Origin of the sequence: Gilliamella apis (assembly GCF_002142155.1) — a bacterium.
GTDB lineage: Bacteria > Pseudomonadota > Gammaproteobacteria > Enterobacterales > Orbaceae > Gilliamella > Gilliamella apis.
Genome location: NZ_NASD01000009.1, coordinates 1 through 57,671, shown reverse-complemented (window position 1 = coordinate 57,671; position 57,671 = coordinate 1). Strand labels below are relative to the sequence as shown.

Below are 57,671 nucleotides of genomic sequence, written 5' to 3'. Positions count from 1 at the left end.
GATCCGTTAAGGCATGGAATTGCGTGATATTCATATTGATGTGATTACAATTTTGTAGTTAATAAATTGATATTAGCATAAAAAAAAATACTCTGCCACCGCTAGGTGGCGAGTGTAAAAACGAATGAAAATGGAACTAACTGTTTAATGGTAAGGAACAAGCAATAACCATTAATTTATGCTTTTCATCGCCTTTTTCTGCTCTCATCCATCGACTAGGAATATCAATAGTGTTTATCAATTTACCTTCGGCAAAATAGTTCTCGATAAGTTCAATTTTACCTTTTGCAATTTCTTTTTTATCACAATTAGCATAATAATTAATAACTACAGTGTGATATGGTGTTTTTACATTATCAATATTTTGAACTAATGCTGGAACATAATTAGAAACTTCTTTAAAAATACGAATTTTATTGTTATAAGGATGTAACTTTATAGAATTTTTATCAAGATAAGAATAACCAATAGTGTTGTCCTCATCAGTTTTAGATAGAGGTGTAAATTGTGCACCAATTTTAGGATTACTTAGCATTACCTCTACCTCTTTAGCTTGAGAGGCTAATTCAGCTTCAGTAAGTGGTTTCTTTTCTTCTGCATGAGTGATAGCGGTAAAAGAAAAGAGCATTAAAAATAAACATAATTTTTTCATTTAAATTTTATCTCCCTCTTTTGAGCTATTTTCAATTGGTTTATTTTGTTGAGTTTGAGACTGTTTTTCTTGAGCTTCTTTTTGTTCTTTTTCTTGTTGTTTTTTCAATTTATAAGCTTTGATCTTTTCTTGACGAACTTTATCCATCTGTTCATCAAGTGGTTTCATATCAGGGCGATCTTTATAAAGAATGTCTTTCTTAATATCTCCTTGAATAGAACAGAGTATACGGTTTTGATTATCAGTAAAAGTTTCTAAATAAAGAGATTTTTCAATGGTACCAAGTTTGGGGACAACACCATCAATCGAGTAGGGATTATCTTGCCATACTGGTGATTTTGCATTTCGATCATAAATTTTGGCATTGGCAATATAAACATTGTTATTATATTGTAACCATTTTAAATTATTAAGTGTTTTAGTAATTTCCTCTTGGCTATTATCGAAGATAAAGCCCCAATAGTAATATTGTCCCGATAAATTGGTTGGAATATAGATGTTTTGATAGCCAGTTATCGTTAATCCGTGGTATTTAAGAGGTTTTTTGAAATTAACTTTATCTTTATTTTGTTGATAAATTGATTCTACAGGAATATAAGTAACATTATCTGTTGTTGTTAAATCAACATATTCGCTGAATAATTGTTTATTTTCAGCCAATTGTTCAAAAAAATGGTTATCACAAGCGAGAAAACTATCTACTATCTTATCTGTAATGCTTACGGTATCGTTCTGCGCCAGAGCCATGCAAGAAACGAAAGAAGAACAAACAAGCACAGTAAGTTTTTTTATTATCATAAAGCGGTTCCTTTCACCAAAATCACGCTAATTGTTTGTAATAGTATTGTAAAGTAATGTAAATATTTGTGTCAATCTAATTCAAATTATTTTGAACTAAAATTAGTAAGTCACCGTTTTTAAAAGAGATTTCTACTTTATCATTAATGGCTTTGTTACGTAAACTAATGCAGCCGCCAAGAACTAATGTTTGATCTTTTAAGGGGTATTCAAAGCCAGTTATAGTCAAATTAGTTACCGTCGACAATGGCATTAACGAAATAATATGATTTTTTACGTGGTCAATAATCTGATGATGATCAGCGAAGAAAAAATAGCAATAATTGTCATAAAACAACATTTTGAACTGATGATAGTATTGCATAGCTATAGACAAGTTACCTAAGAAATGATCACTAGCTCCACCTGATGCACCATATATTGTAAATTTTGTAACACCTTTACTATTTAAAAATAGTAATGCTTTTTCGAAATCAGGCTTAGATTGATCTGGAGTATGAATAATTTGTGTTTTTGACGGAATTGCCCTAGTTGAGTCAATGCTATCTAAATCTCCGATAATAAAATCAGGTTCAACGGCTGATTTAAATAAATAGCTATGATATGCACCATCAGTACAGGCAATATAAGTATAATCTTTTATATTACTAGGAATATCTTTTGGAGGTTCACCATTGATAAATAGTAGTGCTGTTTTTTGGGGCATGATTATTCCCATTAAATTAATTTATAGTGTTAATGTATAAGCCATAATAATTGCATCTTCTTGATGACCATCAACAGTTGGATAATAATTTTTCCTGACTGTTATTTGATTAAAGCCAATTGAATGATATAACTCAATTGCTGGCGTGTTAGATTCTCTAACTTCTAACCATAGAGTTGAAATAACCTGTGGTGAGTTTATGGCTGTTAAATTATCAATTAAATGATTTAATAATGCTTTAGCTAATCCCTGTTGTCTATAGGCAGGATGTATTGCAATATTAAATAAAGTTGCTTCATCGGCAACTTGTTGGCAAATACAAAAGCCGACCAGTTTATTATCAACGGTTATTTTAAGATTAATATAACGTTCACCTTGATTTGAAAAAAAAGTTTCTTTAGACCAAGGGATAGGGTGGCATATGAGCTCTAACTCATAAGCTGCCGTTAAATCATGTTCATTCAGGATGGAAATTGTTTTCATATTCACATAACTGCTGCCAAAGTTTACGTTTTTGTTGTGGATCTTTCGCTAGCGAATCTAAATCACTGGTATTTATGGTTAAATTATTTTGCCATGGTTCATTGCTAAGCACATCTATAAACCATGTCACTATTTTCACTTCATCCGCCGAAATAATTAATTGCGAAGGGGTAAGAAATAATACTTGTTCTTCTGTTAAACGGATGGCTTTTAAAATATCGTAATATATTTTTTGTGTTGGTTTTTGTTTAGCAACGACAATTAAACGAATTTTTTCGTCTATATGAGTCGCAAGTTCTCCCTGGAATACGGTCGAATTGCGTAAAACATATTGAGTAATATTACATTGCTTAAGATACCAATCATTTTGTGTCATTGTCAGATTACGGTTTTACTAGGGATTAAAGAAAGTTAATTGTATAATCTTCGCTTCAATTTATAAAGGTTTTTCATTGAGGCATTATGGCAACATCTGTTTTTACTCCAGCTAGCCAAGTACTTGAACGTCATCAGTCATTTTTTGATGATAAAAATATTCTTATTGCTGGTGATATTCAAGACAATTATCCTTCGATTATTGCAGCAAATATCGTCAAGATTCATTGTTCCCAATATCATACTTTTTTAAGCTTTAAAAATAGTAAACGAGCTAATAACACTATATTTTCGCTCTATCCTGATACATCTTTTTATAGTGATATAAATACCCTCATTTATTATTGGCCTAAAACCAAGAGTGAAGCACAATTTCAGTTATCATATTTATTGAACAATATGCCTAAAGATAGTGATATTTTTATCATTGGTGAAAATCGTTCTGGGGTAAAAAGTGTGGAAGGGCTGTTAAGTGACTTTGGTTCTATCCAAAAAATAGATAGTGCAAGACGATGTGGTTTATATCATTTTCGAGCTGATAGTCGTTTGGCTTTTGAAGTAAAAGACTGGTGGTTGAGTTATCACTTAACGATTGAAAATCAGGATATCGAAATTAAAAGCTTACCAGGTGTCTTCAGCCAGAAAGCCTTAGATGCAGGAAGTGAGCTGTTATTAAATGCACTTATGGACCATAGTGATATTATCAAAGGAAATATCCTTGATGTCGGTTGCGGCTCGGGCATATTATCAACAGTAATAGGTAAACTAAATCAAGATATAAGCTTAACATTAACTGATGTAAGTAGTGCTGCATTAGAATCAAGTAAAGAGACTTTAGCTGCTAATAACATTGTGGCACGTGTTATTGCTAGTGACGTGTTTTCAGATATAAGCGATAAATATCATTTAATTATCTCTAATCCACCTTTTCACGATGGCAAAGAAACAAGTTATACCGCAGTTAATAAGTTGATTAAGGAAGCAAAAAAACACTTAAAACTAAATGGTTATCTTTGTATTGTGGCAAATTCATTTTTACCATATCAATCGATCTTGGATGAAACATTTAAAAGTGTTGAAATTATTGCTCAAACGACTAAATTTAAGGTTTATTTAGCCAGTCATTAACATTTAAATCAGTATCATTAAATAGTCATGCGTGAATTTATTTAATTAAATCACGCGTGAAAACTGTTGTTGTCGCACCAATCGACGCATATAAATATCAAAACACATGCAAATATTACGAATTAAAAGCTGGCCTTTAGATTGAACATTGATGCTATCTTGATTAACGACAACTAATCCATCTTGTTCTAGTGGTGCAAGTAGTTTTAAATCTTCAGCAAAATAGTCATCAAATTGGATATGGTAATGTTGTTCAATCTGTTTTTTATCAAGCTGAAAATGGCAAATAAGTTGTTTAATAACATCTCGACGTATTTTATCATCACGATTTAAGGTAAATCCTTTCCATAAACCATGCCCTTTTTGTTCGACTTGATCTTGGTAACTTCTTAAATCTTTTTGGTTTTGGGCATAACTGTCTCCCAACATACTTATTGCTGATACACCAAGACCAAGTAAATCGGCATCTCCCTTAGTGGTATAACCTTGAAAGTTGCGATGTAACTTGTTTTGTTGTTGTGCGATAGCTAACTCATCAGTTGGTTTTGCAAAATGATCCATACCTATAAATTGGTAACCAGCGAGAGTCAATTTTTCAATACTGGTTTGTAAGATTTTCAATTTCTGACTTGCATTAGGTAAATCATTATCTTTGATCTTACGTTGGGCAGCAAATCGACTAGGTAAATGTGCGTAATTAAAAACACTTAATCTATCAGGCGAAATATCAATCACTTTATTTAATGTTTCGGTGAAACTTTCAACAGTTTGCTTAGGTAATCCGTAAATTAAATCTAGACTAATAGAACGAAAGTTATTTTTTCTTGCTTGGGTAATTAGTGAACGGATCAAGTTTTCATCTTGCTCGCGATTAATTAAATTTTGAATTTCATGATTGAAATCTTGGATCCCCATACTTAACCGATTAAAGCCAACATTAGCTAGATGATCAATCGTTTGTGGACTTATTTCTCTTGGATCTATTTCAATGGATAGTTCGGCATCTTGAGCAAAGTTAAAGTGTTTTTTGATCGATGAGAGCAAGCGGCTAATTTCAGCATCAGTTAAAAAAGTAGGGGTGCCGCCCCCCCAATGCATTTGTGTTACAGTCCGGTTTTTAAATAATCTGGACTGTTTAGCGATCTCGATATCTAATACATCAAGGTATTTAGTGACTTTGTGGGTTTGTCGTGTAATCAGTTTGTTACAACCACAAAAGTAACAAAGTTTATGGCAAAACGGAATATGTACATACAGCGATAATGGTCGTTCAGGATAAAGGTTGGTCGCTAAAATGAAATCTTGTTCAGTAAACTGTTCGTTAAATTCAAGTGCTGTTGGATAAGAGGTATATCTTGGACCTGAATAGTTATATTTTTCAATTAACGCTTGATCCCATAACTGGGTTTGAATCACATTTTTATTTAATCCTGCGTTTGACATTGTCATTTCCATAACGTTTTGCTGTATTACGTTGTTTTGCTCTTATTTGTGTTTTTAATTTAATGTAATTAGTTTTTTTTAAATATAATAATGTGCAAATAAATAATCCTAAATATAAACCTAGCATAATCAATAGTAGCATGGTGGTATATGACTCTTTATCGTGGTTATTTTGTATATAAGATTATTGATGTTTATAATGCATATTTAACTAAAACTAACTTAATTACGTTTAAGTAGACTGACGATATCTTCTTTGGTTTCTTCTTGCTCATCCTCGAAATCTTCATCTTCATAACCTAATATTTGCATAAGTTTGTCTATACGGTTTAGTTTATTATCAAGATAAGTTTGTTGCTCGTTAGTTAAGGTTTTACCTTGCTCTACCAAATCTAGTAATTGATCCAGTTTAGTATCATTTTCAAGTTGTTCTAATTCTTGTTGTGGTGTTAACTTGGCTTTAGTTATTTTGGGCTGATTAATTTTATCTATATTTTTAATAGATGAATTATCATCTATTACCAATGAAATTGGTTTTTTACTGCCAACACGAGGATCTTTTATTGTTTTAGTTGCTTTGTTATTTTGATTGTTATCTTGACCATTAAAACGTGAACCACTCGGTAAACCTTTATGTTTACGTTTGCGCTTTAACTCACGAGATTCTTCATTAATCTCTTGGCGGGTTTTTTTAGGTTTTTGTTTTGATTTATTTTTTAACATACAATCTCAATTTAATATCTGATAATTAACTCACTAAACGTATTTTACCAGTAAGTCATCAATATAGCTATGAGCATGAGATAATACCAATTTATGATTGTAAAAAAATAGATTTAGTATAATCTGAGCCAAATTATTTATATCAGCTAGCAATAGAGAATAAAATATGACAAATCATTTGAGCCCTTACATGCAATTTACCCGACAAGAATGGGCGAGCTTGCGTAATGCGGTACCAATGACTTTAACGCCAGAAGAATTGACTTCATTACAAGGTATTAATGAAGATTTATCCATGGATGAGGTAAGTGAAATTTACTTGCCTTTATCTCGATTACTCAATTATTATATAAGCAACAGTTTTAGCCGCCAGGCAGTGTTATCAAAATTTTTAGGGAAAAGTCAAAAAATACCTTATATTATTGGTATTGCAGGTAGTGTAGCTGTTGGTAAAAGCACTACCGCCCGTGTCCTACAAGCATTGTTGACTCGTTGGCCAGAGCATCGGAAAGTTGCATTGGTGACAACCGATGGTTTTTTATATCCTAACCGTTATCTTGAAGAACGTGGTATCATGAATAAAAAAGGATTTCCACAATCCTATGATATCAAAAAATTACTTAATTTTGTTGCTGATGTAAAGTCAGGACAAGCAGAAGTTAAGGCGCCCGTTTATTCTCATTTAGTTTACGATATTGTTGAAGATGAACATATTGTTGTTGATAGTCCAGATATTTTAATTCTTGAAGGATTAAATGTTTTACAAGGCACCATAAACTATACTCAAGCTAATAATCGTGTATTTGTTTCTGATTATGTCGATTTTTCGATCTATGTCGATGCACAATTACCGCTATTACACGATTGGTATGTTAACCGATTTTTAAAATTTAGAGCTGGGGCATTTAGTGATCCTAACTCTTACTTTAACCATTATTCAAAGCTTCCAGAGGAAGAGGCCGTGAATATTGCTAACCGCCTTTGGCGAGATATCAATGAATTAAATTTGATTGAAAATATCCTACCAACACGGGAACGAGCAAGTTTAATTTTAACCAAAGGTAAAGATCATAAAGTAGATTGTGTTCAATTAAGAAAATAAACTTAAGGGGAATCAATATGAAATCAGCAATAAGGTTATTAAGTAAGTTAAGCATTATCACTTTAGTTACTGCATTTTCGGTAAATAGTTATGCATCAAGCAATGACGAAAACCAAGGCTTAAATTGTGATGCTAAAAAGCAAGCAATTGAAACGAAAATAGAACAAGCCAAAAAAGCGAATAATACCAATGAAGTGACAGGTCTTGAAAAAGCATTGCAAGAAGTTAATACCAATTGTACTGATGAAACCTTAGAACAAAAATATAAAAGATTAGTAGTTGAAAAAACTAAAGATGTTACAGATAAAACCAAAGAATTAGCTGAAAAAACCAAAGAGTATGCAAAAGATAAAGTTAATGCTCATCAAGATACAATCGATGCATTAAAAGCGAAATTAAATGATGCCGAAAAAGAATTAGCTGATGCTAAAGATAAACTTGCTGATTATTACAAACAATTGACCAGCAAATAATTTATATTTGACTTAAAAAAGTGCTTTCCTCACACTTTTTACCTAAGTTCTCAATAAATAAGCACCATTGATCTAGTATTAATGGTGCTTTTTGTTAAGACACGCAACGTTGCTTAAACTGGACTTTTTTATTTAAAAAGAGTATGGTGGGCGCCTAATTACGTGGTTCGTGAACCTCCCACGCTAAAAAACTAAGGAAAAAAATGAGTAATATAACACTACTTGGCGATCAATCCGTTCGCTATCCTACTGACTATTGTCCAGAAATTTTAGAAACATTCGATAATAAACATCCAGAAAATGATTATTTTGTAAAATTTAATTGTCCTGAATTTACCAGTCTTTGTCCGATAACAGGACAACCTGATTTTGCCACTATTTATATTTCGTATGTGCCAAATATTAAAATGGTTGAAAGTAAATCGCTTAAGCTTTACCTATTCAGCTTCCGCAATCATGGTGATTATCATGAAGATTGCATTAATATCATCATGAAAGATCTAATTAAATTGATGGATCCGAAATATATAGAAGTGTGGGGTAAATTTACTCCCCGAGGTGGAATATCTATCGATCCTTATGTTAATTATGGAAAAGCGGGTACTGATTGGCAACAAATAGCTTTGAATCGCTTGGCTAATCATGACCTTTATCCTGAAAAAATCGATAATCGTTAATCTTTCTACTGGATTCGTTAAAAATGCAAAATCGTAAAGCTCTTGTTATCTTTTCAGGTGGCCAAGATTCTACTACTTGTTTATTGCAAGCCATTGCTGATTATGGTCGTGAAAATGTCGAAACCATTAGTTTTCAATATGGTCAACGTCATGCAATTGAACTGGAAAAAGCTAAATGGATTGCTGAAGATCTTGGCGTTAAACAAACGGTGATCGATACTTCGGTGATTAAACAGACCACTAATAATGCTTTGATTGATGACTCGCAAGAAATTAAAGCAGCCAAAGATGGGGATTACCCGAATACTTTTGTTGACGGTCGTAATATGCTGTTTTTACTTCTAGCAGGTTGTTATGCCAAGCAACAAGGTATACGTAATATTATTATTGGTGTCTGTGAAACCGATTTTAGTGGCTATCCTGATTGTCGTGATATTTTTATTAAATCAATGAATGTATCGATGAATCTGGCTATGGATTATAACTTTAATCTTATTACACCACTAATGTATCTCACTAAAGCTCAAACATGGGAGATGGCCGATAAGCTTGGTTATTTGGATTATGTCCGAAAATACACCCATACTTGTTATTATGGCGTTGATGGTGGTTGTGGTAAATGTCCTAGCTGTATTCTTCGCGAAAAAGGTTTAAACGAATATCTTAATCATTCAAATTAATTGTAACACTGGGTTCACTTACCCCATTAAAAAAGGAAAAATTTATGTATCTGAACACTATTTCAGAACAAACTAGCCAATTTACTCACGCACAACAAATGAAAGCCCTTGGTTGGCTTTCGTTTTTTCATATTTTGGTTATTGCTTCAAGCAATTATCTGGTACAAATCCCTTTTGATATTTTTGGTTTCCATACCACTTGGGGGGCGTTTACCTTTCCATTTATCTTTTTGACTACCGATTTAACTATTCGGGTCTTTGGCGCGAGTTTAGCGAGGAAGATTATTTTTGTGGTGATGATTCCCGCTTTACTATTTTCTTATTCTATCTCAGTACTGTTTTTTGAAAGCCATTGGATGGGATTTTCCGCGTTAGCCGAGTTTAATAGCTTTGTTTTCCGGATTGCTTTAGCGAGTTTTGCCGCTTACTTAGTAGGTCAATTGATGGATATTACCGTGTTTAATTATTTACGTAAAAATAGAGCATGGTGGGTAGCGCCTTCAGCATCGGCAATATTAGGTAATGGTATTGATACCATCGTCTTTTTTGCGATCGCCTTTTATAAAACAAATGATGAATTTATGGCTACGCATTGGGTTGAAATTGCTACTATCGATTATAGCTTTAAAATTATTATCTGTGGATTATTCTTTTTACCGTTATACGGAATTATTTTAAACTTTATCTTAAAAAAATTGCTTATCAAATCTCAGTAACTTGACTTTAAGTTTACCTACAAGTTATTACTTATTCGCTAGTTAGAGTTTATTGACAATATAGTAAATTCTAACTGCCTTTTTTTCTTTCTCAAAAAGGCCGTTCCTCAAAATTTTTAACAAAATTCATAACTTAATTATAAAAAAAATTATAAATCTGATTAAAGAAGTTTTGCTAAACTTTGTCTGAAAGTGCATAATATCGATAAAAAAACAGTACATTCGTTGTAACAGTAAGGGATTAGGTGAAATAATGAGATTGATAAAACACTTAGCGGTGTTAAGTTTATTTTTGATGCTATGCGCTTGTGATAATCAGAAAGATAAAACAGTTGATTCACTACAGGCTGATAAAACTGAGGTAGCAACAGATGTCATTGACAATAAAACCAATGCTGTTGCAACAGAAACTTTAACTGAAGCTGAGGCTGGATCTCATAATGCCTTTAATCCAACACCAGAATTAATTGAAAAGTACAAAGGTAAACAATTAACTGTCATTGATAGTTCTGAAGTTATTATTGATGGTTCAAGTACTTTAGTAGTGACTTTTTCGGTACCTCTTAATCCTAAGTTGAATTTTTCTAATTTACTCAGATTAGTTGATAGAAAAACAGGTAATGTTGATGGAGCATGGGAATTATCTGATAATGGTTTAGAGCTAAAACATCGTTATCTTCAACCAAATCGACAACTGGTTTTAACCATTGATAAATTATTATCAGCTATCAACGACAGTCATTTAGAATCTGTTTACCAAAAAGAAATTACGACTCAAGACCGCCAACCTACAGTAGGTTTTGCAAGCTCGGGTATATTACTACCAAGTAAATCTATGAGCGGATTACCTGTCACAACGCTGAATGTAAATAAAATTGATATTAACTTTTTTAAAATTAAACCAGAAAAATTATCTAAATTAGTAGATGATTTTGGTTTTATTGATTTGCTTTCGATTTGGCGTTCAAAAGAATTGACTAAATATGCTGATTTAGTTTATTCATCAAGATTCGATCTTCATCCAAAACCTAATGCACAAGAAACAGTTTTAGTAAACCTTGCTAATATTGCTGAACTTAATCAAGAAGGTGTTTATATTGCTGTGATGAATGAAGCAGGTATTTATAACGAATCGAATCCAGCAACTTTGTTTTCAATTAGTAATATTGGTGTGTCAGTTCATCGTTATAAAAATGCTAAGATAGCAGTAATGACTCATGGTTTAGATAATGGTAAACCATTAGCAAATATTGATTTATCATTAATGTGTCGTAAAGATGAAAATAGAAAAAAATGTCATACAATTTCAGCAGTAACAGATAAAGATGGTTATGCTGAATTTGACCTAGGTAATAATTATGACTATTCGTTATTAACAGCCAGTGATGGCCAGCAAACTTCGTTTGTTAATATTGATCGTAATGCGCTTAATTTGACTGATTTCAATTTGTCCGGTAGTCCTTTTTATCAAAAACAATTGTTTGTTTTCGGACCTCGTGATCTTTATCGTCCAGAAGAAACCGTCTATTTTAATGCATTATTACGTAATGCTGATGGGCAATCATTACCAGATCAACCTATCATTGTTGATATTCTTTCTCCTGATAGTCGAGTGATTAAAAATTACCAATTAAAAAGTAATGCTGATTTAAATGGGTTATATCAGCAAACGTTTGATATTCCTTATGATGCCGCAACAGGTAAATGGGCAATTCGTTTTAATTTAGGCGATGATGATTATCGTTACTGGAGCTTTAAAGTTGAAGAGTTTTTGCCTGAGCGTATGGCAATGGAAATCAAAAGCACTACAAACGGGGCGGTTCTTAATAACGAAGATATTAACTTTAATGTTAAAGGTTGGTATTTATATGGTGAACCAGCAATAGGTAACAGTTTAGAAGCTAATCTCTATTTAAAGACCGTCGATTCAGTTACTGGTCTAACTGACTTCAAAATTGGAAAAGTGACAGACGAAAGCCTATATCGTGAGCTTGATTCTCTTGAAGTTGAGTTGGATGATGATGGTTTAACTCAAATTGAGGTTAGCAAAGATAATTGGTCTGGATTAGAGTCTCCTGCTAAATTGGTTTTACAAGCAAGTCTACTTGATTCAGGAGGTCGACCGGTTACACGTTATGCGACACAAACCATATGGCCGGCAGATAAATTACCTGCAATTCGAGCGCTATTTGAAGATTCACCATATTATGATTGGAATCAGGATGAATATTATGATCGTCCTACCGTTGACATTGACCATAATGCCGAATTTGAAATTGCTTATATCAATCTTGAAGGTGAAAAGTTAGCTACAAATTCACTAAAAGCTCGGTTGATTCGCGAACGTCGTAATTATTATTGGACTTGGTCAGATGAGGATGGTTGGCGAGTAAACTATAATTCTAGTGAATATATGGTTTCAGAAAATCAATTATCTATTGATGCAGGTAGTACAACAAAAATAAGTTTCCAACCAACTGATTATGGCTCTTATCGCGTTGAAGTTGTTGATCCTCAAACTAATGTTGTGACAAGTTTCCGTTTTTGGGCTGGTTATGATTGGGAAGATAATACTCGTGGCACAAAATCTGTACGGCCAGATCAAGTTAAGTTAACTATTGATAAACCATCTTATAAAGTTGGCGATATAGCCAGAGTGAATGTTCAGGCACCAGTTGCTGGCTCCGGTTATATCTCTTTAGAAAGTAATGGTGGTACCATTTGGAAAAAATCAATAACTATTGATGAAAATGGTTTAGATGTTGATATTCCAATTGAAAATTGGGGACGACATGACATTTATATTAGTACTATGATAGTTCGTCCATCGACAGATGCTGCTGTACAAACAGTTAAACGAGCAATTGGGTTATTATATTTACCAATTGACACAACAGACCGTCAGTTAAATGTTGCAATCAATGCACCAGCTCAAGTTGAACCAGAAACTACTGTGCCAATAAAAATCAAAATGGATAAAGAATTTATTCAAAAGGATAAAAAAGTCACAGTTTTGGTTTCTGCAGTTGATTCCGGTGTATTAAATATAACTGATTTTGTTACACCCGATCCATATACAGGATTTTTAGGTCGTAAACGCTATGATACCAGTATTTACGATGTTTATGGTAAATTGATTGAAGCTTCAGGTCGTAATGTTAACATGAGCTTTGGTGGTGATGCGATGGGTGCTGGTGGTAAAAAACCATTAAATGACGTCCTAATTGTAGCACAACAACTTGAAACTATTCAGTTAAATGATGAAGGCGAAGGGATAATTAACTTACCATTGCCTGATTTTAATGGTGAACTACGAATTATGGCGCAAGCATGGGATACCAATCGTTTTGGCAGAGCTGAAAAAACGATGAAAGTTGCTGCTCCTGTTATTGCTGAATTAACAACACCTCGATTCTTATCTGGCGGTGATCAGGCGATTTTAGCGTTAGATTTGCATAATTTGACTGGTAGTACGCAAAACATGCAAGTTGAGGTATCAACTAGTGGTTTGCTTCATCAAAATGAAACAAAATCGGTTACTGTAAAACTAGATAGTAAACAGAAAGATATTATTAAGATTCCTGTTGCTGCCGATTACGGTTATGGTAAAGGAACAATAAAGATAGATGTAAAAGGCATTTTGCTTGAAGATAATTCTGATTTCAATATAAGTCGTTCTTGGACAATTGGTATAAGACCTGCATATGCCGCAACTTCAAGATCTTATGTCTCAGCAGTAGATGCAAATGAAAGCTGGCAATTATCAGACCAAGCTTTAACTGGTTTAATCGAAAATACTGTTGAAGGACAGTTAGTGGTCTCTAATCAACCTCCGTTAAATATTGCACAATATATTAAAAGATTATTTGCTTACCCATATGGCTGTTTAGAGCAAACTACGAGTGGCTTATTCCCATCTTTATATGCTAACAGTGAACAACTGGCGCAGTTAGGCATTAAAACTGATTCTGATGAAAAGCGCCGAGAAAAAGTTCAAACAGGTATTTCACGCATTTTATCAATGCAACGTAGTAATGGCAGCTTTGGTTTATGGAGTAACTATAGTGAAGAAGAACATTGGCTAACAGTCTATGCGACAGACTTTTTATTGCAAGCTAAAGAGCGCGGATATCAGGTTAATGATAAAGCGCTTGATGCTGCAATGACGCGTATTGGTCAATATATTTATGATGCCTCTGCATTTAATAATCTTAGTTATTACGGTGATTTAGACGTGCTTGAGTTTAATAAATTATCTATTAAAGCCTATGCGTTGATGATACTTTCTAAACAAGAGAAAATCACTGCAGCAATGCGTAATGAAATTAATTATTTAACCGATAAAATAATGAGCAGTGATACATCATTTATCTACTCACCATTACCATTAGCTCATTTAGCGGTAACAGCAAAATTAAATGGTTATCAGGCAACCTATGACAAATTATTGCCGTTAGTTTTTACTACTCCATATACATATAATGATAGGTGGTTAGGTAATTATGGTAGTACAGTTCGTGATCAGTCATTAATTCTTTCTTTATTGATAGAAAATAATATGGCGCAGAATAATCAAGCAAATTATCTATATAATTTGTCAGATTTATTAAATGATCAACGTTATTTCTCAACACAGGAATTAAATGCGTTATTTATTGCTGGTTGGACATTAGAACAACATAAAAGTGGTAATCAATTCAAAGTTTCAATAAATGGCAAAATTGATGATGTTGATTCAGTTGTTTCTCACTCCTATGATTTTGATGGATTAGCACAAGGATTATCTATTAATAATTCTGCTCATGATGAGCCGCTTTATATTAAATTTTCTGTTACAGGCTATGAAAAAACACCTCCAGCACCAACATCGCAAGATGGTTTTTTAACTATTAAGCGTACCTATTATGATTTACAAGGTAAAGAGATAATACCATCGAATATAGAAGTAGGTTCAATGATGGTTGTCGTTTTAGATGTAACAGCTCAAAAAGCTGTGCATGATGCCTTAATTGTTGATTTCTTACCTGCAGGTTTGGAGCTAGAAAATCAAAATCTTGCTAATAGCAGTGTAAATTTATCAACAATTCCATGGGTTGCTGATTTATTAAAAAATGAGGATATTAACGAGATTAAATATCAGGAATTTAGAGATGATAGATATGTTGCTGCGGTGAATATCAATACCTATGTCAATGAAAATAAATATCGTAAACGCGTTGCTTATTTAGTTAGAGCAGTGACTACTGGTGATTACATGATTCCTTATCCTTATGTTGAGTCTATGTATCGACCAGATCGGTTTGCTATAGGACAATCACTTGATTTGATGACAATATCCAGTCCTAGTAAAAAGGATAACAATGAAGAAGGTGATAAGTAATTTCACCATTACATTTTATAAAATGATTATTCCGCCAATATAGTTGGCGGAATTTTTTATTTCTAAATAAATTTAGCTGGATAATATAATAACGATAATGAAAAAGTGCTTTTATAAACTATTTAAATTCTTATTGATATTACTAGTTTTATTCGTTGGCAGCTTTTTTGTTGCTGATTATCTTTTTCCATTATCTGTTTCACAAAATAAAACTACGCAGACTGTTATCGCTGAAGATGAAACGCCATTATGGCGATTTGCTGATAAAAATGGTATTTGGCGTTATTCAGTTAGTCTTGATGAAGTTCCTGACTATTATCTAGACGTTTTATTAAATTATGAAGATCGTTATTTTTACGATCATATTGGTATTAACCCAATTTCTTTACTACGTGCTGCTTGGCAAAATATAACAAATGATAAAATTATTTCTGGTGGCAGCACTATTTCAATGCAAGTGGCTCGGTTATTATATCCTCATGATCGAACACTGCTTGGTAAGTTAAAACAGATTTTTCGTACTTTTCAATTAGAATTACATTATAGTAAAAAAGAAATTCTAACTTTATATATTAATCATGCACCTTATGGTGGCACGATCGAAGGCATAGGGGCTGCAAGCTGGTCTTATTTTGGTAAACAACCCAAAGCATTAACCCGTAGTGAAGCTGTTTTATTAGCCGTTTTACCTCAAGCTCCTAGTCGATTACGACCTGATCGGTTTCCTGAAAGAGCTAAGCAAGCGCGTAACAAAGTCCTAGATAGATTGGCTGAATATCAAGTATGGTCAAATGATTTGATTGAACAAGTCCGACGAGATGAGGTTTGGGTTTATCCACGAAAGACTCCGCAGTTGGCTCCATTATTAGCTTATCGACTAAAACAGCAATATCCTAATGAGGATATTATACATTCAACCATTGATGTGTCTATCCAGTATAATTTAGAAGATTTAGCGATTAACCGTAAAAAACAGTTACCTCCTAAAACATCACTGGCTATTTTAGTTGTTGACCATACTGATATGACTGTAAAAGGCTATGTAGGTTCTGCTGATTTTAATGATAAAGAACGTTTTGGCCAGATTGATATGATTAGTTCATTACGTTCTCCTGGTTCTACATTAAAACCGTTTATTTATGCCTTTGCTATTGATGAGGGTATGATTCATTCTGAATCTTTATTGCAAGATGTTCCTCGTATAACGTCAGATTATCGACCAACTAATTTTGATGAAGGTTTTTATGGCCCTGTTAGCGCATCAGAGGCATTAAGTAAATCACTGAATCTACCAGCAGTTCAGTTAATTGAATTATATGGTCCAAAGCGATTTACCGCCAAACTGGCTGGTATTGGTTTACCCTTATCCTCTATTGCTAATGAACCAAATATTTCTTATATATTAGGTGGGGCTTCGTTAAAAATGGATAATCTTGTTAGTGCTTACAGTGCCTTTGCTCGGCATGGTGAGGTGAGTCCGTTACGATTTACTCAAAAAGAACCTTTAATAAATAAACCACTTATTTCTGATGGTAGCGCTTGGATAACAAGACAAATGCTAATTAATAGTAATTTATTAGCATATAAAACTGGTACCAGTTATGGTTATCGGGATGCTTGGGCAATTGGAATCAATCCAAGGTACTTAATCGGTGTTTGGGTAGGGCGACCAGACGGTACTCCTGTTCCTGGACAATATGGTTCAATGTCAGCAATGCCAATTTTACAGCAAGTGAATTCAATATTATTAAACAGAGAAACTCGTTTGAATCGACCTATTATTGATAATGAAATGCCTAAATCAGTTTCTTCTATGAAAATCTGCTGGCCATTAGGACAACCTCTTCCAGAATCGGATGCGAATTGTCATCGGCAAAAAACAGCATGGGTATTGGATAAAATGGTACCACCAACATTAAGTACTTATAGCGAATTGAAAAACAACATTTACCGTTCTGGTTGGATAAATATTTGGGTAAATGAACGAGGTGAACGTGTCGCAGCTGATTGTTTAGGTGCACAAAAAAAACAGGTAGCATTATGGCCTGTTTCATTAGAAAATTGGTTACTAACTAAAGAACGAAGGAAATCAATATTACCTCCAATAGATAAAACATGTCCTGTAATGGGTAAGGATATCTTTTCTTCTCTCAATATTGTTGGGCTACGTGATAAACAATTGATTAGAGCTTTACCAGGATTTAATCAAGTGACTGTTGATCTAATTCCAGAAGGTGGTTATGGTGAAAAATGGTGGTTTTTAGATGGCGATTTAGTAGCTAATTCCCATAATAATGAAAAAATTGCTTTAACAGTGACCAAAAAGGGGATACATCGTTTATTATTATTAGATGAAAGTGGTCAAATTGTTCGATTAACTTTTATATCAGATTAATAAAGGAATTCTCATATGGCTATACAACGCACATTATCAATCATTAAGCCCAATGCAGTTAACAAACAAGTCATAGGTGAGATTGAAACTCGAATATCAAAAGCAAAACTCAAAATCATTGCTATGAAAATGATTAAGCTGACAAAGTCTCAAGCTGAAGGCTTTTATGCTGAACATCAAAATAAGCCTTTTTTTGATAAATTAGTTAATTTTATGATTTCAGGTCCAATAGTTGTACAAGTGCTTGAAGGTGAAGATGCCATCTACCAATATCGCCAATTAATGGGACCTACCGATTTAAGTAACGCTGAGCAAGGAACATTAAGAGCTGATTTTGCCGATAACACCACAGAAAATGCAGTACATGGTTCAGACTCTATTTCATCCGCCGAAAGAGAAATTGCCTATTTTTTTGTAGATAGTGAAATAGTTGGATAATTGAAGAATAAGGCAAATATCACAGATAAATGAATTTTATTTTTTATTGATTTATCTGTGAAATATATTAACTGGCAATATGTAACTTAAATGGTTGGCTTTGAAGATTTTGTACTGTTTCAGTATCTAAATGGTTATCGGTAATAATATCGGTAAAACGATTGAGTGGTATAGAGGTAAATAAAGAATAAGAATTGTATTTACTGCTATCTGCGACAAGTACTACTTTATCCGCCTTTTGAGCAAATCCTGCTTTAATTAATGCTTTGTCTTCAGTTGGTGCAGTTACACCTTTACTTAAACTCCATGAATTACAACTTATAAATGCAATATCAGGATTAATTTGTAGTAGCAATGAACGTCCATGTTCACCGATGCATGATTGACTACTATCATCAATTTTACCGCCAATGATGGTCACCTCAATCTGTTTAAACTCAGATAAAAAAAGAGCAATATGCAAATCTGATGTAATAACTCTGACAGGCATTTGGGTAATTCTTTTAGCAATTTCCAAAGTTGTTGTCCCAGCATCAAGCGCTATTGAGTCTCCAGCTTTTATTAGTTCGGCTGCAACATCTGCAATAAGCTGTTTTTCATTAAAATTTTTATGAATTTTTTCAGATGTAGTTGGTTGACTAGGAATAAAACGATTTAGAGTAACTCCTCCATGAGTTCGACTAATTACTCCTTGTTGATCTAATTTAATTAAATCACGACGAATTGTGGCAGGAGAGGCTTCAGTAGCTATAACTAACTCTTCGACTGTGACTAAGTTATGAATCTTAAGATAATCCATGATTTGATCAAGTCGATTGTATTTACCCACTGAAAATTCTCCTTTTTGTTTTGCTATGTTTATTAATATTGTTCACTATGATAACAGTTCCGCTAATCGGATTGATTCTATCATACTATCGGCTTTTGCAATACCTTGCCATGCAATATCAAATGCGGTGCCATGATCGGCTGATGTTCTAATAAATGGTAGTCCGGCTGCGATATTTACCCCATCATAAAAGCCTAATAATTTAAGTGGGATGTGACCTTGGTCATGGTACATTGCGACAACCATATCAAATTTACCTTGATGGGCTTGTAAAAATACTGTATCAGGTGCACATGGACCAATAGCATCAATGCCACAAAGCCGCATTTTTTCAATAGCAGGTGTAACAAATTTTATTTCTTCATCACCAAATAGGCCATGTTCTCCTGCATGGGGGTTAACACCAGCTACAGCAATTTTGGGATCAGAAATTCCTACTTTTTTAAGAAAGTCATCAGCAATTTTAATTACTTTTTCAATTCTATCACTACTTAATTTATCCAAAAAGTTTCGTAGTGAAACGTGTGTGGTAACATGAATCACTTTTAGTGAATCAGTATAAAGTACCATTGCGACATCTTTACTATTAGTGAGTTTAGCTAATAACTCAGTATGTCCTGGATACATGTGTCCTGCCGAGTGTAGTGCCTCTTTGTTTAGTGGTGCTGTTGCAATTGCCGTAACTTCGCCCGCAAGAGCTAATTCTGTTGCTTTTTTTACACATCGATAAGCTAGATCTCCCGCTTGTGGTTGAATTTTTCCTGGTTGCAATGAATCGATATCTTCCAATTTTATATCAATTATATTAATCACATTTTTTGAGAAATCTGCTTCGCTAACGCTATTGATTATATTAAGATTAATGTTCTTAAATAATCCCATTTTTAATTGTTTTTTTAATAAATCAGCCGAACCAATTACCACAGATTTTATGTTTTTTAAAATATCTGATTGTAATGCTTTGACAATAATTTCCGGCCCAATTCCTGCTGGATCTCCCATAGTTATCGCTATGATTTTTGACACAATTTATCTCCTTATATGAAATTTTAAATTCAAATATTAATCTTTCTAAACTATATATTTTTTAATTTGAAAAATCCACTTAATTTGATTAAATTTAATCATAAATAATATTTGTGTGATCTTGGTCATAAAACTAATCATTTTAAATATAATTAAATGCTATTATTGATAATATATGATTCAAATAAATCAAAATGATTTATTTGAATCATATTTAGTGGATGATTTGTAAAGAAGTACCAATTATTATTTCAAAGGAATTAATATGAATATTTTAAATACGGTAAAAAAAATACCTGGCGGATTGATGGTTGTTCCGTTGGTTCTTGGAGCTATTACTAATACTTTTGCTCCACAAGTTTTTTCAATTGGAGGATTCACTGAAGCATTATTAAAAACAGGAGCTCCAGCTTTATTAGCTGCGTTTTTATTATGTAATGGCGCACAAATACAGATAAAACAGGCAGGTTTACCTGTTCTAAAAGGAGTTATCTTATTATTAGTTAAAGTTTTAATTGGTGCAATATTAGGTATCATCGTAAATTATTTTTGGGGTATATATGGTGTGTTAGGAATTACACCTTTAGCAATAATTGCTTCATTAACCAATAAAAATGGTGGGTTGTATGCAGCACTTGCTGGAGAGTATGGAGATTCAACTGATGTTGGGGCTGTATCAGTCATCGCGTTATCTGATGGTCCTTTTTTTACTATGTTGGCTTTTGGAGCAACAGGTCTAGCTCAAATTTCATTTACCGTCTTATTAGCAGCCTTAGTTCCTATTCTACTGGGATTAATTCTTGGAAATTTAGATGATAATATTAGGAAATTTTTAGCTCCAGGTACAAGTATTTTGATTCCTCTTTTTGCTTTTCCTTTAGGTGCTGCTCTCAATTTTAATCAACTTATTAATGCTGGTATGTCAGGTATTTTACTAGGTATTAGCTGTGTTTTTATTACAGGTTTTGCAGGATATTTTGCTTTTAAACTATTTCGTTTTAAATTTCCGCAAGTAGGGGCTGCTGTAGGTGCAACCGCAGGAAATGCAGTTGCTACTCCAGCAGCTGTAGCAGCTGTTGATCCTACTTTTGCTGAAATAATGCCTCAGGCAACTGCACAGGTAGCTGCTGCTGTTATTGTTACTGCAGTTTTATGTCCAATCTTAGTTAGCTTTTTAAATAAGTTAGAAAATAAGAAAAAAGCAAAACTAGAAATGAAAGCTAAATAGGAGTAAATATAATGACAACCCAATATTTGATTGTTGCAGATGATTTTACAGGGGCAAATGATACAGGAATACAGATGAAAAAAAGAGGGATAAATGTAGATGTATTATTGTCTCCAGCATTTCATTCAAGTTCAATAGTGCTTGATACTGAATCAAGAAACCTTAATGCTAACGATTCATATTATAAAGTATTTAAAATGGTATCAGAAGTTTGTGCATTAAGTAAATTTGATATTATTTATAAAAAAGTAGATTCAACTTTAAGAGGAAATATAGCTCATGAAATCAGAGCTATTGCAGATGTTTATCACCCTGATTTAATTGTATTTGCTCCCGCATTTCCCAAAATGAATCGTATTACTAAAAATGGAAAACAGTATTTAAATGATGAACCATTAATGAATACTGAATTGACAAAAGATCCTTTAAGTCCTATTAAAACTGATAATTTAGCAGAAATTCTTAATCAAGCATTTAAAGAATCAGTCAGATATCATGAGGTATCTGAGTTAGATAATAATTGTTTCAATATTTCTGATGAGTATTTACATGTTATAGATATAGTATCAGATAAACAGATATCAGATTTATCAAAAATCCTATTGAAGCTTAATAAAAAAATTCTATATGTTGGAAGCGCTGGATTAGCTGAAGGCCTTTTCAACTCATTATATCCCACAGATCCTGTTCTAGGTGTTGTTGCAAGTATTAGTCAAGTATCAATTGAACAAATAAATTATGCTGAGTCAGAAGGAATTAATATTGTAAAAATTGAACCTGCTGATATATTTAACAATGAAACATATAATAAATATGCTGAAGAAATTTGCTTAAAATTGTCTCAAAAAAAGGATGTAATCTTAACAACCTGTAAGAGTAAATCTGATTATGAACAGACTTTAGCATTTTCAGAAGAAAATGGTATTCTTTTTCATGATGCAATAACTAAAGTTAAAGAATGTTTAGGATCTATTGTAGATATTGTATTAAAAAATGTCTCTATTTCTGGATTGTTTTTAACCGGTGGTGATACTGCCGTTAATATTGTTAATAAAATTCAAGCTGCAGGATGTTGTATTAAGCAAGAAATATCCCCCGGAATTGTGATGTCAACATTAATTCATGAACGTTATGGTAATATTAAAATTGTAACAAAAGCGGGAGCATTTGGGACCAAAAAAGATATCGTTACAAGTATAAATAAGTTAAAAGAAAAATGATTTTTTAAAATTCAATATTGAAATAATAAAAACGCCAATTTTCGGCGTTTTTATTATTTTTAATATAATTTAACTTTAAACATATAACCAATAGTTATATAGATGTAAATATTTGTTATTTATCCTAAAGACTATTTATTGTTAGACTTTTTATGTAAATACCTCTCTTATTAAGGATGTTGTCATGAAATTTCTAACTAAATCATTAACAGCTGTAGCTTTGATTAGCACATTATTAGGCGTGAACACTGCTTATGCAGATCGTTTAGACGATATTGAAAAACGAGGTGAGATTAAGATTGCTGTATTTGATAGTAATCCTCCGTTTGGATTTATTGATGAAAAAACCAATAAAATTGCCGGGCTAGATGTTGATTATGCTAATGAAATAGCTAAAGCATTAAATGTAAAAGTGGAACTTGTTCCAACTAATCCAGCTAATCGTATTCCATTACTTACCTCGCAAAAAGCGGATTTGATCGTTGCCAACTTTACGGTTACTGATGAGCGAGCTAAAACAGTTGATTTTAGTTTGCCTTATTTTGCCACTGGTCAGAAGTTTGTGGCTAAAAAAGGATTGTTAAAAACAGCTGATGATCTTAAAAATCTTCGTATAGGGGCTGATAAAGGGACTGTAATGGAAATTACGTTACGTGAAAAGTTCCCAACCGCTAAAGTGATTTCTTATGATGATACGCCTTTTGCTTTTGCAGCATTACGTAATGGAGTGGTACAAGCTATTACTCAAGATGATGCTAAGTTAATTGGTTTACTCGCAAATGTCCCAGAAGAACAACGTGCTGTTTTTGAAATTTCACCATTTAGTATTACTGAAGAATATCAAGCTGTTGGTGTTCCAAAAGGTGAAACTCGTTTAAAAGAAAAAGTTAATCAAATATTGTTAAAACTTGAAAATGATGGTGAAGCATTAACTATTTATAACCGCTGGTTTGGTCCAGATACAAATTCTGCGATGCCTCGTGGTGATTTCAAAATAGGTAAAGGTCAATAAATTATATGTATGAGCAATTACTAGAGCCACGTTATTTGTGGTGGTTGTGGGATGGTTTTTTAGTCACTATGGCTATCTCTTTTTTAACAATTATCTTTTCTACCACATTAGGATTTTTATTAGTTATTGCTCAGCAAAGTCATATTAAAATTATCAAAGGCGTTGTTATTGGATATAACGCCATTTTTCGTTATTCGCCATTACTACCGCAACTTTTTTTCTGGTATTTTGGTATTGGTAATTTGTTACCGATTGAGTTTAAATTATGGTTATTTGATGAACCAGAAATTCAACTGTTTTTGTTCACTCTAAAAATGCCATCTTTTGAATTTATTATTGGTTTAATTGGTTTAACATGTTATTCCAGTGCTTTTATTGCTGAAGAATTCCGGGCTGGTATTATGGGGGTGAGTAATGGACAAGAACAAGCCTCATTAGCGTTAGGTCTCACTCGTTGGCAGAGTATGCGATTTATTATTTTACCGCAAAGCTTTCGTATCGCTTTTCCTCCATTGATCGGTCAATATATGAATATTATCAAAAACTCATCGCTAACCATGGCAATAGGTGTGTTAGAACTATCTTATGTTTCTCGTCAAGTAGAAACCGAATCGTTAAAAACATTTCAGGATTTTGCAGTAGCAACTTTTTTATATATTTTCGCTATTGTTATTGTGGGTACCCTAGGCAATATTTATCAATCAAAATATTTACAAATAGGCAAGGTCTAATACGTTATGGATTTTAAGGGTTTTGAAATTATTTGGCATAATCTCGATTATCTTATTTTTGGTAATTTCCCTGGTGGCATAGTATTAACATTGTTAATGAGTTTTGCTGCTATTGTTTTTTCGACCATTTTGGGTATTTTCGCGGGAGTCGGTTTAACGGTTTGTGACGGATTTTTACGTAAACTTTTAGTTATTGTATTAGGTTTTTTAAGAGCGATTCCCGTTATTATGCTCATATTTTGGACTTATTTTTTATTGCCAGTTTTATTAAATATTGATGTGCCAGCTATCACTACTGTGATTTTTGCTTTATCATTAATTGGTGGTGCATACATTGGTCATTCTGTTCATGCAGGAATGGTAGCTATTGGCAAAGAACAATGGCAAGCAGCTTTTTCATTAGGTTTCACGAAAACCCAAGTCATTATTTTTATTATCTTGCCACAAGCATTAAAAATGATGTTACCTTCCTTTGTTAATCAGTGGGTATCATTAATTAAAGATACCTCTCTAGCTTATATCGTTGGTGTTGCAGAGTTTACCTTTATTGCTACCCAAATTAATAATCGTAGTATGGTTTATCCTACAGAGATTTTTTTGTTTGTTATTATGGTTTATTTTATTATTTGTGCCACACTTGATTTTACAGTATCAGTATTACCAAAATATCATTTATTTTCTCGCAAAAAATAGCTAGATGGTTTGTTTTAATAGTATTGAGCAAAACATCTCTAAAAAAGTCAAAAAGGTTATTAAGGTTCTTTTAAGCTTTGTTTGCTAAATTATAAGTAAATATTATCAATATTGGTTTTGATATGTTACTTAATATGAACACTCATCTTTTTTTATTAATTAATGCTCAAGAACACGCTTCGAAGTTGTTTATTCTTTTTGCTGTGTTTTGTGCTAATTACTTAATATTGCTACCTATTGGCTTATTAGGAATATACTGTATATACAAACCAGTATATAGAACATTGGTGATAAAAATTTTAATAAGTTTAGCATTGGTGCTAACTGTTACTTTTATTATGAGGCATCTATTTTATTCGCCACGGCCATTTGTACTTAATGTTGGTACTAATTTTTTAACTCATGATAAAACGAGTTCGTTACCGAGTCAGCATGCTGTTTTTATTTGGACTATCTGTTTTTCTATTTATTTAAATTATAAAAAGCAATTTAAATCGTTTGCTTATTTATCTACTGTAGTTGCTTTACTTGTTTGTTGGAGTCGTATCTACTTAGGGGTTCATTGGCCACTAGATATTCTAGTTGGTATGTTATTAAGTTTTATATCAGTTTATTTAATTAAAAAATTTTGGTTTCTATATTACAAAATTTATAAATGATTAAAAATTTAAGTTGTTCAAGGTTAGGCATATACTAGTTAACTATGCTAGCTAGGATATTTTTCAAATCTACTTAAGGTTGAACTATAATGAAAATACTTATAGTCGAAGACGATAGTTTATTACAAAAAGGGCTATACGATGGTATAACGTCTGATGGCTATGTTTGTGAAGTGGCATCTAATGGTAAGCAAGCGGAAGAACATATAGAGTTTTCGCAATTCAGTTTAATTATTCTTGATTTGGGACTGCCAGATTGCGATGGTTTAGATTTACTCACTCGTTGGCGTAAAAAACAAATTGAGGTTCCTGTTCTTATTTTAACTGCCCGCGATACTATTGAAGATAGAGTAGAAGGTTTAGATCTTGGTGCTGATGATTATTTAATTAAGCCTTTTGCTTTAACTGAATTACTAGCAAGAGTCAGGGCATTGATTCGTCGAAATCAAGGAACAGCTGATAATGTTATTAATTATGGTCCGATTAGCATTGATATTAAACGACAAACAGCGACATTAAATGGACAAGAAGTTATATTAACACCTAAAGAGTTTATTTTATTGTCTAGATTAATGTTAAAAGCTGGAGAAAAAGTACATCGTAATTTATTGCAAAATGATTTATATGATTGGCAAAGTGATCCTAGTTCAAATGTGCTTGAGGTTTATATTCATGCGTTACGAAATAAATTAGGTAAACATTTAATCAAAACTGTACGTGGATATGGTTATCAACTCAATATTGATAATTAGCTATTATTCTAAATTTAGTGAATGATAAATTTATGATTGAAAAATCCTTGACCAAGATCCGTCATAGTATTCGTTGGAATCTTTTTTTTACTTTAGGCGCTATTATGTTAATTTGCCAAATTATTACGGTATTTTGGTTATGGCATGAAAGTAAAGAGCAAATTGATGTTCTAGTTAATTTAACATTAAGTAAAAATAAAATCGACGAAGTAGTTGAGCACGAGGAGTTAGAGGCTATTTTTGCTCTGTTTTGTTCAGCTTTTTCTATGATGGCTGTGACATTATTTTTAGCTTATAAAGCTATTAAATGGATTACTAAACCTTTAGAGATTCTGGAAAAGGATCTAAATCAAAGAACCGCGGATAATCTTAAACCAATAAAACCAATTAGTAATATGCGCGAAATCAAATCGATTACACTGGTATTAAATAATTTATTTGAGAGACTCAATAATACTCTTTCGCAAGAACGTCTATTCACTGCCGATGTTGCTCATGAAATGCGAACACCATTGGCTGGTATTCGTCTGCATTTAGAATTACTTGAAGCAAAAAATAAAATTGATTGTCGTGAATTAATTGAACGTATAGATCGTTTAGTCAATACCGTAGAACAACTTTTAATGCTTGCTAGGGCTAGTCAAAAATTTACGTTAGGTCAGTATCAAAAAATTAATTTTTATGATGATATTCAAATGTCACTTTTTGATGAGTTAACTGAATTAACAGAACAGAAACAACAAACGATTGAATGGCAAATTACTAATAAGATTACTTTTAGTGGCGATGCTACTCTGATTCGTTTACTGATTCGCAATCTTGTTGAAAACAGTTATCGATATAGTCCGACTAAAAGTAAAATTACGATATGTTTTTATAAAGACATTCAAGATATTATTATTGCGGTTCAAGATGAAGGTTGTGGTATTGATGAATCAAAGACTGAAAATTTAACCCAAGCCTTCTTCCGAATGGATCGTAAACATAATGGAATAGGACTTGGCTTAAGTATCGTTAATCGAATTACTAAATTACATCATGGGCAATTTACATTAAGAAATCGGCAGGACCGTCAAACAGGGACTATTGCCGAAGTTAGACTTAATGATTCACTTCATCAATTAACTTAGTTATTAAATTGTTATATTGATTTTCTTTAATAAGTGATGACAAAAAACGTTGCCAAGTGCGTTCTATTTTTGCTTTGGCAAAAAATCCGACATAATTAGCAATCGGAATAAAGGTTGAATTACCTATATTATCAATAATGATTAAGCGATTGTTTTCAGATGACAAATGCTGAAATAAAATATTTTTACTCTTGATTGTCATGGTAATAATTCGATCTTTTAATAACGCTGTTTTTAATGCTTTAAGTGATACAACTAACTCACTATAATATTGTTGAGTTAATTGTTCGTGAAAGAGATATTTTTCTAACGGTGTAGCAATTTTCCCATCATAGTCCCTAATTAATTCAAAAACATGTCCTTGTCCAAAATTAGTTGTTACTGAGCCATAATATTTTGCTAAAACATCCCACGATATTTTGCGTTTTATAAGATGTTTATAATAAGCAATTTCACGGTTTGTTTCCTCTTCGGCACCATCATTATAATTCACTTTGATACATTTATTCGGATCATCTGGATGGTGGTAGCACTTTCTATGTAGTCCTTTGCTTATATAATCTTTTTCGGTAAGTTGAATTAATTTTTTCATCAATTGATATCGTGTAATTAAAGGTTAACTAAAAGTGTAGCAGTTACTGTTTTTTATCGCTATGGTTTTTTTATTATAAGTTCTAGCGCTTTTATAATATTTCTGTATAATATTGCCACCCACGTTACAACAGTGTTCTTCCCAACACTGTTTTCGATTGTCAAAATTAGTATAGCAACTTGAAGGGGTTAGTTAGTTAATAGTAGCAATCAAAAAGTGTAAATAAATCAAATGATTTATTAACGTGAGATTAATTAAAATTTGGATAAATACGAATGAGTACTTTTTCAGCTAAACCAGAAACAGTTAAACGCGACTGGTATGTTGTTGATGCAGCAGGTAAAACGTTAGGTCGTTTAGCTACTGAAATCGCAAGCCGTTTGCGTGGTAAACACAAAGCAGAATATACACCACATGTTGATACAGGTGACTATATTATCGTTATCAATGCAGAAAAAGTTGCTGTAACAGGCAAAAAACGCACTGATAAGATCTATTATCGTCATACTGGTTACATCGGTGGACTTAAAGAAGCGACTTTTAAAGAAATGATTGAACGTCATCCTGAACAAGTCATCGAAATTGCTGTAAAAGGCATGTTACCGAAAGGTCCTCTTGGTCGTGCAATGTACCGTAAACTAAAAGTTTATGCAGGTAGTGAGCACAATCATGCGGCACAACAACCGCAAGTATTAGATATTTAAGGGGATAGAAGATGGCTGATAATCAATATTACGGTACAGGTCGCCGCAAAAGTTCCGCTGCTCGAGTGTTTATCAAACCAGGTAGTGGAAATATCGTTATTAATAAACGTTCATTAGAGCAATACTTCGGTCGTGATACAGCTCGTATGGTTGTTATGCAACCGCTTGAGTTAGTTGAAATGACTGACAAACTTGATCTTTACATCACTGTTAAAGGTGGTGGTATTTCAGGTCAAGCTGGTGCAATTCGTCACGGTATTACTCGTGCATTAATGGAATATGATGAAACTTTACGATCTTCATTACGTCAAGCGGGCTTTGTTACTCGTGATGCGCGTCAAGTTGAACGTAAAAAAGTGGGTCTACGCAAAGCTCGTCGTCGTCCACAATTCAGCAAACGTTAATTGCTACGTTACAAATTTGTTTCAAAAACCCAGCGCAAGCTGGGTTTTTTTTCTGTTTTATTTATTACTATATAAATTTAGATAACAACCACCTAAATAAAAATAATTTATTATTATTCAATATGATATATCATAAATATTTTATTCTCATCTAAAAATATAATCTTTTTCTAAGACGAAAAAAATACAAATCTGAGAAAAAACAAAAAGAAAATTCATTTTTTTTAACAAATTTGTTATCCAATTTGCTAGAATAGCAATCATATAATAACTTATTTTAAATTTGCATATTTGGAGTGAACATGGTTGTTGCTGTTAATAAACGTTCTGTAATGACATTATTTTGTGATACAACAGATATTTATGGCCATCAGATTCGTTTTGTGTTGGCAGAAAAAGGGGTAACAGCTGAAATTGAGTTTGTTACGGCAAATAATCTACCTCAAGAATTATTGGATCTAAATCCTTATGGTTCAATTCCAACACTAATTGATCGTGACCTTACCTTATATGAACCACATATTGCATTAGAATATTTAGATGAACGTTTTCCTCATCCACCGCTAATGCCTGTTTACCCAATTGTAAGAGCGAATTCTCGATTAACCATGTATCGCATTAAGAAAGAATGGTATAGCGCTTACGAAACAATTTTAGCTAATCCGGACAGCGAAGCAGCTAAACAAGCACGTAAAAATTTACTTGATGATCTAGTATCAATCTCGATAATGTTTAAAGAAAAAGATTACTTTATGAGTGATGATTTTACATTATGTGATTGTTATTTTGCTCCTCTACTTTGGCGTTTACCTATGATTGGTATTGAGTTGCCAAAAATAGCCGAGAAGAATTATCTTGCTTATATGGCTCGCATTTTTGAACGTCCAGCTTTTATAAGCTCTTTAACTGAAGATGAAAAGAAAATTAGAGCGTAATAGTTTATTTTTTATCTAACGACAGATTAGCAATTAAATAAGGTACCGTTATGGAACTTGATAACATGACTCCACGTCGTCCTTATATCTTTAGGGCTTTTTATGACTGGATCTTAGATAATGAATTAACTCCGTATATTGTGGTTGATACTTCTGTATATGGCGTATTAGTTCCGCAAGAGTTTATAAAAGATAATCAAATAGTTCTTAATATTGCTCCACAATCGGTTGGCCAATATTTAGTTAATAATGAACAAATCGAATTTAATGCTAGGTTTTCTGGTATACCTCAACATATTGTTGTACCCATGGCGGCTATTGAAGCTATTTATGCTCGTGAAAATGGTGTTGGTATGGGATTTGAGGATGAACCATATTATAAAGCTCTCAGAGAAGGTGCGAATAAACCAGCAGAAAATGTTAAACCGAAGCCAGTTAATCCTTTCCGAGTTGTCAAATAATTATTCTTAATTACAAGAATAATCAAATTTTTCACTATCTTATTTACAATATTATTATTTAGTCATAAATAGGATAGTCTTTTTTTGTCTGTAATATCTATAATAGTAATAGCTAAGATAAATCAAAGTAGGGGCAAAAGTAATTGTTATTTTAAAATTTATAACTGATAATGATTATTATTACCACAATGGAGTGTTCATTTTATGAAAACGTGTAATAACAATCCTACTTCTCGTCTTTGGCAACTTGCTTTTCGATATAAAATACTTATCATTTTATCTTGTTTATTTTCAATCTTAAGCGTTGCTACTGCTTTTATTCCTTTTATTTCAGTATATTACATTGTTTATGAAATTATTATCAGTCTAACCAACAACACAACATTAAATAATGAACTTATTATCGATTATGGGTGGGTAGCTTTTATTGCTGCGGCATCATCTATATTTTTAAATTTTGTTGCACTTTGTCTCTCGCATATTGCTGCGTTTAAAACGCTTTATCATTTAAAATACAATTTTATTCGATACTTATCATGTTTGCCTCTTGGATTTTACACTAAACATTCAAGTGGTGAATTACGAAAAATTGTTGATGATGATATTGAAAAAATAGAGATTTTTATTGCACACCAGCTGCCCGATATGATTGGCTCATTTGCTACTCCAATTATTATTTTTATTATTTTAGCCATTTTCGACTGGCGTTTAGGCTTGGCAACATTGGTACCAATCATTTTAGCTTATATTGTTTTGAAAAGCGGTTATCGTCGTAAAGAAATTAAAAACAATATGCAAGAGTTCCAAACCCGATTAATTGATATGAGTAATGCATCAGTTGAATATATTCGTGGTATAACAGTGGTTAAAGCTTTTAATCAAACTTTCTTTTCTTTTAAACGCTTTTATGAATCGATCAAAGCTTATCAACAATATTGCCTTAAGTTTATAGATTGTTTTAAATATCATATGGCACTATTTTTGCTCATATTAAATAATATCTATCTTTTTATTATTCCAGTAATGATTTTATTACTAGGTACAACAGAAAATTATGCCAATTTTATTTTGTCATCTATTTTCTATTTAATTTTCTCATTAGCTTTACCTGCGCCTTTTTTCAAACTTTTATATGTATCACAAGGTTTTCAAAGAGCAGTTAAAAGTGTTGAAAATATGGATAATGTCCTCAATATAAAATCATTGGCTGAACCTGAATCAGGTCTTGAAGTTGATAATTATGACATTTGTTTTAATGATGTTACATTCTCTTATAATGAGAATAAAGATAATGATTCTTTAGAAAGTAATGCCCTCAATCACATCTCTTTTACTGCCAAACAAGGAACAACGACCGCATTAGTTGGGCTTTCTGGTAGTGGCAAAAGTACCATTTCATTACTTATTCCGCGCTTTTTTGATCCTAGAGAAGGATCAATAACCATTGGTGGTATAGATATCAAACAAATGAGTAGTGAATATTTATTGTCATTAGTTAGCTTTGTGTTCCAAGATGTTTTTCTTTTTAAGCAAACAATTTTAGATAATATTAAAATCGGCAAACCAGACGCCGATCTAGACGAAGTTATTGCCGCGTCTAAAGCTGCTCAGTGTCATGATTTTATTGAAAAATTACCAGATGGCTATCAGTCTGTAATAGGCTCTAAAGGATTGCATTTGTCTGGTGGAGAAATGCAACGATTAGCAATTGCTCGAGCATTACTAAAAAACTCACCTATATTGATTCTTGATGAGGCTACATCTTTTGCTGATCCTGAAAATGAATACAAAATTCAACTTGCCTTAAAAGTATTAATGGAAGGTAAAACCGTTATTATGATTGCTCATCGTCTATCAACAATAAAAGATGCCGATCAAATTGTGGTATTAGATAAAGGAAGTATTGTTGAAAAAGGAACCCACCAACAACTTATTGATAAACAAAATACCTATTACAAAATGTGGCAATATTACAGACAAACATTAGATTGGCAAATGGATCAGCCAAAATCTGCTAAAAATTGTCATTCAGATCACTCTTGTCATAATGATGGAGTTGCACATGTTTAAAAAAATATTGATGTTGTCAGATATAGAAAGTAAAAATCTTAATCAAGCTATCATTGCTTGTACCTTATCCAATTTGACATTAATGTTGCCCTTTGTAATTTTATTACAGGTAATCATGTTGTTAATTGAGCCTTTAACTAACCAAATACCAGTGAATGTTTATTATCTTTGGATAATGGCAGGCTTAGGCGTGTTATCGGCAATTTTGTTCTTAATCTGTTATAAAAGAGAATATAAAAAGACTTACGCTAATGCTTTTGGTCAAGCGGCTAATACTAGAATTGCGGTTGCTGAAAAACTTCGCAAATTACCACTAAGCTTTTTTAATCGAAAAGATCTTTCTGAACTTACTGCAAATATTATGGGTGATTGTGCGGTTATTGAAAATATGCTTAGTCACGTTATACCGCAATTAATAGGATATTCCGTTAGTAGTCTAATAACTTGTTGCTTATTAGCATTCTATGATTGGCGGATGGCTGCAGCTATTTTTTGTACTCTGCCGATTGCTATTATTATTGTTGTTGCCGGTAAAAGACTCGAACAAAAATTGGGTGAAAAACATGTTCAAGCTAAATTAGCTGTTTCCGATGAGGTTCAAGAATATCTCGATGGTATAAAAATCATAAAAGGTTTTGGGTTAAGTGGTAAAAAATTCCAGCGCTTAGATAAAGCTTTGAAAAATATGATGTGGGCATCAATTAAGTTTGAAGGAATAGGTGGAATTATTGTTACTTTGTCTACTATGACATTACAAGTGGGTCTAGGTATTGTTGTTTTACTCGGAGTAACTTTAATGGTTTCTGGAAGTTTGGATCCAATTACTTTTATTGCCTTTGTAATTATTAGCTCACGAATTTATAGTCCTTTAATTTCAGTTTTAACATTATTACCTGAACTGTTCTATATGCTGGTTTCTATCGATAGAATGAAGAGTCTGCAAAATGAACCTATTATGGAAGGTAAAGATGAGGTGACTTTTACTAATTATAATATCAATATTGATCAGATTAATTTTTCCTATAACCAGACAAGTGTTATTAATAATGTAAGTTGCACTATACCTGAAGGAAAAATGACAGCACTAGTTGGGCCATCTGGTAGTGGTAAAAGTACCTTATTACAGTTGATTGCTCGTTTTTGGGATGTAAATTCAGGAAAAATCACCATCGGTAATCAGGATATAAAACAGATTGATCCTGAAACCTTGATGCACTCCATGGCCTTTGTTTTTCAACAGGTAGTATTATTTGATGATACCATCATGAATAATATTCGAATTGGTAGGCATAATGCTACTGATGAAGAGGTAAAACTAGCGGCTAAAATCGCTAGATGTGATGAGCTAGTAGCTCGATTACCTGATGGTTGGAATACATTAATTGGTGAAAACGGTAGTAAACTTTCTGGCGGTGAACGGCAACGTATCTCGATTGCGAGAGCATTATTAAAAAATGCACCTATTATTTTGCTTGATGAAGCTACCGCTTCTTTGGATCCCGAAAATGAAGTTTATATTCAAGAAGCCATTGCTAATCTAGTAAAAGATAGAACTGTCATTGTTATTGCTCATCGCTTAAAAACTATCATTGGTGCGGATAATATTATTGTCTTAGATCAAGGTTCAATTGTAGAACAAGGCAATTATCAGCAATTAATGGCTAAAAATGGCTTATTTACTAAGCTTTATAGCCTACAAAAACAGACATTGTCTATTAATTAGTGATTGGCTATATTTCTGAAAATAATCAGTATATCATATAACAAAATAACTGATAAAAAACAGACAAATGAGTAATGAAATTGAATTAAAGTTTCAAATCAATCAAAGTGATATAGAGCAGTTACGAAATTACTTAAATCAATGGGTTTGTTGTGATGAAGCCGAGTTTTCATCGCAACAACATTTGGTTAATCAATTAAATCTGACTAACACTTATTACGATACTGAAGATCATTTTTTACGACTTAATGGTTGTGGTCTTCGAATTCGAACTACAGAAACTGAGCAAAGTAAGTGTTTTGAAATTACCTTAAAATCAAAAGGTAATTCTGTAGGTGGATTACATGAACGCATTGAAATTAACCAACCTTTACCTAATGATAAGCTCGATTTAAGTGTCCTACCGAAAGAGGCATTACCTAATGGGTTAACGCAGTTAAGGCCTCTTTTTACCACCAATTTTAAACGGCAAACTTGGCTGATTTCATTTGCCAATAGCGAAATTGAAGTTGCTTTAGATTTGGGGCAAATTACCTCAAATGGTCTATCTATGCCAATACAAGAGGTAGAGTTAGAAATCAAACAAGGCAATAAGCAAGATTTGCTCAACTTTGCGATCGAATTAAGTCGCTTTAACTTACATCTATTTTCTCAGAGTAAGGCTTCTCGGGGCTATCGTTTATTAGATAACTTAACCTTAACTCCTACTATTCTTTCCTCACAAATTGAGCAAGATTTAGCCGGTCTACTAAACTTTTGGCAACAAAATGAAGAATATGCTTTAGCAAATAATGATTTAATTTTTTATAAACAGCTACTTATTCAAATAAACGAGATACTTATTAACCAAAATCTGCAAATTGAGCCTGAATTTAAACAGTGGCAAATGGCGATACCATTTATTGACTCGATTAAACAGTTTGCTTATTGCGAGGTGAATAACAAGTTCAAATTGTTGTTAATGGCTGAAATAAATAAAAAATAGGTATACGAATTAAAATGAAAACAACCCTCTTCAAATTACCACTATTATTAGTGGTATTTTATTGGTTATTATATAGTGTTTTTACCGTTATTTATCTTACCAAATTTGATAACGATTTTATATCGTTATATGTTGGGACTGATCAAATTGCCTTGAAAATTGTTAAGCAAGTTTTAATCAATTTTTTACTTCAAATACCTAATTCAGTAATTCTTTTTACTATTTCCACAATAGCATTTAATCAGTATTCCATTTCCATAATTAATCGGAAAAACATTATTAATACCTTCTTAGTTGCCATATTTATTGTATTAAGCTACATGGTTTTTCGCTGGAGTTACTACTCTTATAGTTATGATTGGATTGTGTCTAAACTAAGATTTTTAAATATCAAAGATGGAGATAATTTTTCGGCATATATATTTCATCTCGCAGAGCATCTCATTTTCTATTTTTTTATAACACTTTGTACTTATCTTAGTATTAAATTATGCAAAAAAAATTATATTTGTAACGAAATCATATTAACCGAAACAGAAAGTCAAAAGTTACATATGGTGTTATTCATCTGTTTTTATAACTGTTTCTTTATAACCATGTCATATTTGTTGCTTTTCGATGGTATGTATTACAGTTTAAGTAACCTGATTTTCTCTATAGTCTTATTGGCGATATTTTTATCAATAGTAAATTTAATTGGTTATTTCTTGCTAAGAAAATGCTTTACAGCAGTAACAGAAATTTTGGCCTTAAAAAAGGTAATTTTTAGTTCGCTTATTACCTTTATATTAAACTGCCTTTTATTAATACTTATTCTATACATTTACAACTATATCTATAATTTCCTACCATTCGATATTATCTCTAATACTTTTAAATTGTTCTACTTATGGATGTTTTTAATTACTTTGTTGATTTCAAGTTGTTTATTGGTAAGAAAGATGACAAAGTTGTTTTTTGATAAACATTAACCCGCTATTCGAATCAAAGAATATAATATTGTTATTGGCCGTTACGTTATAACCAATAACAATGATAAGGTAAACAAGCAATATAAGACCTAACGATAGTCAGCAGTTATAGTTTTATCGGTAAACAGATTGCGAAAAAGTATCAATACTGTTTTTCACGATTTGTTTAATAAAAAGATAGGTGAACTTAAAAAGTCATTTATAATAGTTAATTAGGTGATTTCATCAACATGTAACTATTTTAAGTGAGTGCTTATTATGTCTCAGCCTATATCGCTAGCTTCACCATTAATTGCTCAGCAAAAACAGAAAATTATCTCCCAATTGTCACAATGTGATGCAAAAGAGGTGCTCGATAACCTTGATATTTTGCTGCAAAGTGATTTTCTGGTTGATGCTTTTTATCGATTTCCCGAGTGGCTGACAGATATTATTACTTACCCCCCTCAAGCTGATGAAAGATGTTTCTATCAACAATGGTTAAATGAAAGACTAGTATCAGTATTTGATGAATTAGCTCTAATGAAAGTATTAAGATTATTTAGGCGTTATATTCTGATAAGGCTTGAATGGTCACAATTAACCCGCACAAGTAGTGATGAGCAGATTTTATTACAACTCTCGCAGTTAGCTGAAGTGATTATTGTCACTGCACGAGATTGGCTTTATGAACTAAGTTGTAAAGAATGGGGAACTCCCTATAATTCACAGGGACAAGCTCAGCCATTACTTATCCTAGGTATGGGGAAATTAGGTGGTGGAGAACTTAATTTTTCCTCCGATATTGATCTTATTTTTACCTACCCTGAGCATGGTCAAACACAAGGTGGCCGGCGAGAATTAGACAATGCAGTGTTTTTTACCCGCTTGGGACAACGTCTAATAAAAGCTTTAGACCAAATTACCGAAGATGGTTTTGTTTACCGCGTTGATATGCGTTTACGTCCGCTTGGCGATGGCGGTCCGCTGGTCTTGAGTTTTTCCGCGATGGAAGACTATTATCAAGAACAGGGGAGAGACTGGGAACGTTACGCTATGGTAAAAGCGAAAATACTAGGCGATCAGCAAGATCCTTACATCAAAGAACTCTATCAAATGCTAAAACCTTTTGTTTACCGTCGTTATATTGATTTCAGTGTATTACAATCATTGCGCAATATGAAAAGCATGATTGAACGCGAAGTTCGTCGTCGAGGTTTAACCAATAATATCAAACTTGGTGCAGGTGGTATTCGTGAAATTGAATTTATTGTACAAGTTTTTCAACTTATACGAGGTGGACGTGTTGTAGGTCTACAAACTCGCTCATTATTAAATGCCTTACAAGTAATAGAACAAGAATCGTTACTTAGTGTTAATGAAGTAGATACTTTACGAGAAAATTACTTTTTCTTACGCCGTTGTGAAAATTTACTCCAAGCTATACATGACGAGCAAACTCAGACATTGCCTGAAGATGAGCTGGATCGAATGCGTATAGCCACAAGTATGAACTTTAATGATTGGCATGAATTTGAAGCAGATCTTGCTAAAAGAATGCATTTTAATAGGCAAGTATTTAACCAACTTATCGGTGAAGATACATCTGAATCCGCATCTAATTCTAAACAATACAACTACCAATTTGATGATCTTTGGGTCCCAGATTTACAATTAGGTGATGTTACCTCTGTACTAACTTCTTACTCAGATGATGATGCTGAAAAACTATATCAAATGCTTTGTCAGTTTCGTGATGATATTGGTAAACGGACAATTGGGGTACGAGGTCGTGAAATACTTGACCAATTAATGCCACGATTATTGGAGTTGGTTTGTAATGATAAAAACACATTAGTACTATTATCACGAATTTTACCCTTATTAGTTAATATTGTTAGCCGAACAACTTATTTAGAATTACTACTTGAATACCCAACCGCATTGAAGCAACTAATTCGATTATGTAGTGCTTCGCCAATGATTAGTGAGCAACTTGCTCATTATCCAATCTTATTAGATGAACTAATAGATATTAATTCTCTTTATCAAACTGTTGCACCTAATGAATACAAAAGCGAACTTTATCAATATTTACTGAGAATTCAGGTTGATGATGAAGAACAACAACTTGAGGCATTAAGGCAGTTCAAACAGATGCAACTACTGCATATAGCTGCTGCTGATGTTGAACAAGTATTAAATACTATGAAAGTAAGCGATCATTTGACCTATGTTGCAGAATCACTAATTGATTTTGTTGTGCAAATGGCATGGAATCAAATGGTTGCTCGTTATGGAAAACCCACACATTTAACTGACAATCAAAAAGGATTGGTTATTATTGCTTATGGCAAATTAGGTGGTTGGGAATTGGGTTATGGTTCTGATTTAGATCTGGTATTTCTTCACGACTGTCCAGCCGATAGCATGACCAATGGGGATAAACAAATTGATAGCCGCCAATTTTACTTGCGATTGGTGCAGCGAATCATTCACCTATTTAATGTCCGCACCAGCTTTGGAATTCTCTATGAAGTTGATGTTCGTTTACGTCCACAAGGTGATGCTGGTTTATTAGCTTGTAGTTTAAATGCATTTTATGACTATCAAATGCATGAAGCTTGGACATGGGAGCATCAAGCACTGGTTCGAGCAAGAGCTGTTTATGGTGAAATAGATCTTATTAAACGCTTTAACCAAATCAGACATGATGTTCTATGTAAAAAACGTGAGGAAAATATATTAAAAACCGAAGTCCGAGAGATGCGTGAAAAGATGCGAGCCCATTTAGGTACTACTGAATCTCATCGGTTTAATTTGAAAATTGATGAAGGCGGTATTGGTGATATTGAATTCTTATCTCAATATCTGGTACTTAATTATGCTCATCAATATCCTAAAATGACAACATGGAGTGATAACGTACGGATTTTAGAATTAGCGGCAAATTATCAAATTATGGATAGCCAAGAAGCTGAACAATTAACTAAAGCATATATTGATATGCGTAATGAAATTCATCAATTATCATTACAACTTTTACCTAGCACCGTTGATGATTCCTGTTTTAAATCAGAAAAACAGATTGTTAATCAAAGCTGGTTAAAATGGCTTAAATAATAATTAGCCTGAATATAATTATGATTAATTAAGATCGTTAATAAATATAAATTTTGGATGAATTATCGGCGATATAGATTATCACCGATAAAAAGAAAATTTATAGAGAATAGCTAATTGCTAGTTAGCCTCTTTCCACAGAATTAGATCTTGATCGTCGAGTTCTGACGCATCAAATCCGACCATGGCTGGCAATTCTTCACGGTCAAAGGCTAAATCGCCACCATTGATATCAATATCACCTTTCTTAATCCCTTTGAAATCGTAAAGATTGGTATCACATAAATGCGAAAGGGTAATATTTTGTGTAGCACGAAACATTGTTTCGATACGGCCAGGAAATTTCTTATCCCAATCATTTAGCATCTCTTTGATCACTTGCCGTTGTAAATTAGGCTGTGAACCACAAAGATTACAAGGAATGATAGGAAACTGTTTTATTTCAGCATATTTTGCAATATCTTTCTCTTTGCAATATGCAAGAGGTCGAATAATAATATGCTCACCTGAATCATTCATCAATTTAGGTGGCATAGCCTTAAGTTTGCCGCCATAAAACATATTTAAAAACAAGGTTTCCAAAATGTCATCACGATGATGTCCAAGCGCTATTTTGGTTGCACCAAGTTCAGTTGCAGTGCGATATAAAATACCACGTCGAAGCCGAGAACAGAGTGAACATGTAGTTTTGCCTTCAGGGATTTTTTCTTTAACAATACCATAAGTATTTTCTTGAACAATTTTATATTCAATACCTAAGGATTCTAGGTATTGAGGTAAAACATGCTCTGGAAATCCTGGCTGTTTCTGATCTAAATTAACGGCAACTAATTCAAATTGCACTGGAGCACTGATTTTTAAATTAATAAGAATGTCTAGCAATGTATAACTATCTTTACCGCCTGATAAACAGACCATTATACGATCGCCTTCTTCAATCATATTAAAATCAGCGATTGCTTCGCCAGTAAGACGGCGTAAGCGTTTATGTAATTTATTTTGATTGTATGTATTCATCACGATTTAATTGATTATTCCGCTCGGCTCATATATCGGCGTTCAGCAATATGAATTTTAACTTTTTCGTGGTTATCAATATATTCAGGTACTTGAATAACAAGACCAGTAGAGAGTGTGGCCGGTTTAGTGCGTGCACTTGCCGACGCACCTTTAATACTTGGCGACGTTTCAATGATTTCAAGTTCAACTGTTTGTGGTAATTCTAAAGCCACAACTTCACTTTCAGCCATTAAAACTTGAATGCCATCCATACCACCTTCAGGGATAAATAGCAGTTCTTCTTCAATTTGATCTTTCTTAAAAATAAACGGCGTATAGTCTTCATTATCCATAAACACATATTCATCACCGTCAATATAAGAAAAGCTAACAGGGCGTCGAAATAATTCGATAGTATCTAAAATATCATCACCTTTAAAACGTTCTTCAACTTTACCGCCAGATTTCACATCGGTAAAACGCATTTTATAAAGGGTACTAGCACCACGTGCACTAGGACTTTGAACATCAATCTCTTTCACCAATAATAGTTTGCCATTATAGGTGACCGCATCACCACGTTTTATTTCATTTGCTTTAGCCATAATACTTTCTTCATGTTTAATAGAGTTAAAAATTTAGCTCGCTATTTTACCCTTAACTTGCTATTGTCACCATTAAAATTTATAAAACAACAACAAATTCCTCTAAATCCAATGACTGATTCATTTAAATGTCGTAAAAATTGCGGTGCCTGTTGTATTGCGCCATCAATTTCATCTACTATACCTAGTATGCCTAATGGTAAACCAGCTGGTATTGCCTGTTTTCATTTAGATGAGAATTTTCAATGTAAATTATTTGGTAATGCTAGTCGACCTCTAGTCTGTAGTCGTTTAAAACCTTGTTTTGAAATGTGTGGAACAAATCGCGATCAAGCGATGGATTATTTAACTCAATTAGAACAGTTAACTAGCAACTAAGTATTGCGAATATTTAACATATCAGTTGTATTATTAGAATTATTTATCTCGCAAAGAAATTTTTTTGATACACTTCAACGCAATTTATCAGCTAATGATAAATATCCGAATAAATTATTTTAAATCAGTTATTAACCTAGATATAAAGCATAAGGTAGTAACTAAGTATATTTAGAATCTGTTTAACAAGAAGAAAATTGATATGAATAATAAATTAAAGCGTGATTTAAAAGCCCGTCATTTAGCGATGATAGCCATTGGTGGCTCTATCGGAACCGGGTTATTTGTCGCTTCAGGCGCTACTGTTGCACAAGCAGGTCCTGGTGGTGCACTACTTTCTTATGCCATTATCGGCATAATGGTTTATTTTTTGATGACTAGTTTGGGTGAGCTTGCTGCTTATCTTCCGGTTTCTGGGACATTTGCGACCTATGGATCACGCTATGTAGATGAAGCTTTTGGTTTCGCTATTGGTTGGAACTACTGGTATAACTGGGCAATAACAGTTGCCGTTGACCTAGTTGCTGCACAATTGGTGATCTCCTATTGGTTTGATGCCGGTGCTTATAGTTGGTTGTGGAGTCTATTATTCCTAACGATTATCTTTTGCTTAAACTATGTTTCTGTAAAAGGTTTTGGTGAAGCAGAATTTTGGTTTTCATTAATTAAAGTCGTCACTGTGATTTTATTTATTGTAGTTGGTTTATTAATGATTATTGGCATTTTAAAAGGTGCTGAAACTGCTGGTTGGCAAAACTGGCAAGTTGGCGATGCTCCATTTGTTGGCGGTTTTTCCTCAATGATTGGTGTTGCGATGGTTGTTGGTTTCTCATTCCAAGGTACTGAGCTAATTGGTATAGCAGCAGGAGAATCAAAAGATCCAGAAAAAAACATTCCAAAAGCAATGAAACAAGTGTTTTGGCGAATACTATTATTTTATATTTTGGCAATTTTAGTTATTAGTTTAATCATCCCATATACTGATCCTAACTTACTACGTAATGATGAAACTGATATCAGCGTTAGTCCATTTACTTTAGTTTTTCAGCATGCAGGACTATTATCTGCAGCAGCTATTATGAATGCGGTGATTTTAACTTCAGTTCTTTCTGCAGGTAACTCCGGTTTATACGCTTCAACCCGTATGCTATATGCTTTAGCTAAAGAAGGTAAAGCACCGAAGATCTTCGGAAGATTATCTTCATCAGGTGTACCTGATATGGCATTATTTGCGACAACATTAGTGGCTATGCTTTGCTTCTTAACCTCGCTATACAAAGATCAGGAAGTATATTTATGGCTACTTAATATGTCAGGTATGACAGGGTTTATTGCTTGGCTTGGTATTGCTATTAGCCATTATCGTTTTAGAAAAGGCTACATAGCACAAGGACATGATCTAAATAAATTACCATATCGTTCGAGTTGTTTCCCATTTGGCCCTATTTTTGCCTTTATACTTTGTTTGACGATAACATTAGGTCAAAATTATGAAGCATTTTTACAAGAGACCATTGATTGGAACGGTGTCATTGCCACTTACATTGGTATTCCATTATTTCTTTCGATTTATTTTGGTTATAAAATCGTTAAAAAGACTAAATGGATAAAGTATGAGCAAATGGATTTTTCTCAAATGGATTAATTAGATAGTAACCTAAATTATGACTTGCACTTCCGTCGACTTTAGTCGACGGAATTGTATTAAAAAAGAGAAAATAACTAATCAACTTATTAGTTAATAATGTAAAACAACAAGCGTGATAACGATATTAACGACTACGGAATATGATACGTGCTTTTGAAAGATCGTAAGGTGTCATTTCTACCGTTACTTTATCGCCAGTTAGAATTCGAATATAGTTCTTTCTCATCTTTCCAGAAATGTGTGCAGTAACAACATGACCGTTTTCAAGTTCAACACGAAACATCGTGTTCGGAAGAGTATCAAGAATAGTACCTTGCATTTCAATGTTATCTTCTTTTGCCATTGGGGCCTCTTAATATTAAATACAAATTAAATACACTCAAATTAAAAAACATCATTCTCATTTTCTTTACGATTAACTAGAAAAGCGAATTAATCAAACTCAACTAAATTACCAAAATGTTTTTTGATCAAGATAAAGTGATTGATTTGAGTATAAACACAGAACTGCTACATTCAAATTATCTAAATATAGCGGCGAAATAATGCCGAAAAAACTCTCAGATGTAAAGTCATTTCTAACATTTCTTTGCATTATAGAGCCTATTTTCATGTATATATTGCCAAACTTTAGGCGATAATAACTTTTCACAGCTTTGTTGATTATCAATATTTTGTCGGATTTCTGTTGCTGAAATTGCTTCAAGCGGAGTATTAGCAAAGTAAATATAGCCATTAGGACATTGATGTAATGTTTGACTAACTTGGGTTTGGTTTTGATAAATCCATTGTTGTAACTTGGTATCACAAGAGGTTTGAGCATAACCAGGCCGCTTACATATTAGCAAATGACAATAATCAAGTAATTTTTGCCATTCTTTCCATGTTGGTAAACTAAGCAAAGAATCTTGCCCCATTATAAAAGCTAAACTTTGCTGAGTACCATTTTGCTGACGCCATGATTTGAGAGTATCAATGGTAAAAGAGGGCTGATTGATTAGCGTTGGTTCTAATTCTCGAGTATCAATTGAAAATAGAGAATGATCTGCTATAGCCAGCTCCAACATAGCTAAACGTTGCTCAGTATTGGCCTCAGGTTGTGGTTTATGAGGTGGAATACGGTTAGGTAACAGATTAATTTTAGTTAATCCTACCTCTTTGGCTAAGGCTAAAGCTGGGCGTATATGTCCATAATGGATTGGATCAAAGGTTCCACCAAATAACGCAGTTAGCACTTATTTAGCCCCATAAACTGCATAGTTAAACTCAACAGCGCATCCCAGATAGGTAAATCATTATTATGTTTTAGACTAATTTCAATGTCGGTTAAAGTCGCTAGTAGGGCGAATAATGCTTTGATATCAAAACGATTCAAATAATAGCTATACATGGTTCTTCTATTTTGCCACACTCTGTATTCGTCAAAAACTTGACGAGGTGATTTTTCGGCCAAAGCTAATTTTAAATTGATCAACAAAATCAATTCACGTTGAATAATCCGCATCAATATTAATGGCTCAAAGTCATTCATTTTTAGCTGTTGTAAAACATGTGTTGCACGTTTTGCTTTATGGGAAAGCATTGCATCAATCCAATGAAAAGGCGTAAATATTGCTGAATCATTAATATTTGATTCAACTTGCTCATAAGAAATAGTTTGATTGGGATAGAGTAAATTTAATTGTTCAATAAGCTGTGTCAACGCCAACAAATTACCTTCATAATAATAGCTAAGTAACTCAATCGCAGGAGATTCAATAACTATTTGCATTTGTTGCAAATAGCTTTTGATCCATTGTGGTAATTGTGCTGCTTCAGGTGTTGAACAATTCACTACCACTAATTTGTCAGATAAAGCCTTATACCATGATGCATTTTCTTGGTTCTTAGTGATCTTAACTAGACTAATTATCAAGCCAATATCAGGCGTCAACATTTCACATAATGTATTCAATCTTGCCGCGACCGAAACATTTAACACACCTTCTCCAATATCTATACAGAGTAAAGTCTTGCTTGAAAATAGATTCATTGCTTGGCAACTATCATACATTGCCGACCAATCTGTTTGGCTATTTATGGTAAAAGAAAGTTGCTCGTCATATTGAGCTTGCTTAAAAGCATAACGTAATTGAGTTTGTACATAATGTTGCAGATAAGGATCGCTACCTAAAATTAAATAATAAGGCGATCCTAATTGCTGGTTTATTTTTTCAGCACTAATTTTAATCATAACAAGTCGTTAGTTTGCTGCATCAACTGCTTTCAATTTACGGATGATGTCTTTAGCTGCTTGCTTATACATTTCATCTTCAATCAAATTTTGTTCTACAGTCTTAGCCAATGCAGCTGCTGGATTATCGAAGAAGGTACGGAATATACGAACAGTAATTGGATGAATTTGTTCGCCAGCGATGACTACTTGAGCTTGAATAGCCAATACTAACTGATATTCCGCAGCTTTACCATCTTGATAGATTGATATAGTGCTTCTATCCAATGAATCACTGACTATGCGTAATGATGGATATTTAGCTTTATTATTGGCTTCAGCTAATGTAACCCCATTATCGCGTAGCAACTCTTTAATATCCCTTGACAATCGGCCGTATGGATCACCACTCTCATAAGACAGTGTCTTAAAGCGAGCAGGAACTTCGGGTTCATATTGCAAATGAAAACCGCATCCAGACAACAATATTGTCAATAACATCAAAGCCAAATATTTTTTCATTGGTATCATCACCTATATCTTAGTTATATCCAACATTATTAACTTACAACCAAATTCAATAATTTGCCTGGCACATAAATAACCTTACGAATAGTTGTATCAGCTAAATATTTTTGAATGTTTGGTTCTTGCTTCGCTTGCTCTACTACAAAATCTTGTTCGGCATCCGCAGGAACGGTAAATTTACCACGCACTTTACCATTGATTTGTACCACAATTAATTTTTCATCTTCGACCATTGCCGATTCATCAGCAGTAGGCCATGACGCATTATCAATGGTTTCACTATTACCTAATGCTTGCCACATAATAAAACAAGCGTGAGGCATCATAGGATAAAGTAATCTAACAACTGCATTTAATGATTCATCCATTAACGCACGGTCTTGATCTGTATCTTGTGGCGCTTTTTGTAGGCGATTCATAAATTCCATTACTGCTGCGATTGCGGTATTGAAGGTTTGGCGGCGACCAATATCATCGCTGACTTTAGCAATCGTTTTATGTAGTTCACGACGTAACGCTTTTTGATCGGCAGTCAAATTAGATAGATCAAGAGTTGTTGTTTTACCTAGTTGAGCATGTTCATATACTAAACGCCATACACGTTTAATAAATCGATTAGCACCTTCTACACCAGATTCTTGCCATTCAAGAGTCATATCGGCTGGAGACGCAAACATCATAAATAATCTAACGGTATCTGCACCATATTTTTCAACCATCTCTTGCGGGTCGATACCATTATTTTTCGATTTAGACATTTTTGTCATACCAGCATGAACAAGTTCATTACCTTTGCTATCTGTGGCTTTAGCAATACGACCTTTGTCATCACGTTCAATAGTGACTTCAGTTGGTGAAACCCAAATTCGTTCATTGGTAGGGCTGGTGTAATAGAACGCATCAGCTAAAACCATACCTTGGCATAACAAGCGTTTAGCTGGTTCGTCTGATTTTACTAAACCAAAATCACGCATTAATTTATGGAAGAATCTAAAATAGAGTAAATGCATAATTGCATGTTCAATACCACCAACATATTGATCAACAGGCAACCAATAATTTGCTGCATTTTCATCTAACATACCTTTGTCATAATGAGGGCAGGTATAGCGTGCATAGTACCAAGACGACTCCATAAAAGTATCAAAAGTATCCGTTTCACGTAGTGCAGGTTGACCATTAACTGTAGTTTTTGCCCAATTCGGATCTGCTTTAATTGGACTAGTAATACCATTCATTTCAACATTTTCTGGTAAAATGACTGGCAGTTGATCTTCTGGAGTTGGGATTGTTGTGCCATCTTCAAGTGTCACCATAGGAATAGGTGCACCCCAATAACGTTGACGAGAGACTCCCCAATCACGTAAACGATAATTTACTTTACGATTACCAATACCTAATGCGATAAGTTTATCTGCGATGGCATTAAAGGCTTGTTCAAAATTAAGACCGTCAAACTCACCAGAATTAAATAATTTACCATGTTCAGTATAAGCTTGTTGTGATAGATCGGGCACTTGATCATCTTGTGTTAAAATAACAGGTTTAATTGGTAGATTATATTTTGATGCAAACTCATAATCACGTTCATCGTGACCAGGAACCGCCATTACGGCACCTGTGCCGTATTCAATTAAAACAAAGTTTGCAATCCAAACTGGAACTTTATCACCGGTTAATGGATGGATAGCAAAAAATCCTGTTGCCATACCTTTCTTTTCCATTGTTGCCATATCGGCTTCAGCGGTTTTAGTCGTCTTGCATTCAGCAATAAATTCAGCAATTTTGGGATTATTTTGCGCAGCTAACTGAGCGAGTGGATGTTCCGCTGCTACCGAAACAAAACTCACACCCATTAGCGTGTCAGGACGAGTAGTATAAACACGCAATTTGTCGCTATAGTTTTCAACGGCAAAATCAAACTCTACCCCTTCAGAACGACCAATCCAGTTTCGTTGCATTGTTTTAACTTGTTCTGGCCAGCTTTCAAGAGTATCTAAGTCATTCAATAATTCATCAGCATATTCAGTGATTTTGATAAACCATTGAGGAATTTCTTTACGCTCAACTGGAGTATTACAACGCCAACAACAACCTTCAACTACTTGCTCGTTAGCTAATACAGTCTGGTCGTTTGGACACCAGTTAACAGCTGAAGTTTTTTTATAAACTAAACCTTTTTCAAATAGTTTAGTAAAGAACCATTGTTCCCATTTGTAATACTCAGGACGGCAAGTTGTCACTTCACGATCCCAATCATAACCAAAACCAAGTAGCTGTAATTGCTTCTTCATGTAAGCAATATTTTCATAAGTCCATTTGGCTGGCGCTGTATTATTTTTAACTGCTGCGCCTTCGGCGGGTAAACCAAATGCATCCCAACCGATTGGTTGTAATACATTCTTACCATTTAAACGTTGGTAGCGCGAAATAGTGTCACCAATTGTATAATTTCGAACATGACCAAGATGTAAACGACCTGAAGGGTATGGAAGCATTGACAAACAGTAATACTTCTCTTTCGATGGATCTTCAGTAACGTGGAATGTTTTGTCTTCTTGCCAATGTTTTTGTACTTTGGCTTCAATTTCATCTGGGCGATATTGTTCTTGCATGACGAATTAATGTCCTATCTATTATTGCTAATAAAAATAATTTGCTAATTGTATTGGTTATTGAGGTGTTTTACAAACGTTATGTGAATTGTAAGATTGATTTATTAGGAATTAAAAGATGTAATTTGGATATTGTGCATTAATAAAAGCGTAAAAAGCGGGCTATGCCCGCTTAGTAAATAATTAGCCACCATTGAATACACTAGTAAATTTAGAGAAGAATGATTTTTGTTCTTCTTTTGGTATGTTTTCTAAATTGGCCTGAATAAGTTGATCAACTTTTTGGCTCTCATCAACTAAACCTAATTCATTGTAAGCATTACGCATCAATAACAGTGCGCTCTTAGTTGAATCAGTATCAGGGAATAAAGCCAACATTTGGGTAACCCGATTAATTACTGCAACATAAGCACCACGTTTAGTGTAATATTGCGATACTTTTAATTCATGACGAGCAATACGGTTTTTCAAAAATACTAAACGCTTTTTGGCATCTGCGGCATAACTACTATTTGGAAAACTAGTTACCAAATAAGTAAAATCTTTAAATGCAGCCATAGCAAACTCAGGATCTCGGTCTGAACGATCGACATTAAACCAACCCTGAATTGTATTGTCATTTTGCGCCATATTTGAAATTCCGCGCATGTAAATTACCCAATCAATATTTGGGTGCGTTGGGTTTAATTTTAAAAAGCGGTCAATTGATGCAATGGCCAGTGGATAATCCGCTGTTTTATAGTAGGCATAAATCAAATCTAATTGAACTTGTTGTGAATAAGGTCCAAATGGATAATTTTTGTCTATAGCCTCTAAAACACTAATACTGGATTTGATATTTCCACTCTCAAGCTCTGTTTTAGCTTTATTGTGGAGCTCAATCTCTGGCACATTTTCAACATCATGCTTTGTACTTGTACAGCCAATTAGCATGCTACTTAAAGCGATAGCTAACAAAGTTTGTAAACGCAATTTCATTCAGTTTTCAATCCAAAATATAATTAAACATTAAAGGCGATGATTAGTATATAATACTCTAAAACATAACAGCTTAAAATAGATAAATTACACATGCATAAGTTAAAACTTTCATCTGAAATCGAACAAACCCAGCTTGGAATGCGTTTGGATCAGGCTTTGTCCGAGCTTTTTCCTGATTACTCAAGGTCAAGAATTAAAGAATGGATCGTAAATAATAAAGTACTAGTTAACAATAATATTGTAAATAAACCCAAAGATAAAGTACTTGGTGGCGAAAAAATAATTATTGAAGTTGAAATTGAAGAAGAAACTTATCACCAACCAGAAGATATAAAACTTAATATCGTTTATGAAGATGATCATATCTTGGTTATTAATAAACCTCGAGATTTAGTTGTTCATCCTGGTGCTGGAAATCCAAATGGTACCGTATTAAACGCATTACTTTATCACTATCCAGATATCTCTCGGGTACCAAGAGCAGGCATTGTCCATCGTCTAGATAAAGATACCACAGGATTAATGGTGGTTGCTAAAACCATTGAAGCACAAACTCATTTAGTAGAATCATTACAATTACGAGAAATAACTCGTGAGTATGAAGCGGTTGCTATGGGGATCATTACCGCTGGCGGTAGCGTAGATCAACCAATTACTCGCCATCCAACTAAACGGACTCATATGGCGGTTTTTCCAACCGGAAAACCAGCAGTAACCCATTATCGTGTTATGGAAAAATATCGATTACATACCCGATTACGTTTAAGACTTGAAACAGGGCGTACCCATCAAATTCGTGTACATATGGCACATATTGCCCATCCATTAGTCGGTGATCCTCTTTATGGTGGTCGACCTAGACCACCGAAAGGTGCTAGCGAATCATTTATCCAAACTTTACGTGATTTTGATCGTCAAGCCTTACATGCCACTATGTTACGTTTATATCATCCAATTACTGGCGAGCTAATGGAATGGCATGCACCAATACCTGATGATATGCAAAAACTAATTCAAGAATTACAATTAGATACCGAACTTCACAAAGATGAACTTGATTGGTAATAGTTATGATTAAATCAATTTATCCCTATTGGCCGGCACCGACAAATATTCGTGCTTTTACTACAACTCGCATCGGTGGTGTGAGTTCTGCGCCATTTGATAGCCTAAATTTAGGTAGCCGTACTGGTGATGATTTAAATGATGTTGTTGAAAATCGTCGTCTTATCATTAGTGCTGAAAAAATCCCTAGCGAACCTTATTGGTTAAATCAAACCCATAGCACAACTGTACTTGATATTTCAGAAATTCAACTACAACCAGCACATGGATTGATTGGTAATAGTGAACGTTTTGAAGCTGATGGATCATATACCCGGCAAGCAAAACAAGTTAGTGTCGTGTTAACGGCTGATTGTATGCCAGTACTATTTTGTTCAGTCGACGGTAATCAAGTCGCCGCTGCCCATGCAGGTTGGCGTGGGCTTTGTCATGGTATTTTAGAAGAAACGGCTAAGAAATTTTACTGTAAGGCTACTGATATCATAGTTTGGCTTGGTCCTGCAATTGGCGCTACAAAATTTGAAGTAGGTGGCGAAGTGAAAAAACAGTTTGAAGCTTACGATGCAAATGCGCATCATGCATTTAAACTAATAGATGCTAAACAACAAAAATATTTAGCGGATCTTTATATGATTGCCAAACAGCGATTAAATTCAATCGGTATAAGCCAGATTTATGGTGGTAACTATTGCACCTATACCGAGCGAGACTTGTTTTACTCCTACCGTCGAGAAAATAAGACAGGAAGGATGGCAACAATGATTTGGTTTGAATAAAACCACTAAACAAGGCTTCGAATAATCTATTAATCATGATAAAAACAGATCTAGATGATCTGTTTTTATCATTTCTGTCATACCGATAACTAGATAGAAATTCTTATTCCCTTAATAATGATTCATCATAACTGAAGGTATTTTATCGTATAGGATAATAGTCTATTTTATTTTTATAACCTATAGTGAAAGTTTGCCAATCTAACTATTCAATATTGGCAAACTTATGTGTTTGTAGGCTTAGCATCCATTTATTATCAATACGATTATGATTAATCTTACCTAACAACTCAATGGTATCAAACATATTCATCTCACCATTGACTTCGCAAGGTGACAAATAATAACGCTTAGCTTGAATATGCTGCTCAATATAGTAACAAAAATCGATAAATCCCGTTTGTTTCTCTGCGACAATTCTTACTTCACTGGCTGTTGATTGCAAAATTTTTTGATAACGATGGTGATAACAAAATTTAGGACTCAGTGCAATATAATCAATCAGCGGATCGACTTTACCTAGTCCATTACTCTCAATTGCAATATAGTAACCAGCTTGTTTTAGATGTGTTAATAATAAAGATAACTCTTTAACCATTGTGGGCTCACCACCGGTAATAATAATATTGCTACTTTTATATTGTTTAACTTTTGTCAGTATTTGCTCTAACGTAAAACGTTGAAATTTGCGGAAATTAGTATCACACCAACTACAGTTTAAATTACAACCGGCAAAACGAATAAAAATAGCTGGCATACCAGTGTTATAACCTTCGCCTTGTAAAGATTCGAAGATTTCAACAATACGATATTCGATCATTTTTCGCTCCGATGATACTCACAATAAGAAGTAGGGGTTTCCCAAAGCTTAATCATCGACACAGGTAGAAATTGTGATAAGCAGTCAAAAATAAATTTGCTCATTCCTTCTGCAGTAGTGCGACAAGGAAAAGCAAAAATTTTACGTTGCATTTGCTGTAAAAGCTCTGCTATTTGGCTTTCATTAGCATTATTTTGATTATAAAGATAAGCATGATCGAGTTGGTCAATAATTTGCTGTTTTACAACTGATTTTATGTCAGCATAATCCATTACCATATCCGCACTTGAACCGCTGGTAATAAGTTCATTGCTGATCTCGACTAACAAACGGTAGGTATGACCATGTAGGTTATGACATTTTCCATTGTGCCCATCTAACATATGACAAGCATCAAACTGGAACTCTTTAGCAATTTTAAACATATTTCTTTCCTAGTTTTTTTTCGTGGGATGGATTACGAACCACGGTTAGCTAACCTAACAAAATAAAGCGGCTAATATAAAGGATAACAGCTTAAGTGTCATCCAAATTTACTAAACATTTTTGCTTAAGTGCTGGTTTTTCAAACTACTTTATCTTTTATAAAGACGCGAGTAAAATATAAACGATTTTATTGCAAAAATTCGTCAAAAATATTGTTAATCAGCTCTTGAAATTTATTCTTCCACACTCATTTAGTGATTATGCAAATGGATTGAATGTGTTACACATTTAAACCAAATTTATTGCTTAGGAGATAAATAATATGAGGTTAGATAAACTCACTAACAAATTTCAACAAGCTTTAGCTGATGCGCAATCAATCGCATTAGGTAAAGACAATCAATATATAGAGCCAATTCATGTATTATCTGCCATGCTCAATCAAGAAGGCAGTGGGATTAATCCATTACTGGTGGCGTCAGGCGCAAATATTGCGACATTACAACAAGAATTAAATCAAGCAATCGAACGTTTACCTCAAGTTCAAGGCATTGGTGGTGAAGTTATTCCATCACAAGAATTAGTAAGAATTTTGAATCTATGTGACAAACTAGCGCAAAAAAATGGCGATAGCTATATTTCATCTGAACTATTCATACTAGCTGCATTAGATGAAAAAGGTAATTTAACTGATATTTTAAAAAGAGCTGGTGTCAGCAAAGACAAATTTAGCCAAGCAGTTAACCAAGTAAGAGGGAGTGATAACGTGAACGATCCTAATGCTGAAGATCAACGTGGTGCATTGAAAAAATATACCATTGATTTAACAGAAAGAGCCGAACAAGGCAAGCTTGACCCAGTCATTGGTCGTGATGAAGAGATTCGTCGTACAATACAAGTATTACAACGTCGAACCAAAAACAACCCCGTGCTTATTGGTGAACCAGGCGTAGGTAAAACAGCTATCGTTGAAGGATTAGCACAACGTATTGTTAATCGTGAAGTGCCAGAGGGTTTACGTAACAAACGAGTTTTATCATTAGATATGGGGGCATTAATTGCCGGTGCTAAATATCGTGGTGAATTTGAAGAACGCTTAAAAGCGGTACTTAAAGACATCGCCAAAGCCGAAGGTAGTATTATTCTCTTTATTGATGAAATACATACTATGGTCGGTGCCGGTAAAAGTGACGGTGCAATGGATGCTGGTAATATGTTAAAACCAGCTTTAGCTCGAGGTGAGTTACACTGTGTTGGTGCTACCACGCTTGATGAATATCGTCAATATATCGAGAAAGATCCGGCATTAGAACGTCGTTTCCAAAAAGTATATGTAGCAGAACCGTCAGTTGAAGATACCATCGCAATATTGCGTGGTTTAAAAGAACGTTATGAACTGCATCATCATGTGCAAATTACCGATCCAGCAATTGTTGCAGCAGCAACTTTATCGCATCGTTATATCTCTGATCGTATGTTACCAGACAAAGCGATCGACTTAATTGATGAAGCAGCATCAAGTATCCGTATGCAAATGGACTCAAAACCAGAGTCATTGGATCGGCTTGAACGACGTATTATTCAGCTCAAACTTGAACAACAAGCACTCAAGAAAGAGTCTGATGATGCAAGTAAAAAACGACTTGAGATGTTAAATGATGAACTTGCTGAAAAAGAAAAGGCTTATGCATCACTTGAAGAAGAGTGGAAATCAGAGAAGGCTGCACTTTCGGGTACTCAAAATATCAAGGCCGAGTTGGAAAAAGCACGTACTGAAATAGAACAGGCACGCCGAATGGGTGACTTAAACAAGATGTCCGAACTACAGTATGGCAAAATCCCCGAATTAGAGAAGAAACTAGCTACAGCCACACAGCTAGAAGGTAAAACCATGAAGTTATTGCGTAACAAAGTCACCGATAACGAAATTGCTGAAGTTTTATCGAAAGCAACAGGTATTCCTGTATCGAGAATGCTAGAGAGTGAAAAAGAAAAACTTTTACATATGGAAGATGCCTTACATAAACGCGTTATTGGCCAAAATGAAGCGGTGGTTGCTGTGGCCAATGCTATTCGTCGTAGTCGAGCAGGGCTTTCTGATCCGAATAAACCGATTGGTTCATTCTTATTCTTAGGACCAACCGGGGTTGGTAAAACTGAACTTTGCAAAACATTGGCTAACTTTATGTTTGACAGTGAAGATGCTATGGTGCGTATCGACATGTCTGAGTTTATGGAAAAACATTCTGTGGCTCGATTAATCGGTGCTCCTCCTGGTTATGTTGGTTATGAAGAAGGTGGCTATTTAACTGAAGCTGTGAGACGACGACCATACTCAGTCATCCTCCTTGATGAAGTCGAAAAAGCTCATCCGGATGTCTTTAATATCTTATTACAAGTATTGGATGATGGACGACTAACCGACGGGCAAGGTCGAACTGTCGATTTCCGCAATACAGTAATCATCATGACATCTAACTTAGGTTCTGATCTGATTCAAGGTCAAGTCGAACTAAGTTACGACGAGATGAAAGCCCTAGTCATGACAGTGGTAACCAAACACTTCAGACCGGAGTTTATTAATCGTATTGATGAAACAGTGGTATTCCATCCATTAGGACAAGAAAACATCAAAGCAATTGCGAAAATTCAATTAGCTCATGTTGAAAAACGTCTTGATGAACGTGGATATGAAATGGATATCTCTGATGCTGCACTAGAACAACTAGCTAAAGTTGGCTTTGACCCAATTTATGGTGCAAGACCATTAAAACGTGCAATACAACAAGAGATTGAAAACCCATTAGCTCAACAGATTCTATCTGGAAAATTAGTTCCTGGTAAAACGATTCATCTAGATTTGGATGAAGGTAATATTGTTGCCAAACAGTAAAACTAGTTATTGATTGGTTGTCGAAAATACAACAATATTAAAAAAGCCAAAAAGCCTGAAAATTAATTTTCAGGCTTTTTTATTATTTTTTTACTATTAAGCAAAGTAACTGTAAATTAAGATTTTAAAGATTTATATTTTTAAACCAAAAAATATATTTAGTTTCAATTTACTTATTATATAAACATAATTGCTCCAAACCACATTCTAAAAATTCAAATAATTTTAAATAAATATATTAAATATAATTCAATTGCCTACTTACAAACAACTAGGATAAAATTTACATTAATCGATTAGTTCACATTAAGGAAATATAAAAATGATTAAATTAATTATCACTGATTTAGATGGAACGTTTTTAAATGATCAAGGCGATTATGATCGGGATTTGTTCAGGCAAGTTAATGATCTTATGGCTAAACAAAATATCCAATTTGTTGCTTGCACAGGTAAACAGTGCGAACGTGTTGAAGAATTATTTGGATCTTATAGTGATAAAATTTGGATCGTCGGTGATAGCGCAACAGCTATTAAACATAATGGTGAATTTGTTTATCGATCTTTTATTCAAAACCAGATTGGTCAACGTATTATTGCTACGCTTGAACAAGCCAGTAAAGAGCATGTTATTATCGCATGTACCAGTAATGGTGCTGTAATTAAATCTAATCTACCTGCTCATTTAAAACAAAAAGTACGAGGCTCTTATACAACTATTATTGAAGTTGATGATTTAACAACAATCACAGACGATTTTATAAAAATTACTGTTTATGATGAAAATGGCCAATGTCCACAAACACGCACCCATTTAACGCCTTATGAAAATGATGTTTATATAGTAGTGTCGGAAGCCGCTTGGATCGATATCACTGAGTACAACGTACACAAAGGTAACACTATAAAAAAACTACAACAAATGTTAAATGTTACCTACCACGAAACAATGGCATTTGGTGATGGCTATAATGATATCGAACTACTTGAGCAAGCCAACTATAGCTTTGCTATGCGAAACGCCTTTGATGAAACCAAAGCAGTAGCTAAATTTATTACTGGATCAAATAACGAAAGTGCTGTGATGAAAACTATCCAATTGATGTTAGCACTGTAGATGTATGTTTAATAATTATGTAAAAAATTACTGTCATTAAAAGATAATAGGCTAGGTATCAAATTTTTGTATAAAAGATAAGTAATTTATTAGTCTATAGTTGCTTTGGTAGTTTAGAAACATAAATCTTATTTTGGCAGATAAGTATGGTGTATTTCATTTAGCGACATTCGCAACGTGCTGACAACTGAGCGAGGTTAGCATGGCAAACAGGGATGTTTGCCAAGGCGGTGCTTTGTCAGGAACAAATCACAGCCGGTGCGTTAAAAGCGAACGAAGGCGGAAGGTAGTCACATCGTGACCACTTGCGTAGTCGCCGCGGGAGATTGTAAAGAGGGTTCGCGCTAACCCTCTTAACTCGGACGTAATCGCCGTATAAAAATAACCGCAAAACAACAAAACGTCCGAAATTCAAACAACCAAAAAATTTTGAGGAGAGGGGTTTTTAAAGCCAAAATCTATCCAATAAATCGTTAACGTTAGTTATAACATCAGCTAGTTCCAATAATAAAAGTGTATTTTGGCAAATAAGTTTGGTGTATTTAATTTAGCGACATTCGCAATGTGCTGACAACTGAGAGAGGTTAGCATGGCAAACAGGGATGTTTGCCAAGGCGGTGCTTTGTCAGGAACAAATCACAGCCGGTGCGTTAAGACCGAACGAAGGCGGAAGGTAGTCACATCGTGACCACTTGCGTGGTCGCCGCGGGAGATTGTAAAGAGGGTTCGCGCCAACCCTCTTAACTCGGACGTAATCACCGTATAGAAATAACCACAAAACAACAAAACGTCCGAAACTCAGCGAACCAAAAAACTTGAGGAACGGGGTTTTTTAAACGCAAAATACCTTCTAAAAACGATTATAAAATTGTCAAAATCAAAAGCCTAATCTGCAAATTATTAATATTAAAAATGGTGATTTTTTAAGAGGGGATAAAGGGGATATTATTTCTAATAAACAGCAAATAACCGATGCTGTTTTCGGGCTAGCAGTATTCATCTTTACAAAAGTTAACAATTAAACCATCAAAAAAAGTTGCATGGTTTTTTGCAATCACTATACTTTTATAGCATATTTATACGAATGGATAAATTTTATGCCGTTAGGCTTAAAATTTTAAATAAATCATAAAATTGGATTGACAAGGATATCTGATATGGATTATAATTTTCAACACGCAACACGCAACACGCAACCTGCCCAACCTATAA

Annotated in this window: 51 protein-coding genes, 1 pseudogene and 2 riboswitches (1 of these 54 running past the window's edge); of the genes and pseudogenes, 31 read left to right on the top strand and 21 right to left on the bottom strand. The window is 33.7% G+C overall.

Annotation, left to right across the window (positions count from 1 at the left end; all coding sequences use genetic code 11):
• The 6 genes from cyaY to B6C84_RS05875 form a co-directional block, all read right to left on the bottom strand.
• On the bottom strand, positions 1-34 hold the 5' portion of the coding sequence (cyaY, locus tag B6C84_RS05900; protein ID WP_065578010.1) for an iron donor protein CyaY. The gene continues 278 nt to the left of window position 1, outside the view; 34 of the gene's 312 nt are visible here — the first part of the coding sequence; it begins with the start codon at positions 32-34; its stop codon lies beyond the left edge, outside the window.
• Positions 35-136: 102 nt separating this feature from the next.
• Entirely contained in the window at positions 137-652 is a 516-nt protein-coding gene (locus tag B6C84_RS05895) for a surface-adhesin E family protein (RefSeq protein ID WP_065578009.1), read from the bottom strand.
• A complete protein-coding gene (locus B6C84_RS05890; RefSeq protein ID WP_065614304.1) occupies positions 653-1,450 on the bottom strand; it encodes a hypothetical protein in 798 nt (265 codons plus the stop codon).
• Positions 1,451-1,526: 76 nt separating this feature from the next.
• Positions 1,527-2,156 carry a thiamine diphosphokinase gene (locus B6C84_RS05885; RefSeq protein ID WP_165755154.1) on the bottom strand — a complete coding sequence of 210 codons (630 nt, stop codon included), beginning with the start codon at positions 2,154-2,156 and terminating at the stop codon, positions 1,527-1,529.
• A gap of 21 nt (positions 2,157-2,177) precedes the next feature.
• On the bottom strand, positions 2,178-2,639 hold the full coding sequence (gene rimI / locus B6C84_RS05880) for a ribosomal protein S18-alanine N-acetyltransferase (protein WP_086354204.1): 462 nt from the start codon (positions 2,637-2,639) through the stop codon (positions 2,178-2,180).
• Positions 2,614-3,015 carry a DNA polymerase III subunit psi gene (locus tag B6C84_RS05875; RefSeq protein WP_065650892.1) on the bottom strand — a complete coding sequence of 134 codons (402 nt, stop codon included), beginning with the start codon at positions 3,013-3,015 and terminating at the stop codon, positions 2,614-2,616. The genes rimI and B6C84_RS05875 overlap by 26 nt, the downstream gene beginning before the upstream one ends.
• Positions 3,016-3,101: 86 nt before the next feature.
• Here B6C84_RS05875 and rsmC point away from each other — a divergent pair, with 86 nt between their 5' ends.
• Positions 3,102-4,142: a 16S rRNA (guanine(1207)-N(2))-methyltransferase RsmC gene (rsmC, locus tag B6C84_RS05870; RefSeq protein ID WP_086354205.1), complete on the top strand. Its 1,041-nt coding sequence runs from the start codon at positions 3,102-3,104 to the stop codon at positions 4,140-4,142.
• Positions 4,143-4,187: 45 nt separating this feature from the next.
• Here rsmC and hemN read toward each other — a convergent pair whose 3' ends face one another.
• Together hemN and yihI are read right to left on the bottom strand one after the other, a co-directional pair.
• Entirely contained in the window at positions 4,188-5,585 is a 1,398-nt protein-coding gene (gene hemN, locus B6C84_RS05865; RefSeq protein ID WP_086354206.1) for an oxygen-independent coproporphyrinogen III oxidase, read from the bottom strand.
• A gap of 222 nt (positions 5,586-5,807) precedes the next feature.
• Positions 5,808-6,308 (bottom strand): Der GTPase-activating protein YihI, encoded by a 501-nt coding sequence (gene yihI, locus B6C84_RS05860; protein WP_086354207.1) that lies wholly within the window; start codon positions 6,306-6,308, stop codon positions 5,808-5,810.
• Positions 6,309-6,474: 166 nt separating this feature from the next.
• Here yihI and coaA point away from each other — a divergent pair, with 166 nt between their 5' ends.
• The 8 genes from coaA (at position 6,475) to ndk (ending at position 18,169) form a co-directional block, all read left to right on the top strand.
• Positions 6,475-7,410, top strand: coding sequence for a type I pantothenate kinase (coaA, locus tag B6C84_RS05855; RefSeq protein WP_034901396.1), 936 nt, complete (start codon positions 6,475-6,477; stop codon positions 7,408-7,410).
• Positions 7,411-7,427: 17 nt separating this feature from the next.
• Positions 7,428-7,883, top strand: coding sequence for a DUF1090 domain-containing protein (locus B6C84_RS05850; protein ID WP_034901394.1), 456 nt, complete (start codon positions 7,428-7,430; stop codon positions 7,881-7,883).
• 156 nt (positions 7,884-8,039) lie between these two features.
• A riboswitch (PreQ1 riboswitch) is annotated at positions 8,040-8,084 on the top strand.
• A 2-nt stretch (positions 8,085-8,086) separates the two neighbouring features.
• Positions 8,087-8,560 carry a preQ(1) synthase gene (queF, locus tag B6C84_RS05845; RefSeq protein WP_065578003.1) on the top strand — a complete coding sequence of 158 codons (474 nt, stop codon included), beginning with the start codon at positions 8,087-8,089 and terminating at the stop codon, positions 8,558-8,560.
• A 23-nt stretch (positions 8,561-8,583) separates the two neighbouring features.
• Positions 8,584-9,240: a 7-cyano-7-deazaguanine synthase QueC gene (gene queC / locus B6C84_RS05840; protein WP_086354208.1), complete on the top strand. Its 657-nt coding sequence runs from the start codon at positions 8,584-8,586 to the stop codon at positions 9,238-9,240.
• Between the two features lie 44 nt (positions 9,241-9,284).
• Positions 9,285-9,956: a 7-cyano-7-deazaguanine/7-aminomethyl-7-deazaguanine transporter gene (locus tag B6C84_RS05835; RefSeq protein WP_086354209.1), complete on the top strand. Its 672-nt coding sequence runs from the start codon at positions 9,285-9,287 to the stop codon at positions 9,954-9,956.
• 253 nt (positions 9,957-10,209) lie between these two features.
• Complete coding sequence (locus B6C84_RS05830) at positions 10,210-15,336, top strand: alpha-2-macroglobulin family protein (RefSeq protein ID WP_086354210.1); 5,127 nt, start codon at positions 10,210-10,212, stop codon at positions 15,334-15,336.
• A gap of 97 nt (positions 15,337-15,433) precedes the next feature.
• The gene (gene pbpC, locus B6C84_RS05825) at positions 15,434-17,731 is read left to right on the top strand and encodes a penicillin-binding protein 1C (RefSeq protein WP_065577999.1); all 2,298 of its coding nucleotides are present in this window, start codon (positions 15,434-15,436) and stop codon (positions 17,729-17,731) included.
• A 15-nt stretch (positions 17,732-17,746) separates the two neighbouring features.
• Positions 17,747-18,169: a nucleoside-diphosphate kinase gene (gene ndk / locus B6C84_RS05820; RefSeq protein WP_034901386.1), complete on the top strand. Its 423-nt coding sequence runs from the start codon at positions 17,747-17,749 to the stop codon at positions 18,167-18,169.
• Between the two features lie 67 nt (positions 18,170-18,236).
• On the opposite strand, the gene B6C84_RS05815 is transcribed toward ndk, so the two are convergent.
• Complete coding sequence (locus B6C84_RS05815) at positions 18,237-18,998, bottom strand: DeoR/GlpR family DNA-binding transcription regulator (RefSeq protein WP_086320388.1); 762 nt, start codon at positions 18,996-18,998, stop codon at positions 18,237-18,239.
• 45 nt (positions 18,999-19,043) lie between these two features.
• Positions 19,044-20,024 carry a 4-hydroxythreonine-4-phosphate dehydrogenase PdxA gene (gene pdxA / locus B6C84_RS05810; protein WP_086320389.1) on the bottom strand — a complete coding sequence of 327 codons (981 nt, stop codon included), beginning with the start codon at positions 20,022-20,024 and terminating at the stop codon, positions 19,044-19,046.
• 265 nt (positions 20,025-20,289) lie between these two features.
• Here pdxA and B6C84_RS05805 point away from each other — a divergent pair, with 265 nt between their 5' ends.
• From B6C84_RS05805 to pmrB, 8 genes are all read left to right on the top strand, one after another.
• Positions 20,290-21,252 carry a 2-keto-3-deoxygluconate permease gene (locus B6C84_RS05805; protein ID WP_065614291.1) on the top strand — a complete coding sequence of 321 codons (963 nt, stop codon included), beginning with the start codon at positions 20,290-20,292 and terminating at the stop codon, positions 21,250-21,252.
• Between the two features lie 11 nt (positions 21,253-21,263).
• Positions 21,264-22,472: a four-carbon acid sugar kinase family protein gene (locus B6C84_RS05800; protein WP_065577996.1), complete on the top strand. Its 1,209-nt coding sequence runs from the start codon at positions 21,264-21,266 to the stop codon at positions 22,470-22,472.
• 184 nt (positions 22,473-22,656) lie between these two features.
• The gene (locus B6C84_RS05795) at positions 22,657-23,484 is read left to right on the top strand and encodes an ABC transporter substrate-binding protein (protein ID WP_065577995.1); all 828 of its coding nucleotides are present in this window, start codon (positions 22,657-22,659) and stop codon (positions 23,482-23,484) included.
• A gap of 5 nt (positions 23,485-23,489) precedes the next feature.
• Entirely contained in the window at positions 23,490-24,215 is a 726-nt protein-coding gene (locus tag B6C84_RS05790) for an amino acid ABC transporter permease (RefSeq protein WP_034901374.1), read from the top strand.
• A gap of 6 nt (positions 24,216-24,221) precedes the next feature.
• Positions 24,222-24,908, top strand: coding sequence for an amino acid ABC transporter permease (locus tag B6C84_RS05785; protein WP_086320217.1), 687 nt, complete (start codon positions 24,222-24,224; stop codon positions 24,906-24,908).
• Positions 24,909-25,042: 134 nt separating this feature from the next.
• Positions 25,043-25,567 (top strand): phosphatase PAP2 family protein, encoded by a 525-nt coding sequence (locus B6C84_RS05780; protein WP_165754888.1) that lies wholly within the window; start codon positions 25,043-25,045, stop codon positions 25,565-25,567.
• Between the two features lie 89 nt (positions 25,568-25,656).
• Positions 25,657-26,319, top strand: a complete 663-nt coding sequence (gene pmrA, locus B6C84_RS05775) for a two-component system response regulator PmrA (RefSeq protein WP_034901372.1) — start codon at positions 25,657-25,659, stop codon at positions 26,317-26,319.
• A gap of 32 nt (positions 26,320-26,351) precedes the next feature.
• Positions 26,352-27,449, top strand: a complete 1,098-nt coding sequence (gene pmrB, locus B6C84_RS05770; RefSeq protein ID WP_086320215.1) for a two-component system sensor histidine kinase PmrB — start codon at positions 26,352-26,354, stop codon at positions 27,447-27,449.
• Here the strand turns inward: pmrB and B6C84_RS05765 are convergent.
• Complete coding sequence (locus tag B6C84_RS05765; RefSeq protein WP_086320214.1) at positions 27,421-28,041, bottom strand: YrbL family protein; 621 nt, start codon at positions 28,039-28,041, stop codon at positions 27,421-27,423. The two genes, pmrB and B6C84_RS05765, sit on opposite strands and share 29 nt — an antisense overlap.
• Positions 28,042-28,316: 275 nt before the next feature.
• Here B6C84_RS05765 and rplM point away from each other — a divergent pair, with 275 nt between their 5' ends.
• The 8 genes from rplM (at position 28,317) to glnE (ending at position 39,396) form a co-directional block, all read left to right on the top strand.
• On the top strand, positions 28,317-28,745 hold the full coding sequence (rplM, locus tag B6C84_RS05760; RefSeq protein ID WP_034901369.1) for a 50S ribosomal protein L13: 429 nt from the start codon (positions 28,317-28,319) through the stop codon (positions 28,743-28,745).
• An 11-nt stretch (positions 28,746-28,756) separates the two neighbouring features.
• A complete protein-coding gene (rpsI, locus tag B6C84_RS05755; protein ID WP_034901366.1) occupies positions 28,757-29,149 on the top strand; it encodes a 30S ribosomal protein S9 in 393 nt (130 codons plus the stop codon).
• A 302-nt stretch (positions 29,150-29,451) separates the two neighbouring features.
• Complete coding sequence (locus B6C84_RS05750; RefSeq protein ID WP_065614286.1) at positions 29,452-30,084, top strand: glutathione S-transferase N-terminal domain-containing protein; 633 nt, start codon at positions 29,452-29,454, stop codon at positions 30,082-30,084.
• A gap of 50 nt (positions 30,085-30,134) precedes the next feature.
• Positions 30,135-30,545: a ClpXP protease specificity-enhancing factor gene (locus tag B6C84_RS05745; protein WP_065614285.1), complete on the top strand. Its 411-nt coding sequence runs from the start codon at positions 30,135-30,137 to the stop codon at positions 30,543-30,545.
• Between the two features lie 204 nt (positions 30,546-30,749).
• The gene (locus B6C84_RS05740) at positions 30,750-32,615 is read left to right on the top strand and encodes an ABC transporter ATP-binding protein (protein ID WP_086320213.1); all 1,866 of its coding nucleotides are present in this window, start codon (positions 30,750-30,752) and stop codon (positions 32,613-32,615) included.
• On the top strand, positions 32,608-34,338 hold the full coding sequence (locus B6C84_RS05735; RefSeq protein WP_217332091.1) for an ABC transporter ATP-binding protein: 1,731 nt from the start codon (positions 32,608-32,610) through the stop codon (positions 34,336-34,338). Before B6C84_RS05740 ends, B6C84_RS05735 begins: the two co-directional genes overlap by 8 nt.
• Before the next feature lie 67 nt (positions 34,339-34,405).
• A complete protein-coding gene (locus B6C84_RS05730) occupies positions 34,406-35,323 on the top strand; it encodes a CYTH domain-containing protein (protein WP_086320211.1) in 918 nt (305 codons plus the stop codon).
• 1,229 nt (positions 35,324-36,552) lie between these two features.
• Positions 36,553-39,396 (top strand): bifunctional [glutamate--ammonia ligase]-adenylyl-L-tyrosine phosphorylase/[glutamate--ammonia-ligase] adenylyltransferase, encoded by a 2,844-nt coding sequence (gene glnE / locus B6C84_RS05725; RefSeq protein WP_086320210.1) that lies wholly within the window; start codon positions 36,553-36,555, stop codon positions 39,394-39,396.
• Positions 39,397-39,516: 120 nt separating this feature from the next.
• Here glnE and ttcA read toward each other — a convergent pair whose 3' ends face one another.
• Positions 39,517-40,413 carry a tRNA 2-thiocytidine(32) synthetase TtcA gene (gene ttcA, locus B6C84_RS05720; RefSeq protein ID WP_065614280.1) on the bottom strand — a complete coding sequence of 299 codons (897 nt, stop codon included), beginning with the start codon at positions 40,411-40,413 and terminating at the stop codon, positions 39,517-39,519.
• Between the two features lie 14 nt (positions 40,414-40,427).
• The gene (gene yeiP / locus B6C84_RS05715) at positions 40,428-41,000 is read right to left on the bottom strand and encodes an elongation factor P-like protein YeiP (RefSeq protein ID WP_034884126.1); all 573 of its coding nucleotides are present in this window, start codon (positions 40,998-41,000) and stop codon (positions 40,428-40,430) included.
• A gap of 12 nt (positions 41,001-41,012) precedes the next feature.
• Here yeiP and B6C84_RS05710 point away from each other — a divergent pair, with 12 nt between their 5' ends.
• Together B6C84_RS05710 and B6C84_RS05705 are read left to right on the top strand one after the other, a co-directional pair.
• On the top strand, positions 41,013-41,378 hold the full coding sequence (locus B6C84_RS05710; RefSeq protein ID WP_108720926.1) for a YkgJ family cysteine cluster protein: 366 nt from the start codon (positions 41,013-41,015) through the stop codon (positions 41,376-41,378).
• A 178-nt stretch (positions 41,379-41,556) separates the two neighbouring features.
• Positions 41,557-43,023: an amino acid permease gene (locus B6C84_RS05705; protein WP_255545831.1), complete on the top strand. Its 1,467-nt coding sequence runs from the start codon at positions 41,557-41,559 to the stop codon at positions 43,021-43,023.
• Between the two features lie 127 nt (positions 43,024-43,150).
• On the opposite strand, the gene infA is transcribed toward B6C84_RS05705, so the two are convergent.
• The 6 genes and pseudogenes from infA to bamD form a co-directional block, all read right to left on the bottom strand.
• On the bottom strand, positions 43,151-43,369 hold the full coding sequence (gene infA, locus B6C84_RS05700; protein ID WP_025315083.1) for a translation initiation factor IF-1: 219 nt from the start codon (positions 43,367-43,369) through the stop codon (positions 43,151-43,153).
• 235 nt (positions 43,370-43,604) lie between these two features.
• A complete protein-coding gene (gene nadD, locus B6C84_RS05695) occupies positions 43,605-44,261 on the bottom strand; it encodes a nicotinate-nucleotide adenylyltransferase (protein WP_086354335.1) in 657 nt (218 codons plus the stop codon).
• Positions 44,255-45,259: a DNA polymerase III subunit delta gene (gene holA, locus B6C84_RS05690; protein WP_086354334.1), complete on the bottom strand. Its 1,005-nt coding sequence runs from the start codon at positions 45,257-45,259 to the stop codon at positions 44,255-44,257. The genes nadD and holA overlap by 7 nt, the downstream gene beginning before the upstream one ends.
• Positions 45,260-45,268: 9 nt before the next feature.
• The gene (lptE, locus tag B6C84_RS05685; RefSeq protein ID WP_065614278.1) at positions 45,269-45,760 is read right to left on the bottom strand and encodes an LPS assembly lipoprotein LptE; all 492 of its coding nucleotides are present in this window, start codon (positions 45,758-45,760) and stop codon (positions 45,269-45,271) included.
• 38 nt (positions 45,761-45,798) lie between these two features.
• Complete coding sequence (gene leuS, locus B6C84_RS05680) at positions 45,799-48,381, bottom strand: leucine--tRNA ligase (protein ID WP_086320209.1); 2,583 nt, start codon at positions 48,379-48,381, stop codon at positions 45,799-45,801.
• A 255-nt stretch (positions 48,382-48,636) separates the two neighbouring features.
• Positions 48,637-49,359, bottom strand: a pseudogene (gene bamD, locus B6C84_RS05675) (outer membrane protein assembly factor BamD); the annotation flags it as partial.
• Between the two features lie 93 nt (positions 49,360-49,452).
• Between bamD and rluD the strand changes: the two are divergent.
• Positions 49,453-50,427, top strand: coding sequence for a 23S rRNA pseudouridine(1911/1915/1917) synthase RluD (gene rluD, locus B6C84_RS05670; protein WP_065577979.1), 975 nt, complete (start codon positions 49,453-49,455; stop codon positions 50,425-50,427).
• An 8-nt stretch (positions 50,428-50,435) separates the two neighbouring features.
• Positions 50,436-51,203 (top strand): peptidoglycan editing factor PgeF, encoded by a 768-nt coding sequence (gene pgeF / locus B6C84_RS05665; protein ID WP_086354336.1) that lies wholly within the window; start codon positions 50,436-50,438, stop codon positions 51,201-51,203.
• A 205-nt stretch (positions 51,204-51,408) separates the two neighbouring features.
• On the opposite strand, the gene B6C84_RS05660 is transcribed toward pgeF, so the two are convergent.
• Positions 51,409-52,023, bottom strand: a complete 615-nt coding sequence (locus tag B6C84_RS05660; protein ID WP_086354333.1) for a 7-carboxy-7-deazaguanine synthase QueE — start codon at positions 52,021-52,023, stop codon at positions 51,409-51,411.
• Entirely contained in the window at positions 52,020-52,448 is a 429-nt protein-coding gene (gene queD / locus B6C84_RS05655) for a 6-carboxytetrahydropterin synthase QueD (protein ID WP_086354332.1), read from the bottom strand. The genes B6C84_RS05660 and queD overlap by 4 nt, the downstream gene beginning before the upstream one ends.
• 3 nt (positions 52,449-52,451) lie before the next feature.
• A riboswitch (PreQ1 riboswitch) is annotated at positions 52,452-52,497 on the bottom strand.
• 274 nt (positions 52,498-52,771) lie between these two features.
• Here queD and clpB point away from each other — a divergent pair.
• Positions 52,772-55,342, top strand: coding sequence for an ATP-dependent chaperone ClpB (clpB, locus tag B6C84_RS05650; RefSeq protein WP_086354331.1), 2,571 nt, complete (start codon positions 52,772-52,774; stop codon positions 55,340-55,342).
• A gap of 322 nt (positions 55,343-55,664) precedes the next feature.
• Positions 55,665-56,459 carry a Cof-type HAD-IIB family hydrolase gene (locus B6C84_RS05645; protein ID WP_086354330.1) on the top strand — a complete coding sequence of 265 codons (795 nt, stop codon included), beginning with the start codon at positions 55,665-55,667 and terminating at the stop codon, positions 56,457-56,459.
• Positions 56,460-57,671: the final 1,212 nt, after the last annotated feature.

Excerpts from the sequence above, each read along its gene's own strand:
- B6C84_RS05895 (WP_065578009.1), bottom strand. The coding sequence starts at position 652 with ATGAAAAAATTATGTTTATTTTTAATGCTCTTTTCTTTTACCGCTATC.
- B6C84_RS05890 (WP_065614304.1), bottom strand. The coding sequence starts at position 1,450 with ATGATAATAAAAAAACTTACTGTGCTTGTTTGTTCTTCTTTCGTTTCT.
- B6C84_RS05885 (WP_165755154.1), bottom strand. The coding sequence starts at position 2,156 with ATGCCCCAAAAAACAGCACTACTATTTATCAATGGTGAACCTCCAAAA.
- rimI (WP_086354204.1), bottom strand. The coding sequence starts at position 2,639 with ATGAAAACAATTTCCATCCTGAATGAACATGATTTAACGGCAGCTTAT.
- B6C84_RS05875 (WP_065650892.1), bottom strand. The coding sequence starts at position 3,015 with ATGACACAAAATGATTGGTATCTTAAGCAATGTAATATTACTCAATAT.
- rsmC (WP_086354205.1), top strand. The coding sequence starts at position 3,102 with ATGGCAACATCTGTTTTTACTCCAGCTAGCCAAGTACTTGAACGTCAT.
- hemN (WP_086354206.1), bottom strand. The coding sequence starts at position 5,585 with ATGTCAAACGCAGGATTAAATAAAAATGTGATTCAAACCCAGTTATGG.
- yihI (WP_086354207.1), bottom strand. The coding sequence starts at position 6,308 with ATGTTAAAAAATAAATCAAAACAAAAACCTAAAAAAACCCGCCAAGAG.
- coaA (WP_034901396.1), top strand. The coding sequence starts at position 6,475 with ATGACAAATCATTTGAGCCCTTACATGCAATTTACCCGACAAGAATGG.
- B6C84_RS05850 (WP_034901394.1), top strand. The coding sequence starts at position 7,428 with ATGAAATCAGCAATAAGGTTATTAAGTAAGTTAAGCATTATCACTTTA.
- queF (WP_065578003.1), top strand. The coding sequence starts at position 8,087 with ATGAGTAATATAACACTACTTGGCGATCAATCCGTTCGCTATCCTACT.
- queC (WP_086354208.1), top strand. The coding sequence starts at position 8,584 with ATGCAAAATCGTAAAGCTCTTGTTATCTTTTCAGGTGGCCAAGATTCT.
- B6C84_RS05835 (WP_086354209.1), top strand. The coding sequence starts at position 9,285 with ATGTATCTGAACACTATTTCAGAACAAACTAGCCAATTTACTCACGCA.
- B6C84_RS05830 (WP_086354210.1), top strand. The coding sequence starts at position 10,210 with ATGAGATTGATAAAACACTTAGCGGTGTTAAGTTTATTTTTGATGCTA.
- pbpC (WP_065577999.1), top strand. The coding sequence starts at position 15,434 with ATGAAAAAGTGCTTTTATAAACTATTTAAATTCTTATTGATATTACTA.
- ndk (WP_034901386.1), top strand. The coding sequence starts at position 17,747 with ATGGCTATACAACGCACATTATCAATCATTAAGCCCAATGCAGTTAAC.
- B6C84_RS05805 (WP_065614291.1), top strand. The coding sequence starts at position 20,290 with ATGAATATTTTAAATACGGTAAAAAAAATACCTGGCGGATTGATGGTT.
- B6C84_RS05800 (WP_065577996.1), top strand. The coding sequence starts at position 21,264 with ATGACAACCCAATATTTGATTGTTGCAGATGATTTTACAGGGGCAAAT.
- B6C84_RS05795 (WP_065577995.1), top strand. The coding sequence starts at position 22,657 with ATGAAATTTCTAACTAAATCATTAACAGCTGTAGCTTTGATTAGCACA.
- B6C84_RS05790 (WP_034901374.1), top strand. The coding sequence starts at position 23,490 with ATGTATGAGCAATTACTAGAGCCACGTTATTTGTGGTGGTTGTGGGAT.
- B6C84_RS05785 (WP_086320217.1), top strand. The coding sequence starts at position 24,222 with ATGGATTTTAAGGGTTTTGAAATTATTTGGCATAATCTCGATTATCTT.
- B6C84_RS05780 (WP_165754888.1), top strand. The coding sequence starts at position 25,043 with ATGAACACTCATCTTTTTTTATTAATTAATGCTCAAGAACACGCTTCG.
- pmrA (WP_034901372.1), top strand. The coding sequence starts at position 25,657 with ATGAAAATACTTATAGTCGAAGACGATAGTTTATTACAAAAAGGGCTA.
- pmrB (WP_086320215.1), top strand. The coding sequence starts at position 26,352 with ATGATTGAAAAATCCTTGACCAAGATCCGTCATAGTATTCGTTGGAAT.
- B6C84_RS05765 (WP_086320214.1), bottom strand. The coding sequence starts at position 28,041 with ATGAAAAAATTAATTCAACTTACCGAAAAAGATTATATAAGCAAAGGA.
- rplM (WP_034901369.1), top strand. The coding sequence starts at position 28,317 with ATGAGTACTTTTTCAGCTAAACCAGAAACAGTTAAACGCGACTGGTAT.
- rpsI (WP_034901366.1), top strand. The coding sequence starts at position 28,757 with ATGGCTGATAATCAATATTACGGTACAGGTCGCCGCAAAAGTTCCGCT.
- B6C84_RS05750 (WP_065614286.1), top strand. The coding sequence starts at position 29,452 with ATGGTTGTTGCTGTTAATAAACGTTCTGTAATGACATTATTTTGTGAT.
- B6C84_RS05745 (WP_065614285.1), top strand. The coding sequence starts at position 30,135 with ATGGAACTTGATAACATGACTCCACGTCGTCCTTATATCTTTAGGGCT.
- B6C84_RS05740 (WP_086320213.1), top strand. The coding sequence starts at position 30,750 with ATGAAAACGTGTAATAACAATCCTACTTCTCGTCTTTGGCAACTTGCT.
- B6C84_RS05735 (WP_217332091.1), top strand. The coding sequence starts at position 32,608 with ATGTTTAAAAAAATATTGATGTTGTCAGATATAGAAAGTAAAAATCTT.
- B6C84_RS05730 (WP_086320211.1), top strand. The coding sequence starts at position 34,406 with ATGAGTAATGAAATTGAATTAAAGTTTCAAATCAATCAAAGTGATATA.
- glnE (WP_086320210.1), top strand. The coding sequence starts at position 36,553 with ATGTCTCAGCCTATATCGCTAGCTTCACCATTAATTGCTCAGCAAAAA.
- ttcA (WP_065614280.1), bottom strand. The coding sequence starts at position 40,413 with ATGAATACATACAATCAAAATAAATTACATAAACGCTTACGCCGTCTT.
- yeiP (WP_034884126.1), bottom strand. The coding sequence starts at position 41,000 with ATGGCTAAAGCAAATGAAATAAAACGTGGTGATGCGGTCACCTATAAT.
- B6C84_RS05710 (WP_108720926.1), top strand. The coding sequence starts at position 41,013 with ATGTTTAATAGAGTTAAAAATTTAGCTCGCTATTTTACCCTTAACTTG.
- infA (WP_025315083.1), bottom strand. The coding sequence starts at position 43,369 with ATGGCAAAAGAAGATAACATTGAAATGCAAGGTACTATTCTTGATACT.
- holA (WP_086354334.1), bottom strand. The coding sequence starts at position 45,259 with ATGATTAAAATTAGTGCTGAAAAAATAAACCAGCAATTAGGATCGCCT.
- lptE (WP_065614278.1), bottom strand. The coding sequence starts at position 45,760 with ATGAAAAAATATTTGGCTTTGATGTTATTGACAATATTGTTGTCTGGA.
- leuS (WP_086320209.1), bottom strand. The coding sequence starts at position 48,381 with ATGCAAGAACAATATCGCCCAGATGAAATTGAAGCCAAAGTACAAAAA.
- rluD (WP_065577979.1), top strand. The coding sequence starts at position 49,453 with ATGCATAAGTTAAAACTTTCATCTGAAATCGAACAAACCCAGCTTGGA.
- B6C84_RS05660 (WP_086354333.1), bottom strand. The coding sequence starts at position 52,023 with ATGATCGAATATCGTATTGTTGAAATCTTCGAATCTTTACAAGGCGAA.
- queD (WP_086354332.1), bottom strand. The coding sequence starts at position 52,448 with ATGTTTAAAATTGCTAAAGAGTTCCAGTTTGATGCTTGTCATATGTTA.
- clpB (WP_086354331.1), top strand. The coding sequence starts at position 52,772 with ATGAGGTTAGATAAACTCACTAACAAATTTCAACAAGCTTTAGCTGAT.
- B6C84_RS05645 (WP_086354330.1), top strand. The coding sequence starts at position 55,665 with ATGATTAAATTAATTATCACTGATTTAGATGGAACGTTTTTAAATGAT.